Here is a 57671-nt window from a genome sequence, read left to right as displayed (position 1 = left end):
CTTACGGCTTGCGGCGGCTTTGATTCGGAGCGGTATTGCATCCTGGGTGACCGCACTCCCGTGCCTGCGGACGTTAATATGTTTTGAACGGAGGTTTATGGATGAACACGCTATCTAAGGATCAGATCGAAGGAAAGATTACCGAATTGCTTCAAAACCAGCTCGAATCGGACTTGGATTTTCACGGCGATATCGATTTGCTGGAGTACGGGTTTGATTCGATCAAGTCGATGATGTTCAGCATTAGGCTGGAAGAGGCGTTCGGTATCGATTTTGACGCAGAGGACCTGATGTACAGCAATTTTGCCACAGTAAACAAAATCAGCGAAATCGTAATGAAAAAATTAAGGTGACTTCAATTTAATGGGAGATGCGTGATTCGTATGCCAAAACTGGACATTCGGCCAGACCGGCTGGAGAGAATACCGAGCAGGCACTTTGAATATTACAGTTGCCTCGAAGATAGCGTAAAGACGTTGACGCGCTGGCTTGGGCATGACTGCGAATTGATGTTTCAGGGTTCATGGAATTTTAGCTTCGGCAGGCGCGGCTGGTTTCATAAGGACTGGGAACTTTCGTTTCGCCGCTGGAAGTTTGATTGGCTGGACCGGATCTATGGCGTTAAACTTACGTCCCGTTGTACCGATGTCCATAGCGATTTGCAAATGATAGGAGATGAGCTTCGACAGGGCACGCCCGTTATACTTGCGGTTGATTGCTACTGGGTCCCCTGGGATTCCGGGTTTCAAATGAATCATAACGGAGGTCATTGCTCTGTCGTTGCTGGTATGGATGAAGCAAAACGGGAGCTGACTTGCGTAGATGGCTACTTTCTGAGGAAAGATGCCGTGATGCCCTACGATTGTCTGGAAAAAGGCTATAAAGGATTTTGGAAAATCGAGCTGAATGACCGGCCAAGTCCTGCCATTACCCCTCCAAGGGTCCGGCAAATGCTGCTAGAACAAGCTCAACGCTTCAAAAAACATAGAATGTATGAGCAAATGGCTTTTTTCGGCAGTTCGATCTCAACCTCCCGGGAAATCCTCATCCGGGATGAAGCGCAGCATCAAGAGCTCGGACGGACCCGATGGTGGGGAATTATCGGCAGGGTCGCCGACGGCAGAGTTGAGTATTGCCTGTTTTTAAGACATTTGGCGGCTCATTTGGAGAAGGGGGAAGAGGCGCTGCGCGAGATGGCTGCCGAGGTGTGGGCCTGCGGCGAACAGTGGCATCTGATCAAAGCGCTGCTCGAAAAAGCAGCCCTGTCGCATCCGGACAGGCAGCATGACTTGTTTCATGACGCCGCCGACAGAATCAGGAGAGTAGCGTTGAAGGAACAGCAGATATCGCAGCAGCTTTTATTGCAATTTTAATAGCCGGAGAGGTGAGTTATGAACCCTGTTAACGAGACGGCCACCTTTGTTGTTCCGCATTGGAGCGAGAATATGTCTTATACCTGCACGTTTCTAAATGAAGCCATCGAATCGATCATGAACCAAAGCGACCCCGATTGGCAAATGATCATCATTGATGACGCATCTCCATGTTTGGAAGCCAAACCTTACTTGCTGGATTTGCAGAGCAAACATCCGGACCGGATTGCGGTCGTGTTGAACGAATCCAATCTAGGCCCCGGCGGATGCAGGAATGTCGGAATTGCCATGGCTTATGAGCGAAGTTCGCCGTTCATCTTATTCAACGACGCGGACGATCTTTCGCACAGCAACAGACTGCAAACGGTCAGAACCATCTTACAACGTAATCCTGGAGTGGATGTCGTATATACCAGTTTTCAGGTTATCGACGAGCATGGCGGATACGTCGGTAAAGACAAGCTGACAGCCTCCATCATTGAAATATTGGATAGCCATGAAGATCATCCGGTGCAAGGCCCGGAAGCGTGGATTGAGATGGGGACGATGACGGGTTATACCAATCTGACTTCGGCTACGGCGGTCAGAACAAGTCTTGCCTATAAATACCGTTTTCCCGATGTCAGAGTGTCGGAAGATTATTATGCCTGGCTGCTATACTCTGCCGGAGGCGGCGACTACGCATATGCAAGCGGAATTCACTCCAAATATAGAATTCCGCAGCAAACAGGCTCGGCTACGCGGGCCAGACTGAAACAATATTACGCAGAGAAAGCAAGGGTCGACGAAATGGGATTTTTGGAAGCGTTGAGAATTGCCGGCGAGAAGGACGAGTGTTATTCCGAACCCGAAATCGTAAACGCTTTACTGTACAAATTTTATGTCAGGCTCAGTGAAACGCTGGTCAAAGAACGGGAGTTTCATTTGGCGAACGAGCAGATGCTTAAGGCCGAACGCTGCATGATTAACCCCGGTGGGAGTCTATGATGGAGGATCTGCGCGGAGACATCGTAATCGGATATGTTGGAGGCCGGCCTAAACGGGTAAACGAAAAGGCAATCGACGAGCAGTGGATTTCTTATTTGGGACAATATGCCGATGTCGTGAAGATTCCTCCGCTAGCTTTCATCAAATTGTTTGACGGATCGATAGAGCAATGGATCCGGCGTTATCCTTACGGCATGCCGTCACTTTCGGAGAAGCTGTCTGCTTTATGCTCCAGGTACCGGATAAATGTACTGTACATAAATTTGCCGGTTATCGTTCCTTATTTGTTGCTTGCCCGAAATTATATCAAGTCGGATTTGAGTTTCCTGCTCATTGCGCATTCGGTAGCTTCTCCTTTTTGGTTAAAACAGTGGCTGGCGATTGTCCCGAGCTTGGCAACCCGGGACATCCTGCTTGTCAGCAGCAGTTCGTGCAGGCAGGCTCTACTGAATATTTCTGCTCATTATGACCGGGCTGAATTTATCCCCTTGTGCATCTCACTTCAGAATAAAGACCGCATGTCTTTATCCACCCAAGTACCGGCAACCGGGAATAACCTGGCCCGCCAACAGCTGCTGGCTATCGGAAGAATTGAAAATGTAAAAAACACAGACTTTTTACTCCATTGTTTTGCCAAGGTGCATACCGAATTTCCCCAGGCCCGCTTGACGATCGCGGGAGAATATACAGGCGCGACGCCGGAACAAATGGCAATTTACAGACACTATATTACCGGTCTTGTTGAGGAATTGGATTTAGAGGGTGTTGTAGTATTTCCCGGGATCGTAGAGGGCGAAGCAAAAGAAAAGCTCTTTATGGCCGCCGACTTGTTAGTAAATTTCTCGACCGATCCCGGCGAGACGTTTGGATTTAACCTGCTTGAAGCGAAAGCTTGGGGCATTCCCGTTGTTTGTACGAATTGGGACGGCTTCAGGGAACTTGTCGATCATGGCCATGACGGCTTTTTGGTCGACTGTTGCTGGGAGAATGACTATCCGACAATCGATTTGGCACAGGCCGTCTCCTATTGTTTGCAAATTCTGTCTGACGGCTGCCTTAGAGAGTCGATGTCGAGAGCGGCCAAACAAAGTGCGCAAAAATACGATTATCAGGTCATCGTACCTAAGATCGTGGAAGCCATTTACCGGCGGTTTGGAGAACCTTGCGACCCCGTTGTTTCGAAAGATGCCATATTCAATACACCGCTTAGCTTCTGCCCTGACATTTATCATCTGCATCATTTGCAGCAATTTTCTTTCATAAATGATTCATTATTCTCGATTCTTAGAAGTCCCAATGACGAACCCATGGAGGAGTGGATGCCCAAAGCGAAGCCGATCATCAAGCATTTTTGCGAGAGGAGCGTGGAGCGGGTTTAACAGGTTGAGAGGAGGAGAATGAAATGGATTTTAATCTATGCACGATTTCCTTCAGACATGAGCTGGTTTCGTTTGAAGAGTTGATGGAGTTCGCCGTCAAGGCTGGATTTACCGGTATTGAGCTGTGGTCCGTTCATGGTAAAGCCATGTTAAACCGTGAAGGGGAACGGCTGTTGCAAATGGTACGCAGGCTGCGTTCCTATCATTTGCACGTACCGATGGTTAGCGATTATATCGATCTGTCCGCCGGCTCATCCGCCTATGGAGAGCATTTGAAGAGCTTTCAGCAAAGTATCGATCTGGCTTGCATGTTTGATGCGGGATTGATTCGGTTGTTTGCGGGAAACAAGGCCAGTTTGCAGGTGGACAGGTTTGAGCGGGAATTATGGATCGACCGCCTAGGTGAGTTAACGGAACGGGCCGGCAGGCGCGGAATTGGGCTGGCGATCGAGACGCATCCAAAAACGATGGCGGATACGCTGCAATCGACGCTGGACTTGATTCGGGATATTCATCATCCGCAATTAACGGTCAATCTGGATTTTTTGCATTTATGGGAATCGGGAAGTCATCCGATAGAAGCATTTCGAGAACTGCAGCCGTTCGTCAGCATCATGCATTTGAAAAATATTTCCGCCAAGCAGCATCTCGGCGTGTTCGAGCCGGGAAATGTATATTCCCCGAACGGGAGCAGGGAAGGGATCGTGGCTTTGGGGGAAGGGTTGGTTGATTACAAGCAAGTCATTTCATGCTTAATGGAACAAAACCTCCACGTATCGGCCTCACTGGAATGGTTTGGGCGCAACCCCTATGAGGCGTTGTCCAAAGACATCGGCTGGCTGAAGCATGCGGAGGCGGGACAAACCGTATAGAACAAGAACGCTTCATTCAAAATCGCAACTATTCCGAATGGGGGGTGCCGATGCTACAGGTCAATAAAGACAGGTATAGCCGAAGCGACCTTGAAGACCAATACAGGTGGCTGGAGGGACAGCCTTTGCTTCATTCGCCGGAGGGGAAAATGTTCTCGCTATGTCTGAACCATCCGCTTTTTATCTTGAGCATCGCTCAATATTTACGTGAGCGCGGCGGTTCCCTATTGCTGCTGCGAGGGGATACACCGGTTGTCTCGGCGAGGGAGAGCTCGCAAAAGGCGGGATGCCATGTGCTGATATATGGGGATGACCGGCAAATGATTGCTCTGGACGGAGGGGCGGCGCAGGATACGCCTTCGCTCATGCAGTATTCATCGGGGACGACCGGAGAGCCGAAGCTGATCGTGCGGAGCTGGCAAGAGATACAGGAAGAAATCGTGAATTATAACCGGCGGATTGTCACTACGTCGGAAGAAGCGGCGATCATTCTAGTTCCCGCCCATCATTCCTTCGGATTCATAACGGGAATGCTGGCGGCGGTGGAACGGGAAGCCTTGCCGATCGTCATTACGGACAAAAATCCGAAGTTTGCGATTCATATGATTCGTTCATGCAACAAGTCCATTACTTACGGGGTTCCCTTTTTGCTGAATCTGCTGATGTCTTTCAAACGGCAACCGGTTGCCTTCGACCGTGTTATCAGTTCGGGCGCGCCAATGCCGGCTTCTTTGCTCGAATCGCTAAATAGTTCTTCAAATCAGGTATGGAGCCAATACGGCTGCTCCGAATGCGGATGCATTTCGGTAGGGGTACATCCCGAAACCGCCGGCAGTGTCGGGAAACCGCTGGATCATCTGCGTCTATCCTTGGAACCGGGACAGACCGTGCCGCAGGAGATCGCCGTATTTGCTTACGGGAGGCAAACAAGAACCGGGGATCTGGGCTTGCTGGATGAAGCGGGCGAACTCCTGGTGATGGGCAGGATGGATGATTTGATTAATGTATCCGGTTTAAAAGTAATCCCTTCGGAGGTGGAAAGGGTTATCGATCAAATGCCCGGAGTAAAGGAATCCGTTGTATTCAGGGGCAGACATCCCGTGTGGGGTGAAGCGGTAAAAGCGCTGGTAGTTACGGAACCATTTCTGGAAATGAATGAAGTCAGGGAATGGTGCCTGAACAGATTGCCCCCCTTTAAAGTACCTCATTCCATTGAGTTTAGGGATGAAATTCCGAAACTGCCCAGCGGGAAGGTCAGCAGGAAACTATTAATCGAAATGGAGCGATGAAGATGACAAGAGAATCAATTTTGATTACGCTTACAGATTTGATTGCAAGTAATTTGGAGGTTCAGTTGCCTGAGGTTGTGCTGGAGTCGAGCCGGCTGTTTGAAGATTTGCATATCGACTCGCTGATGGTGCTTCAACTGGTCGTTTACATCGAAGAGGAGTTCGACGTGGTTGTGCCGGAAGAAGGGGTGGATCCTGCTGTTTTTTCTACAATGGGCATGTTAGTGACGTTCATTCAGGAGCTACAGGAAGCTATGAAAATTTAAGGGGGAGCGGAAAATGGGGATTTTATTTTCGGCACCGCAGATCGAATTTCAGATCATTCGCGAGCGCTGGTTAGAAGCGGTGGAACAATTAGCGAAGCGTGGGGTATTTGTGGGCGGCCCGTCCGTGGGCAGCTTTGAACAGGCGTTCGCGAGCTTTTCGGGGTCGGAGGGATCGGTCGGCTTAGGTAATGGAACCGACGCCTTGTATTTAGCGCTGAAGGCACTGGGGATCGGACACGGGGATGAAGTCATTACCGCTACAAATACGTTCATTGCCACAGTGGAGGCGATTCATCATACGGGAGCGACTCCGGTGTTGGTCGATTGCTGCGAGGATACCTTTCTGATTGATATTGAACAGGTCAAAGCAGTGGTCACTCCCCGCACCAGAGCCATTATCGCCGTTCATCTGTACGGGCAAATGGCTGATTTGAGCGAACTGATTCCGTGGGCCGGAGAACGAGGCATTGAAATCATTGAAGATTGTGCGCAGGCTGCCGGAGCGCGTCTTGACGGCAAGGGAGCGGGAAGTTTGGGGGCGCTGGGGTGCTTTAGCTTTTATCCGGACAAAAATTTAGGTGCCATCGGTGATGGGGGAGCGGTCATTTCGTCGTCACCGCAGCTCTTGTCCCTCCTAAGAAAACTGCGGAATCACGGCGGAGAGACCCGGTATGAACATGAAATCGCCGGTTTCAACTCCCGGCTTGATCCGATTCAAGCGATCGCCCTGGAGCTTAAACTGGCTTATCTGGATGACTGGTCGTGCCATCGCCGCAGTATGGCGGCATGTTACCGTTCCTATTTGGATGGCGCAGCTTCCATCATTGTGCCGTCAGACCGGGGAGACGAAAGTCATGTCTATCATCTCTTTGTGGTCAGGGTAGACACGCAGATCAGGGAAACTTTGAGAAAACAACTGCAAAAGAAAGGGATTTTGACTGCCGTACACTATCCGCTGCCGGTCCACCAAACGCCCGCCTTTAGACATTTGGGCTATGATTCGGGGACATTCCCCGTAGCAGAACAATTATCGAAAGAAATCATTTCACTTCCGATGCATATCGGAATGACCGAACGGGATGTACAGGAGATTGCCGGGGTCGTCAAAGAGGTACTCGGAAAAATTACGGCCTAGACGTGAATTGGTTTTCGGAAAGGAGCTTTGTTATGGATCATCAGATGTCCGTGTTGCATTCAGATATCGCCGGATATGTATGGACGGCTATTGGCGGTTTGCTCAAAGACCCCCATATCGCGGAACGCACCGACGAACATACCATGCTTTGGGAGCTCGGACTGAGTTCTGTTCTATTGATTACATTAATCATTCAACTGGAAGAACATTATAAAATTTCTTTTGATGACGCCGGCATGTTGGAAGAGAACTTTCAAACGGTCGGCAAAATTAAGCAGATGATCCTGGCCAAGCTTGAACCTGAGGGCGGATGAATATGAAACGTCTTGAAACCCAGTGCCTCCTGGATTGTTTTGCCTTTGCACTCAGTGAGCAGCCGAGCTATGACTATCGTCCGCTTTACTTTGGAGCCTGGAATCCGCAATTTGCGCTTAATCAGGCCGGGACCATCTCCTATTATTCCAAATTCATCACGTCCGATGTTTTTCTGGAAAGGTTTCAGTATTTGTACCGGCAGCCTATTACCGTTTGGCATAATTTGAAAAAAAGCAGGCGAAAAAACTTTCAATATTTGCTGCGGGATATTACGAGCAAGCCCGATCATTGTTATCACATTATTTTAGTGGACGGTTATTATCTTTGCTATCCGAACCAGTGCTATAAAATCAAGCATGCTCCGCATATCGTCATGCTGGAGTCCTATCATCCTACGGAGGGCTGGAGCGTCATCGATCCGTATTTTGGCTGGAGAGGGGTCATCGATCATCAGTCGATGGCTCAAGCGTTCGGCTGCGGGAAACTGATCGCCGGATTCAGGCTGGATAAGCGAGATATTCAAGTTCCGGATTTCACGAGCGTATGCGCTTTATTTGAATCCACGCTTTCCTTGGAGAGCAACGATTTGATCGATTTGATGAAACCGCTGTTTCAGCAGGCGTTGCAAACCGGCAGCGAGTATTCAATGCGGAATCTGTCCGAAGCCTTGGCGGAAATCGGTACCATGGGTAAACGAAAAAATGCCTACCTTACCGCAGTCGGTTTTTTCTCAGATGGTACGGATCCGGACCCCCGGATAACAGAGTCGAGCAGCAAGTTGATCGCCCGGTGGAATTCGCTCTCGATCCAGGGGGTCCGTTTGGGGATTGTACCCAGTTTGGTGAATGCTGAGAAGCTGTACGAATTGTTGCTGGAAATAGAAAGTTTGGAGCAGGACATTAAAACTATGTTGTGGTCGCTATATATGCAGTGGAGAGAGGAGACGTCAGAAATAGAAACGGTGAAATGACGGCAGGCGAGGAAAATGGGGGGGATTCAGACGTGAATTATTCATTTGCTCTCGACAAATCGCTGAATGAACAGCAAATGGAGTTGTTGTACGGCAAGCTGATTTATAGCATTGAAGGAATAGTAAGCTGCATAGTGGATGCCGATAATCATGAAGTCGTACTGGATATTACGGATCCGGAGAGGTTGCCGGTGATTGAAGACACGATAACGGCCTTGCAGGAAGAGGTTAAGCGAGTGCGTACCGTTAAACGCAGAGTGATCAAATCCACTCAACAGGGCGGAATAACGATACAGGATGCCGCGGTGACTCAGAATGCGGATAGCCATGATTTCACTTTACACAAAGAACTCGGCGCCGAAATGCCGGCAGTGCTGTTTAAGGCGCTTGAAAACGTCTTTACGCACCTAACGGAATTATTCGGAGCGGAGAAGAGAAAGTATCCTTCCCTGATTTTGCAAGCCACGTTAAGCAAGTTAAATTACATCGAAACTTACCCGCAAAATATTTATCTTGTCTCCGAAATTCCTCATCAAATGGAGACCCTTGAAAGCGTGCGCCACCATGAACATTTTGAGAGAATTCCCAGGTTAAGCGGCTATGCCCTGACCCCCGCAGCCTGCTTCCATTGTTATGAGGAACTCGAAGGTCAAGTTGTTAACGGACCGCTGGTATTGGCTTCGACAAGCAATTGTTTCCGCCATGAAGCGCCTTGGCGGCTCGGTAAGCACCGGATGAACGAATTCAATGTCAAGGAATTGGCGTTTATCGGAGATGCCGAATTTGTTCGGGCTACCCGGCTTCAGGCGGTGGAAGAAATTTGGGCACTATTTACCGCGCTTGGCCTGGAAGGAAGCATCGAGACGGCGAGCGATCCGTTCTATTTTGAAGAGGATGTGCTGAAGGGGCAGCATCAATTAATGGCCGATATGAAATATGAGCTTATTTGCCGGCTGGATGGGGGCAAGGAATCTTTTGCGATTTCATCCGTCAATGATATGCGCCAGTCTTTATGCAAAGCTTTTGATATCCGCGACCGGAACGGGAATTGGCAACATTCCGGCTGCGTCGGCTTTGGCATTGAACGTTGGATGTATGCGCTGTTTGCAACTTACGGGAATGTACTGGCTTTTTGGCCGGAGCCTATTAGAAAATTGCTGGGGCTGGAATCGGAGGATCACTTGGAGAAAGGAGTTGAAGAGAAAGCATGAAACTGGGAATAGCCGGGTATGGGAGAATTGTTGAATTGCTGCATTATCCGATGATTCGTAAGCTGAAAGAAGTTGAGCTGAGTGCGGTTTTTGACGTTACTTTGGAACGGCGGGAACTGGCTGAGAAAAGAGGATTGCAGGTTTACGGCGATTACGATGAATTTTTGGAGAATGACTTCGAGCTGTTGTTGATTGCCGCACCTCCCACATATCATTATGAACTCGCTATAAAAGCGTTGAAGCACGGCAAACATCTGATCATTGAAAAGCCCGTTACCGTAAACGCAGCCCAAGCGCGAGAAATCGCCGACCTTGCGCTGCGTTTGAACAGGGTGGTCACGGTGTTCCAAAACCGCAGATTCGATGCCGATTTCGAGTTCGTCAAATCTGTATTAAATGCCGGAACTCTAGGCAATTTGAAGTTCATTGAACGGTCCCATCATATGCCCGACTTAGGGATTGGTTTCGGAATCAAGTCGTACCACCCGGAGTGGCGCGGGAAGGAGAAGTACGGCGGAGGCATCTTACTAGACTGGGGAGTCCATTTGGCCGATCAACTGGTGGAATTGAGGCTTGGTCAGGTACAAGAGATCACGTCCAACATGCATAGATTGAGCCATGAAACCGGAGATGTGGAAGATTACTGCCATGCTGTACTGAAACTGGATACGGGAATTGTTGTAATGATCGACTTGAATGCAGCATCCTGTGCCAGCAAACCTTCTTGGATCATCGGGGGAGATCGTGCGACACTGCTGATTCATGAAAACGAGGCAATGCTTGAGCAAAAAGGGGAGGCCCCGAAACGGGTTCCGATTCCGCCGAATTCCAGGTTTGCCGGCGACCGGATTTATACCAGCTTCATCCAGGAAGTAGCGGGAAGAGGCACATGCGCCGTTACGATTTCCGAGGCTGTGGAGAGCATGGAACTGCTTGATGGAATTAAAAAATTTGCCCTTAAAGAAGAGGTGATGTTATATGGTTAATCCGGCCAAAGTAAAAGTAATGACAAAACCGGAGCTTGTCAACATTGGCCCGCTGGAATGCGCGGCATCGTGTATGGCTACCTGGCTAAATATGCACGGCCAGGATTATCGCTTGTTTGTGGCGAATTACTGGAACGTCCATTATGAGCAACACACGCTGATCACAAGCAGAACCCCCAATTATTATAATATGGACAGTTTATACGGGATGGCGATCCGGGCAGATATCGGTCGGATTCCGGATTTAATCACTGAAATTCGTGAAGGCAATGGTGTAATGTTCATATGTAACGCGTCCGGGTTATTCTATTTCCCGCGCAATATCCTGACGTTTGAAAGCGTAAATGCAAAGCATTGCGTGTTGGTGTATGACTATAACGAACAGACCGGAAAGTTTGCGGTAATTGATCCGATTGCGGAATTTTGCGGTGAAGTAGCGGCAGCGGAACTTGAAGCCGCAAGTGTAATGAATAATGAAATGCTGTATTTTTCCGTCGGGAGTCATTTTGATGATCGCAGCCGGCCGCTCGGCGATAAGCTGGCGATGGCTGCGGAAAGAAACTGGATTTCCTTTGATAAACCGTATATACCCGGTGGAAAACAAGCTTTGGAAATACTGGAGCGTGATATTGAAACTTGTTCGGGCTGGAGCGAGGTAGAGCGAAAATCCTGGGTTGACCGGAACAATATTTCAATCATGGTGTTTCATAAATTGCGCCCGATGATCTGGGAGAGCTTCGTAAGTTTCGGACAAATGAAGGAGACATCGGTTATCACTGGCGGAGAAATCATGGAGGACATCAAGCAATTATGGAGGTCCCTTAATCTATGTCTGATCCGATTGGGCCGGAAAAGCGATGATCCCCACAAAAGGGAGACTTGTCTGGAAAAGGTTGCTCAGATTAAAGCGTCGGAAATGAAGTTTCTAAAATTCTTATACAACGAACTTATAGATTAATCATATTGTCGAAATCCGGCAGTGCTCCTTGTAAAGGGGTACTGCTTTTTTGATTGCAAAAGAATGGATTGACGAAAACAATATTTTGGAATATTGTATATTTTGAAACTTAGTATCATATTATATTAAATTTCTTTTTTTAGAGAAAAAGAAAAAACTTAATCAAACTTTACTTTTGGGAGGAATGAGAGGGATGGAAGGTATGGTTATCGGTTTCGGGGAAATGAGTCCGGAGCTTAGGACTGCGGCAGGAGGGAAAGGAGGTATGCTCTCCATGATGTTTTGTGCGGGATATCCCGTGCCGGAAGGGTTTGTAATTCTGCCAGCGGCGTTTGAAGAAGGAAGGTTGACCGAACTGGCGTGGGCCGGGATCCAATCCCGGATAAACCTGCTTAGGAAGAAACACAAAAACGCCAAATTTGCCGTCCGATCTTCAGGGTTGAACGAGGATTCGGCCGAGGCGTCATTTGCCGGAGAATTCGAGACCGTTTTGAATAACAAGTCCGATGAAGACATTTTAAGATCCATTCAAACGGTATATCTCTCCGCGCAGGCCGAAAGGGTTCAAATTTACAGTTCCGTCAAAGGTGTTGATTCCGCTCACCGGATCGCCATAGTAGTGCAGCTCATGATCGATAGTGAAATTTCAGGCGTTCTATTTACCATCGATTCTCTTACGGGCAGCAGAAAAACGATGCAGGGGAATTTCGTGTACGGGTTGGGGGAGCAATTGGTGTCCGGCGAAAGCAATGCTGAAGCCTTCTCGCTCATTCGTCCCGGCGGGAAGTATTCAGGCCCCGTCGGATTCAAAAAACATGCGCTCCGGCTATATAAGCTTGCCTCCAGATTGGAAGCCGAATTGGGAAATCCTCAGGATATCGAATGGGCTGTCGTGAACGGAAAGATCTATATTTTGCAGTCGCGGCCGATTACTACGATAGGTATAGGAAGCCGGGATTCGTACGAAATTAACGATTCTTTGGCGAGCGATGACCTTTGGATCAATACGAACGTCGGCGAATCGATATCCGATGTCATGACTCCGTTAAGCTGGTCCCTCCTCCGTTTGCTGGATGAGGAACACAGTTTGCTTCCGGGCCATTACGTGATGTCGGGAAATATTTGCGGTAGAGTGTACTCCAATATCAGTCGTCCGCTTTCCATGTTTGCGGCTTTTGGAATCTCTCCGAAAACGGTGTTGCGTAAAATGAGCCGGGTATTCGGAAACATTCCCGAGGAGATCGAGGTGCCGTTGTTTCCTTTTTCAAGATGGGAATTAATTAGGGTTACGGGGGGCAAGTTTTTCTATCATCTGAAAAAAACCAAAGAAGCGGTTCGGAATGCCGGGCAGTTTCTGCAAGAAACTCGGACATGGTGCGAGCGGGTAACCGAGGAAATCTCGATGGCCAAAACCCGGGCACATTTAGCTGACTTATGGAACCATACACTTTGGCCATACAACGTGAATGCGATGTGGTATGCCCTCGAAGCTCCTTCGCGGCAAATGCAAAACTTTGAAAAATTGCAAGTCAAGCTCGGCAAACTTGTGGGCGAGGAAGATGCGAATCATCTTTTATCATACGGGAGCGGGTCTTCCGAACTGGAAAGCCTGGGTCCGCTTTTAGGGATTTCCAAGGTACTGAAAGGGGAATTAAGCCAGGAGCAATATATTGAAAAATACGGGCATCGCGGCCCGCATGAATTTGAATTGTCGATCCCTGCACCGGGAGAAGACCCCGCTTGGCTGGAAGGAAAAATTGCCGAGTCCAAGGCGAGTCCGATGGATGGAGATCATCTCTTGAAGAGTCGATATCATCAGAATAAAGAAACTTGGGAGCGGTTTGAGCAAAGCTATCCCCGAGCGGCAACCCGGGTGATCCGGAAAATGACATCGGCCTCGGAAGGCCCGAAATTGCGTGAAGCCGTCCGATCGGAATGGACGAGAACCTTTCGGGTCAACCGGCAGTTCGCCCTGAAGGCTGGCGAATTGGCGGGAATAGGTGAGGATATTTTCTTCTGGTATATCGATGAAATTTTGGCTTGGCTGTCAGGAGGATCTTTACCTGCGGCGAAACATCTGTCTGCCCGGAAAGAAGCCTATGCCAAATACCGGACGCTGCCGACATTTCCGTCCGTGATCCGCGGAAGGTTTGACCCTTTTGCCTGGGCGGAGGAACCGTTTCGCAGAAGTGATTATTTCGATGCATCGTTGCCGTTGACTCATGATCAGTCGGACAGCCTGAAGGGGTTTGCCGGCGCTGCAGGCCGGATTCAAGGCAGCGTTCGCGTTCTTGGACATCCGGATGAAGGGGAGCAATTGCAACCCGGCGAAATATTGGTGGCTTCTACGATGAATATCGGATGGACGCTACTGTTTCCCAAAGCCGCGGCGATTGTTACCGACATCGGTGCACCGCTGTCCCATGCGGCCATTGTGGCGAGGGAACTCGGGATCCCTGCCGTAGTGGGATGCGGGAGCGCCACCTCCAAGCTGAAAACAGGAGATCGGGTCCTCGTTGACGGAGGGCGGGGCATTGTCCAAATACTTGCGGAGTGATAATCTGTAAACTACGGAAGGTCGAGAGATCAGGAATCAAAGTTCATTCGAATTGAGGTGGCCGTCATAACGACAAACAGCAAACCTGGCGGAGGTTTACGCGAACGCAAGAAAGCAAAAGCGATGGCAGAAGTACAAAAACACGCGATGAGGCTGTTCCGTGAGCAGGGGTACAAAGCAACCACGGTGGAGCAGATTGCCGAAGCGGCGGAAATCTCGTACAGCACTTTTTTTCGTTACTTTTCAGGGAAAGAAGATGTGTTGACACGCGATAATTATGACCCGCTGCTGATTCGTGCTTTTGAAGAACAGCCTTCCGGGTTAAGTCCGCTTCAAGCGTTGAAAAACGCCATGGTTTCGGAAATTGCGAGAATGTCAGAAGACGAACTAACGACCATGCGGGAACGAAATCAGCTCGTGATCGCGATTCCGGAGCTTTGGTCGGCAACGGTGAACGGAATGACCCAGATGATGCAGCTGATAGCGGAAATGGTGGCGAATCGAGTCGGCCGCAATTCCGACGATTTGACGATACGCACGCTTGCCGGAGCCGTTGTGGGAGTAAATATATCGGTAATGCTTCATTATGCCGAAAATCCGGACGCGGACTTTGCCGGGCTGCTTGAAGAAGCGCTGGGCAAGCTGGAAAACGGATTGGGGCTGTGAAGGCTAGTAAAACTTGGCGATGAAAAATCCCGTTAAATAATCCACTGACTTTCTGAAAATAATGCTACAATAGAGGCCGGAAGCTTGTTAAGTTTGTTGCAAAGGAGTATGACCCATGTCAACCATACTGAAAACATTAACGATTGCCGGTAGCGATTCCAGCGGAGGCGCGGGGATCCAGGCGGATTTGAAAACTTTTGAAGAATACGGTACATACGGGCTTAGCGCACTAACGACCATTGTCACGATGGACCCGGACCGCGGATGGCATCACAGCGTTTATCCGGTGGATGCCGCTTTGGTTGCCGAGCAACTGAAAACCGTATTTGCCGGCGGGCCCGTCGATGCGATGAAAACGGGGATGCTGGGCAGCGTGGCCATCATTGAAGTTGTGGAAAAATGCATCCGTCAGCATGACCAGAAAAATGTGGTGATCGACCCCGTTATGGTCTGCAAAGGCGAAGATGAAGTGTTGAATCCCGAGAGCGCCGATGCGATTCGCGATTTGTTGGTTCCGCTCGCTACGGTCGTTACGCCGAATTTGTTTGAAGCTGGCGTCTTGTCCGGTTTGGGCCGTCTTACTTCCGTCGATGAAATGAAAGAGGCCGCAAAAATCATTCATGAGCGCGGCGCCGCGAACGTAGTCATTAAAGGTGGAAAAGCTTTGGAAGGCGATAAGGCCATTGACCTGTTCTATGACGGTGAGGAATTTGCGGTCCTGGAGACGGAAAAGATCGAACCGGCATATAACCATGGAGCGGGCTGTACGTTTGCCGCAGCGGTTACCGGAGGATTGGCTGACGGTTTATCCGTGAAAGAAGCCGTGGTCAAAGCGAAAAAATTTGTTACGGCAGCCATTTCTTCGGGTTATGCCTTTAACGAGTATGTGGGACCGGTATTTCATGGTGGGTATCGTTTGAACGGCGAATAAGGCGAAGTTTGAAAAATAGTACACGGACAGGCCGGTTTCCATATTTGGAAGCCGGTCTTTTTTTGTTTTTTCTGTAAGCAAAGTAAGAAATGATTACTGTTGTGATCCATTTCAAGCTGCGCATGTGTCCGGCTGCAATAATGAATGATAATAAATGAAAGCGATGGAAGTAAGCGTTTTATTCTTCTTGAATACCCGAAAAAAACGCGATTTGAGGCAAATTCCGCGATTTACAGAAAATGAGAGCAGGCGTAATATTCACTCTTGGATTTTAAATTCTTGATTCGCTGAATTTCCCGTATCGCGGGAAAGCGGGGGAACCGAATACCGGGCGTACCAGGCAAAACAGCCGAAACGAACGGTAAGGGGTGAATCCGCAGCATGTTCTGCAGAACATGCTGCGGAGGGGTGACTCTCGCCACCCTAATCCGACAGCTAACCTCGTAAGCGTAGTCCGAGAGAGGAATGATACTGTGCCCATGTAATGCAATCATGGACCGCAGGGGATCGTACCTCTGTGGTTTTTTGCTGTGCAAAAAGCCACGGAGTTTGCCGAAGCTCCTGTAAACCATTTTATGAAAACCTGATATCGCAAATTACCGATTCGGGTTAAAGATGGATAAGACGATTTACCAAAATTATTTAATCATAATCAGCCTTTGTATTTGCAAAAAATAAAGTACGGTGGTGTTGCAGCTATGTTTTCGATAATCAAGAGAGTGCTCATCGGTCAGCCGCTGAAGTCAACCGCACTCGGCGAACAAAAACTGAACAAAACGAAAGCCCTGGCCATCCTCTCATCGGATGCCTTGTCCTCCGTAGCCTACGGACCGGAGCAGATCCTGCTCGTCTTGATGACGATCGGCGCGGCTGCCTACTGGTACTCCATCCCGATTGCCGTGGGAATTCTGGTGCTGCTTGTAGCTCTCGTTTTATCCTACAGACAAGTAATTTATGCGTACCCGCATGGCGGAGGAGCCTACGTTGTCTCCAAGGAAAACTTAGGGGTTAACTCCGGGCTTTTAGCGGGCGGTGCTCTGCTGGTGGATTACATTTTAACCGTCGCGGTCAGCATTTCCGCGGGTACGGATGCCATCACCTCGGCTTTTCCGTCGCTGCATTCCTATAATGTGCTCATTGCATGTATTTTAGTAGCGGTTATCACGGTTCTTAATTTGCGTGGAATCACCGAATCGGCTTCTATTCTGGCTTATCCGGTTTACTTATTCGTGCTTGTCATATTTATCACTATCGGAGCGGGGCTTTATCAAATTGCAGTGGGTGAAGTCCCGGCCGACCTGCACTCCCCGATCGGTACGCCCGTGGCCGGACTTACACTGTTCCTGCTCTTGCGGGCATTCGCCTCAGGGAGTTCGGCCTTGACCGGGGTTGAGGCGATTTCAAACGCTATTCCCAATTTCAAGGACCCGGCTCCCAAGAACGCCTCCAGAACATTGGCTGCAATGGGCGTGCTGCTGGCCCTTTTGTTTACGGGAATCGTATGGCTGGCTTATTATTACGGAATTTCGCCTAAAGCGGAGGAAACCGTCGTTTCCCAGATCGCTTCGGCTACATTCGGGCGGGGCTTCATGTATTACACGATTCAAGGGATCACCGCGATGATTCTGGTGCTGGCCGCCAATACGGGATATTCGGCGTTTCCGCTGCTGGCCGTGAATCTGGCGAAAGACAAATATATCGCCCGAATGTTCACCGTTCGGGGCGACCGCCTCGGTTATTCCAATGGGATCGTTTTTTTGGCGGTAGCCTCAATCCTGCTTATCATTGTTTTTAAAGGACAGACGGAACATTTAATTCCGCTCTATGCGGTTGGCGTATTTATACCGTTTACGCTGGCGCAGACCGGTATGCTCGTGAAATGGTGTCGGGAAAAACCGTCAGGCTGGGGATTGAAATTAACGATTAATGCGGTCGGCGCTGTAATCAGCTTTACCGTCATGATGATCTTCTTCATCACGAAATTCACGCAAGTCTGGCCTGCGCTAATCTTTTTGCCGGCGATCGTATACGTTTTCCACAAAATCAACCGTCATTATGAAGCTGTAGGAGATCAATTGCGGATCACTACATGCGAACCGCCTTTAGCGATCAAGGGGAACGTAATGGTGATCCCAGTAGCGGGGATTACGCATGTAGTGGAAAATACGCTAAATTACGCGAAATCGTTGTCTCCGGATCAGATCATCGCGGTGTATGTGGCATTTGATAAAGAGGCGGAGAAGCAATTCGAGGAGAAATGGAACCAGTGGCACCCCGAAATCCGGCTGGTCACGCTGTTTTCCCAATACCGGAGTATTATCCAGCCGCTGACGAAGTTTATCGATACGGTGGAGCATAAGGCGAAGGAAATGAATTTTCGGGTGACCGTACTGATTCCCCAATTCATTCCGAAAAAACGGTGGCATAACGCCCTGCATAACCAGTCCAGTTTGCTGATCCGCGCCTTTTTGCTGTACCGGAGAGATTTGATCGTAACCACGGTTCCATATCATTTCAAAAAGTAAAAACGCGACATTTTATAATATCAGGCATGCAATCAAGTCAGGATATGCCGCACCAGTTCGTTCATGCCCTTCCAGGAATCTTTTAAAATAAAGTCCGGCTGGACTGGTCTGTTCCAGGGACGGGGAATCATAATCGTCTGCTTGCCCGCTTCTTTGGCAGCGATCAGATTATGAGGTCCGTCGTCGATCAACAGATCGAATTCAAGCAGGTATTTGCGCTTGGCGACGAAAAAGTTTTCGAAGGGGATGAACGGCAGATGCATTTGCAGCCATCTCCACTTTTCCGGAACTGAAGACGGACGCGCCGCGGTCACGATAATGACATCGTAGTCGGCAGTCATTCTTTGCACCTCATCGACCGTATATTCATCAAAGAGCTCCAGCTCTTCATATAAACCCGGTCTTCCGAAAAAAATATCGTCCGAGCAGCTTGGATGCCAAATGCCGCTCAAGTCAAAGCTGACAATCTGTTCCATGGTCAAGGGGAGATCGGGATACATCATATTGTGATATTGGATCGCTTTCGGAATCAAATGGCAGATCGTATCATCCATGTCTATGGCTACTATTTTTTTGCTCATGTTTACGTCCTTCTTCCTACGGTTGCATTGGCTTGTAATTCAACGTAATTGTAAAGGACACTCTGAAAAATGGCAAACCCGTCCAACCCGCAGGCTGGTTTACAAGGGGAGGGGTTTGGCTTATCATGGGCTATAAATACAGACAGGAAGGAACGTGGAGATGGAGACTACCCAGGCTAAGCTTAAAAAACCGGAAGCGATGATATTCGATATGGACGGAACTCTTTTCAAGACGGAGACACTGCTCATTCCAGCTTATCACGAGTTGTTTGACCGGCTCAGAGAAGAGAAATTGTATGTCGGGGATACGCCTCCCGAGGAATTGATGCTAAGCTGTCTCGGAATGCTGCTCGAAGACATCTGGAGAAAGGTGATCCCGGACTGTAGCGAAGCTGTGCACCGCCGGGCGGATGAACTGCTCCTGGAACTGGAACTGGCAGGGCTTAAACAATACGCCACGGAGTTGTATCCTGGCGTCAAGGAAACGCTGGAGCAGTTGAGAGATCGGGGAGTCAGGCTGTTCGTCGCAAGCAACGGGTTGGAGCATTACGTAAAGGGCGTCGCCGAAACCCACTTGATCTCTCCGCTGTTTGAAGCAGTCTACAGTGCAGGCGAGTATCTGACTGCTTCCAAAGTCGATCTTGTCCGTCTCCTGATGGACAACCACGGCATTTCCAGTGCCTGGATGGTTGGGGATCGCTCCTCGGACGTGGAAGCGGGCAAGAAGAACGGACAAACCGTGATCGGCTGCGCCTATGCCGGTTTTGGACAAGGCCAAGAGCTGGCCGGTTCGGATATACTGATCACTACTTTCAACGAGCTTCCCGGACTCTATGACCGGTCGGAAAGTCTCGAATAAGCCTCATGCATACATGAAGCCGCTCCTCCTCGCTAAGAGGAAGGGGCGGCTTCGCGTTTATCATCGCGCTTATCTTCATGTTTTTCTTCTCGCTTGTTTTCGCGTTTGGCATCGCGTTTATACATCCACATGGCATATTCCAAAGGCTTGATGATTGCACGACGGTACGATTCCGTGTCTCCCGATTTAATAAACACCTCTCTGGCGGGCTTGGGATTGACTTCCAGAACGTATACCCGGCCGTTTTTTTCGATCGCCAGGTCCAGTGCCAGCTCGCATAAGGCGCCGAAGGTGGATTCGAGATGCGCGGCGATTTCCAGGCTCAGTTTTTCGGCGGAACGGCGGATTTCGGAGCGCTTCTCCTCGCTCGATGTAACCTGAGCAAGCAGCGCATTCATCGTAACGGCCTTGCCCCCGCCGTGAAGATTGGAGGTGACGCTTCGAACAGGTCCGATCCGGCCCGCACAGCCGGTCACTTCCCACTGCCCGTGTCCGTTCTTCTGCACAAGCATCCGGTAATCGGCCACCCGACCGCTTGGCAGTTTGATTTGAATTCCTTGCTGCGCAAGGAAGCGGCCGCTTCCTTTCCAGCTTAACAGGAACGCGCCGAGCCGGGATTTATGCAGCTTTTGGGCGGGGATGATCTGACGGCTTTGTTTTCGTCCCTGAATGAGGAACATGTCGCCGCCCAGTCTTTCCACCCGGAGAATTCCCCGCCCCCCCGTGCCGTTAATCGGTTTGACGTAGACGGAAGGGTAGTTTTTCAACAGATGGAATACGTCGCCGCTATTTTGAAATAATACCGTTGCGGGTTGATGTTTACGGAACGCCGTTTTTCGGTTCAGGGTTTGATAAATCGTCCACTTGTTGCGCAACGGCCGGTTTAAATAAGTAAGATTGCCGTACCGGGAACGGAATCGCAGCAACTGCTCGAACCGCTTGCTGCGCTGAATTCGGCAACGGTCGAAAATTAGATGGGGAAACTTGCGCCATTTGCGCGACCATTTCTTGTGCTTCGGATCATAGATAAGGGCATGTATTAAGCCTCTATTGTCGTCCACATCCATCGGAGTGAACACAAAAACATCGAGACCGAGAGTCTGGCCCTCTTTAATCATTCTCTGATATATATGCCGTTCTTCCAGTTGCTTTTTATCGTTTAAATATAAAGTCAGAATGCCCAAAACTGGCTGTGCCAACAGGGTTCACCTTCTTTGCAAGGAATGGATGGCAAAATTATGGTCCGGCGGAGATGCTGCTTCCTGCGCTCCGCTTTGGTTTTTCTCCAGCACAAGCACGGCCCGGCCGCCATGCGGCTTTAGCAGCCGGCTTGCGCGGAAGCCCGCGCGGAAGCACATCTGCAAACTGGATAAGTTGCTCAGAGACACCAGGCATGTCAGTTTTCCAAGAGACGAAAACTGCCGGTTTAACAACTCGGAGCCAAGGCCTTGCCCCCGGTACAACGGATGAACGACAACGAGACTGATGCCGCGGCCATAGTCACTCACGCAGGAAATCCCGGCGATCCGGGGGCCGTCCTCGGCCTGGAGGGTGGCTAGCAGGAGGGAGGAGCCGGGCATAAGCAATTCCCTACAGGAAAGCTTCATCAGCGCCCGGTATGTCCCGGCGGGAATCTTCTTCCGGCCGTACCTCTTCACAAAGTTCAAGATTTCTGCATGCTGCATTGCCCAGGCTGCCGAGTCGCAGGGTTGCCATGCCGCTATCTTCATGCAGGACTCACCTCCCTCCATAGGCTATTCCTTGCCCTGCCGGTATAAATATTGACTGAACTGAAAAATGCGTTCCAGCGATTTTTTACGGATATGCGGTTCATCGAATTTCATTGGTTTGGCGTTTGCTTCAAAGAACCAGATCTTCCCGTCCGTATCCACTCCGAGATCCATCGACATTTCGCCGAGGGTATAACCCGATCCTTTTTCAATCTGCTTTGCGATCAACAGGCCGCTGGATTTCAGCCGGCTCATCAAAAATGCAGTCATTTCCTGACCGAATGCCGGGGTCATCAGCTTTTCGGGATCTTCAACGCTGCCGCCTTGCGGAACGTGAGTGGTGATCCTCCGCCATCCGGCCAGCCGCGCGCCGACCCCGGTTACCGTCCAAATCCCTTTGCCTGTTTTCTGCACAAGCATCCTGATGTCAAAGTGACGGCCCTTGTAGGAAGCAAGTTTAATGCCTTCCTGCATAATGTAAGGGACGCTGCCGGTCTCGGCCCTGATCCTTTTCCAGAGCAAAGGGGGATTGCCGGTTCGATAGACGACGTTCCTATTCCGCGTTCCCTGGATCGTGAGACGGTAAGGTCTTTTCTCGTCTTCTTCATACTGGAGCAGCATGATGCCTTTCCCTGCCTTGCCGCTTTCCGGTTTCAGATACAGGCTTCCATACTCCTGGAGCATGGGGAGAAGACTTTTCGCAGAGCGCAGCCTTTTCGTGTCGGGAACGAGTGCTTTGGTGGTACGGTTTTTTTTCAGCCAGTCAAACAGGGTCCATTTATTGAAAAAGTAAGGGTTGAACAACTGGATGCTGCTATGCTTGATGCACTCGTCGATTTTACGCCGAACGGAAGGCCTTCTTTCATCCTCACGTTGGGGGATCCGGTTGTAAATGACTTGAGGCAGCGGGCACCACTGCCTTTTCCACTGCTTTTCATCGGGGTTGTATAAATAACCCTGTACTTTTTTGGCGGACAGCTTCAAATCTTTGGCGGTGACGACATAGACCGGGAAGTCCAGTTCTCTGCCCATTCTCACGATATCCCGGAAGTTCCCCCGATTTCCCCGGAACTGCGTCCATTCGTCATCGACGGTCAGAACGGCGACGATGGGTTTCTGATCGCCTGAAATCTGGCTCATCAGGACTCCCTCCTCCGGAATTTACTCAAATACAAACAGTGCTCCAGAATGTGCTCGACGGAGGCTCTCCCTTCCGCACGCAGCGAGGGATGCTTGAAAATGGACCGGCCGGGCTTGGCGTTGGCTTCAAACATCCAGATTTTTTCATCCATATCGATCCCGATGTCAAAGCCGATTTCGCCGATCAAATGCTGATGATGCGATTCGATGGCTTCGGCGAGTGTAATGGCGACGTTTTTGGCGTTTTTCAGCACTTCTTCCGCCCGTGAGCCGAATGCCCGGGCCAGGGCTTGATCCGGCGTCAGCAGCGACCCCCCGTTTTTAAGATGGGTAGTGACGCTGCCTTTCCCCGCCTTTTTGGCTCCGATACCTACAACGACCCATTGGTTTCTTCCGTTCTTGTGCATATGGAAACGGAAGTCGATGGGGCAGCCGTCGATTTCAATCAGCCGGATGCCTTGCTGCGCGACGTATCCCCGCAATGAACGGCCGTGTCTGGCTTGCAGCGTCCGCATCAGGCCGGCGAAGGAGCCGAAACGAAGCAGCGCGTTTTTGCCGCTTTTGCGGTACCTGGCGTAGTACCCGCTCTTGGGAATGCGGGACAGGCGGTAGATGCCGTGGCCAAGACTGCCGCTGTTCGGTTTGTAGTAGATGAGCGAATGCCGGTCCAGCAAATCCTTAATTTGATCGGGAGTCGGGCTCATGATCGATTCGGGCACGTAACGGCCCACCAAAGTGTCTTTTTCAAGCATGCGGTAAATATCGGACTTATTGAAAAAACTCCAGTTGAAAAACGGAATTCTCCGCCTAATGAACCGCTCCCTGAGCTGGGTGATGGACGTTGTCGTTTCCGCCCGCCGGCTGGGGAGGCGATTGTAAACTACATCCGGCAACGGGACCTTTTTTCTTATAAAGTTTCCGGCTTCATTAAGAAAGTAACCGTTGACCGTTTCGTTTTCCCAATGGATATCCCGGGGGGTGAAGGCGAAAATGTAGGACTGTTTGCTGCCGTATCTCAGCAATTGTTTGATAAAGCCGGTCCGGGAGCCGAAAGGGCTGGAGGCCGAAGCGGTCGGTCCATCCGACAGCACGCCGATGAGCGGGCCTATTTGTACTTCACCTTCTTGGAGACTGCGCAAAAAGACGCCGCCCGCTTTCGGAATTTTAATTTCTTTCCGGATGCCGGAGCCGAGATAGAGATGCTTTCCCGCTTTGTTGATGGGTTTGACTGCGGCGGGGATGCGTTCGCCGCCGAATCTGAGGTGAACCGACTTTTTCCCCGACAGCTTCAAATTTTTCATTAAAGAGCCGGACACGTAGACGACCCTTTGGGGCTGCTGCGTGAAATGAACGTTGCAAAAAGTCAAACTCATGAATTTTTCCTCCTAAAAAAGTCTTCCATGCCTCATTCAAGGTTTGCTCAGCAGCAAATAGCGCGCATAGAGGATCGGATTTTCCATTGATTTTCTGGCGCTTCTGTAGTCGCCGATCCGGAAAAAGGAAGAGCGTCCGGGTTTGGAGTTAACCTCCAGCACCCACACCTTTCCCCGTCGGTCGATCCCGTAGTCAATTCCGAGCTCGGCAAGGCGGCCAAAGTGGGATTCCAGCGAGCCCGGGATTTCCATCGACAATTTGGTAATCATGGACAGAGCTTCTCTGGCCGCGGCTGTCCCGAGTTCCCGGCTCAGAAACGGCACCGCCTTGTGTGCGGATCCGCCGCCATGCAGATTCGAAGTGAGCGCATGTTTCGGACCGACCCTCACCGCCATTCCGGTTAATTGCCATGACCCTGTTTCGTTCTTCTGCATCAAGACGCGGACGTCGAAGGGCTCGCCCTCAGAGGTGCTGAGTTCCAGGTAAGGTTGCATCAGAAAAGGACGATTTGCCGTAAACTTGTCGATCCATTCCAGGCCTTCGTTGCGGGTGGTAAAGCGATGCCGCAGTATGCCGTTACGGCTGTCACGGCCGGCGATTCTTAGTCCGTCCCCAGCTCTTGGCGCTCTAACATGCAAGGTCCGCTTGCCATGCGTTCCGTTTTGCGGCTTAAGGAAGACCTCGCCTTGGTGCGACTCCAGCCAATCTGCCAATTGGGTGGGGCTTTCATAAGGAACGGATTCCGGCAAATGAAGCGCGATCTTCGGGAATTTCCGTAGTACCTGGTAAACGCGCCATTTTCCTGTCAATCCCCGGGTCAAGTATAGGAAAGGGTGAGTTTCCGATAAATGGGCTAGCGCTTGCTTTTTTCGCTGCTGCCTGCTGCGGTCATGAGTGAAGCAGCGGTCGTAGATAATATCCGGAGGAGGAAACAGCCTTTGATGCCAACCGCCGTTCTCATAACAGTAGCCGGGGACGGTATCTTTTCCCCGCCGGAGATAAGACGGGCAGAACACATAAACGGTCATCCCCTGTTTGCTGCCGATCAGGCATAATTTGCGGCAAAATCCCGGCTCCGCAAACGGAACGGGTTCATTGCTTTCGCCGACCATAATGCCGAGTACACCTCTTGATACCTTGTTAATCATGACTTCCCTCCTCAAAAGCCGGACAAATAGCGGGCGTATTCAATCACCTGTTTGACGGAAGGACGGATTTTTCCGCCACCGATCGGGGTGTTGTCATTTTTGGACGGTTTGGAATTGACCTCCAGCAGCCAGATCCGCCCGGATGTATCAAGGGCAAGATCGATGCCAAGTTCTCCGAAGTGGGAAGGAATTTGACTGTCTACGCCCACAGCGATATCGAGTGCGGCTTTTCTGAGACGCAGCGGGATTTTTCCTTTAATCCCCGCGGGAAGCGAGCTTCGTCCGATGGCGTCCTTCACGGTGCTGAGCGACCCTCCCCTGGCGAGATTGGACACGAAATGCTGACTACCGGCGGTTCGTGCAACGATCGAGGTAACGTTCCAATTTCCCGCCCGGTTCTTTTGAACAAGCGCGCGAAAATCGACCGGCCTGCGATCCGCTTGAATCAAGGTCAATCCTTGCTGAATCTGGTACCGGGTCGTTTTCATTTTGCCGGAGAGGGAGGAGAAGAGCTTGGCAAGACTCGGATAAATTTGCCGACGCGTTCCGCCAACCTGGGCGGTTAAGGTCTGGTAGGTGCCGCCTTCCGATCTGGATACCCGGATGATTCCTTTACCGAGACTCCCTTTAATCGGTTTTAAAAATACTATGGGGTGTTTGGCGCACATCGTTTTTAGTGTAAGAAAGTTACGGAAGAGGTGGGATTCCGGCAAATATCTTGATACGGCGGCATCGCGTTCAAGAGCATCGAACACTTCGGTTTTATCGAGAAATTTTTCATTAAAAAAGTGGCTGCCGTACCGGGATTTTACTTCCTTTAAGAAATGCTGTACGCTAGGTTTGTTCTCCAATTTGCGCGAAGTCAGCCGGTTGTAGAACACGTCTGCGGCCGGCACCTGGATCTGCCTCCATCCTTCGCCATAGACCCAGGCCGATAATTTGCTTGAACTTGAACCGATATGATCCGGTGTGAAAAAATAAACGTACGCCCCTTGCCGCTGACAGGCGTTTACGAGCTCCTTGCAGAACAGGGTAATCGGCCCAAAGGGCCGTTCCGGGGATCCCGGGAGATCCCGGCTGATCAACACGCCGACCAGAGGCCCGAGCTGAAGGGTGGTTGAATGGGGACGGAAGGTTAGCCGCAGCATGGAGCGTGGCAGTACGCCCATTTTATCTGCAAGCTCCTGACTGATCCGAATTCCGTCGAATCTGGCCAACGGTACGACCCGCACGGTCTGCCGGAATGATCCGAAGACGAGCTGCAGCGGATAGTGCACGGGAATTCTCCACAGTTTCACCAGCTGTTCTCCGATAACGATAATATCTTTTTCCAGCAAATTCGGGCTCATGATCTGAATTTTTAATTTTTTGGAGGGCATGAAGCGGATCTCCTTCCAAGCTTAAGCTTGATGTCTTGGATGCCAAAAGGTCATCTGCATAAGCGCATGTAATGCATCATATGAGGACATAGAATCCTTGGTGATTAACCCATTTACGATTTGATTGTACGAAAGCGGACTTAATGGCGGATGTTTTCATCGTTGGGAGAAGGCTCTTTTAAGTTGGATATTAAGGTTTTAGCCGTGGTTTAAGGGAGGGTATACGAGGTGGCCGATTGGCTTTATATTTTGGTCAGCGTGTCTGTAGCCGCCTTTGTTGGCGGAGTAACGAATCATTTTGCGATTAAGATGCTGTTTCACCCCAGAAATCCGGTATATATCGGGAAGTTTCATGTTCCGTTTACGCCGGGGCTGATTCCAAAACGTCGCGAAGATATCGCGGAGTCGCTTGGGACAGTCGTGGCGGATTATTTGGTCACGACGGAAGGAATCCAGGAATTGGTGACTCGTCCGGCTTTTAAAAAGCAGGCGGAACAGTACTTGGAGAACCTGCTTGTCCGGTTGGGCGAAAGCGAGATGACGTTAAAAGAAGCGGCGTTAATGGTATGGGAACCGCAGCGTTGGGAAGAGGTCAAGCTGCGGCTTGCCGATACCGGCAGATCAGTGGCGGACCGTGGGCTCAGCCTGCTGTGGAATGATCTCGGCTATGGGGACCGGTCATTGAAGGATCTGGTTCCCGGCTGGAATGAGGAGAATCGGATGCGCTGGAGCGGCGTGGCCGCGGAAGCGGTGCTGCGTGCGGTGGAAGAGGAACTCTTGTCGGCTGAAGGACAGCGTATGCTGACCAAGATGGTAGGGGATATGGCGGATAAAGCCGGCGGATTCCTCGGCACGATGGCTGCGATCTTCATGGACGAGGATAAACTGGTCCGCAAGCTGACGCCGACGTTGGTGCGGGCGCTGCAAAGCGAGGAAGCCAAGCGCAAGATTACGAACGCGATTCAGGGCAGGATGGAAGTGTTCGGGGAAAAGCCGGTTACCGAATTGATCGGGCTGGTAACCGGAGTTCCGGCACCGGAGTGGCTGTCCGATAAAATGAACAAACTTCCGCTGGAGCAATGGATCGGGGCAGCTGAACGACTTCGGGTCTCCTCGCTGGTCGACCCTTGGAAGGCACGGGCGACTGGGGCGCTTCCGGCTATTTCCGAACGGATAATTTCCATTGTAAGCAAAGGAATTCCGATGGTAATGAAGGCGATTCAATTGCCGAAACTGGTGCAGGAGCAGGTGCAGAAGTTTCCGGTGGAACGGCTGGAAGAAGTCATCCTGAGCGTATCCGGCAAGGAGTTCCGGGCCATTACCTGGCTGGGGGTGCTTCTCGGCGGAATTATCGGTCTATTCCAGTCGCTGCTGATGTTGTGGATGGGATAAGCGCGTTTTACAAACTATATTTTTCGGAGGTTGAATATATTGAATATTTACGATAAAGCAAATGAATTGGCAAAAGCGCTTAAGGAAAGCACGGAGGTAACTGAAATTACCGCCGCGATGAAACTGGTTGACGCCGATCCCGAGAGCAAGGTGATGCTTGAGAATTTCCGTATCCGTCAAAATGAGCTGCAGCAGCAGATGATGACCGGAGAAATGCCTTCACCGGAAGAAATGGAGAAAATGGAAAAGCTGTTCGAGGTACTCAGCATGAACCTGAATATCCGCCGCTTGTTTGATGCCGAAAGACGGCTCAGCGTTATCATTCAGGACGTAAACAAAATCATTACGGACAGCTTGCAGCATTTATACGGCTCGCAGATGTAATCTCACGATATAGTCTCATATTTTTCGGACAGCCCTCATAGAATAGAAATATAGATTCGAAGACGAAGGAGCTGCGGAATATATGAAGACCGTGAAAAAAAAGAGTAAATTGAAGCATGTCGTGTATTTGATTCTGGCGCTGGGGATGCTGGTGTACGCGCTGCCCATGATTTCTTTTGAACCCGGGGCCGGATGGGTCTCCGTGTTCGGGATGATTTGGGCCGCCTTTGCCTTTCTGGTGATCGGGGCTCACTTGCATTTCATCCTGGGCGTGAATGAAGAAAAACAGCGGTCGCTGGACGCGGTCCGCCGGGCGAAGCTACGGGAATGGCAAAATAAGTGGTCCGAGGAAGGCAAGCAGGGCCAGAGCATGTAGCTGAGAGAGTAAAGATAGCGGGAAACAGCAAAAAGGCTGTCTCGAATGCCGGACAATGGCTATTGAGACAGCCTTTTTAACGTTTATACGGGTTATTTTCAATTCATAATCATCTTGTCATTGCTTTCTCCCGGCGGGACCATCGGATAGACGTTCTGTTCTTCTTTCACGTTGAATTCCATCAAGACGGGTCCCGGAATGTCCAGGCTCTGCCGGATAATGAATTCGGCTTCGGAGAGCGTCGACGCCCGTAAACCGGCTACACCGTAAGACGCAGCGAAAGCTACATAGTCGGGTGATGAAATCTGAACGGAGGAGTAGCGGCGTTTATAAAACAATTGCTGCCACTGACGTACCATCCCGAGATAGCCGTTATTCAAAATGACTATTTTTACCGGGAGCTGATAGTCTACCGCGGTCATTAATTCTTGCAGATTCATCTGAAAGCTGCCGTCCCCCGTTACGCAGATGACCGGATCGCCATTCCCCGCGATGGCAGCCCCTATAGCCGCCGGAAGTCCGAAGCCCATCGTTCCGAGTCCGCCTGAGGTCAGGAAAGAACGGGTATGCTTGAATTTGTAATGGTGGGCCGTCCAGATTTGATGCTGGCCTACATCGGTCGCCACGACCGCGTTACCGTCCGTGAATTTGTTCAACAGCTGGATGACCTCCTGCGGGGACAGGGTGCCCGGTTCCGCCGTAAAATGAGGCACTTTTCTTTGCCACCGGCTTGTTTCCTGGGCCCACGGTTGAGCCGTGAGCTTACCTGCGAACGGGATTAATTTTTGCAATAAATTTTGTATGTTTCCGTGGACAGCAAGGTCGACGGGAATATTTTTGCCAAGCTCCGCATCATCAATATCGACATGGACCTTCCAGGAGTCAGGCGAGAATGACTTGATTTTACCGGAGAGACGGTCGTTGAATCTAGCTCCGAGCGACAGCAGCACATCCGCATGATGAACGGCCCGGTTGGCCGCATAAGTGCCGTGCATGCCTAGCATGCCGAGATAGAGGGGATGATCGGACGGAAATGCCCCGATGCCCATCAGCGTGCTGACGACCGGAATTCCCGCGCTTTTGGCCAACGTCCGGAGCCATTCGGCCGAACCGGAGGAGACGACACCCCCGCCGGCCAGAATGACGGGACGTTCTGCTGCGGAAAGGCGGCTGGCAATCAGAGCGATCGTCTCATCATCAATCTCCGTGGCCGGTTGATAGCCGCGGATTGAAATTTCCTGGAGAGGTCCGTGCGTCGTTTTGGCGTTCATGATATTTTTCGGCAAATCGATGAGCACCGGTCCGGGTCTTCCCGACGAAGCGATATGGAAAGCCTCTTTCATGATCCGGGGTAATTCTTCCACATCCATAACGACGTAATTATGCTTGGTCACATCCATCGTCATACCAAAAATATTCACTTCCTGAAAGCTGTCTCGACCGATCAGATCGGTAGAAACCTGTCCGGTCAACACGACGAGCGGAACCGAATCCATGAATGCGTTGGCGATTCCCGTTACCGCATTAGTGGCTCCCGGTCCGGATGTCACCAGAGCTACCCCCGGACGCCCGGTTACCCGGGCATAGCCGTCGGCGGCATGAACGGCGGCCTGCTCGTGGCGGGTTAAAATATGACGGATATCGGAGCAATCATAGAGCGCGTCGTATATCGGAATGACCGCCCCTCCGGGATAACCGAAAATGGTGTCGACCTGTTCTTCAAGCAAACATTCGATGAGTAGTTCCGCGCCGTTTAGTGTGTTTTTTATTTGACAATGATCGTTAGCCATATGGTTCCCCCTGCATTTTTTCTGACAATTCTATCTCAAATGTGACGAATTCGGAGTGACCCCAGTCATAAGCGGGCAATAAAAAAGGAGATAAGATAACGTGAAAGTACTTGTTGAGGGGGACGCCCGGCGTGATCAAGTCAGTTGCAGTCATCGGTGGAGGTATTTCCGGCTTAAGCGCGGCATACTATACCCGGAAATTAAGCCGGGAGCGTGGAATTGACGTTTCGATAACAATCATCGAACAGAACCCCCGGCTAGGGGGAAAGATTCAGTCCTTGGTCCGGGACGGTTTTACAATAGAACAGGGGCCGGATTCGTTCCTTGCCCGCAAGGTGTCCGCCCTGGACCTGGCAGGCGATCTCGGGCTAGAGGATTTGCTTGCGGGAACAAACCCGGCGGCCAAGAAAAATTACATTCTTCACCGGCGGAAGCTTCACACGATGCCGCCCGGATTGATGCTGGGTATTCCCACTCAAATGTGGCCGATGATGAAGACCGGACTGCTTTCTCCGCTCGGCAAAGCACGGGCGGCCATGGATTTGCTGCTTCCCGCCAAACGGAGCACGGAGGACGAGTCCCTCGGGGGATTCATTCAGCGCCGATTGGGCAAGGAAGTGCTTGAGCACATGACCGAGCCGCTGCTTGCAGGAATTTATGCCGGCGATACCGCGCAGCTTAGTTTGAGGGCAACATTTCCTCAATTTCTAGATATGGAACAAAAGTACCGTAGCCTGATTTTAGGACTTCTCGCAAGCAAGAGGCCTGCCGTTAAACCTGCTGCGCCAGCCGGTTTGCCGCGTCCGGCGCTGACAAGCATGTTTCTTACGTTTAAAGGAGGCTTAAGCGTATTGATCGATGCTTTAGCCAAATCGCTGCAAAGCGAGAGATTGATCACGGGAACCGCGGTGCGCTCATTGGCCTCAAGCCATGAAGGCTATGAACTGCTGCTCGGAGACGGTGAGCGGCTGAAGGCCGACGGAGTGATTATGGCTGCACCTGCGTTCGCGGCTGCGGATTTGCTGTGCGATGTTCCCGAGGCGGCTTATTTGAAGCAAATTCATTACGTGTCCGTGGCCAATGCGGCATTTGCTTTCCGTAAGGAAGATGTGCCCCATGACTTAAAAGGTTCAGGCTTCCTGATCCCCCGCAGCGAAGGAAGGGGAATAACGGCTTGTACCTGGACATCGTCGAAATGGCTGCATACGGCTCCCGAAGGGAAAGTTCTCCTTCGGACCTATATCGGACGTCTGGGGGATCAACGGTGGACCGCCATGTCCGATGAAGAGCTAAAGGCGAGGGTTGCCGGGGAGCTTCGCGACTTGATGGGGATCACGGCAAAGCCGCTGTTTTGCGAGTTGACCCGGCTTCCGCAATCGATGCCGCAATATCCGGTAGGCCATGTGGAGGCTATTCAAAAGCTGCGCGGTAAGCTGGACAAAGCCAAACCGGGAGTACAGCTTTGCGGTGCCGGTTACGACGGCGTTGGAATTCCGGATTGTATTCGTCAGGGACAACAGGCCGCCCTAAACATAATAAATACGATTGCCGGGAGTGGATTGGGATGAAACCAGATTTCAGTCAGGAACGCGATTATCATAAAAATCCGTTTATCGTCATTTGGGAAGTTACCCGAGCGTGCGCATTGCAATGCCTTCACTGCAGGGCCGAGGCGCAATATCATCCCGATCCGCGCCAACTGACGCTGGAGGAAGGCAAAAAGCTGATTGATGACATCGCCGACATGGACCGGCCCTTGTTCGTGTTTACCGGCGGCGATCCGTTAATGCGCCCGGATTTATTTGAGCTGGCCAAGTATGCGATTCACGAAAAGGGGCTCCCGGTATCCATGACGCCGAGCGCCACCCCTAGAGTGACGTTCTCTGCCGTGCAAAAGGCGAAGGAAGTCGGCTTGTCCCGGTGGGCCTTCAGCCTGGATGGTTCGACGGCGGAGATTCACGACCATTTCCGCGGCACGCCGGGTTCCTATCAAATGACGATGCGCGGCATCGACTATTTGCATGAACTGGAGATTCCGATCCAGATCAATACGACGGTGTCCCGCTACAATCTGGATGACCTGCCCCGAATCGCGGACAAAGTGAAGGATATGGGCGCCGTCCTGTGGAGCGTATTCTTTCTGGTGCCCACGGGCAGAGGCATGGTCGGCGATATGATTTCTCCGGAAGAGCATGAGCAGGTCATGGAATGGCTGGCGCGTTTGCAAGGGGAAATGCCTTACGGCGTCAAGGCAACGGAGGCGCCGCATTACCGCCGAGTTTTTATGCAACAGAAAAAGCGGGATGTCGCCAGCGCCGTGCATGGGCAGGTTAGCAAGCCGGTGAAAAGGGCCGATGTGCTCGGGCGTTCGCCTAAAGGTGTAAACGACGGGGACGGCTTCGTGTTTATCAGCCATGTCGGCGACGTGTATCCGAGCGGTTTTTTGCCGGTTAGCTGCGGAAATGTCAGGGAATCATCCCTGTCTCACATATACAGGAACTCTCCGGTGCTTCAGGAACTGCGGGATAAGTCGCTTTTGAAAGGAAAATGCGGGGTCTGCGAATTCAAACAGCTTTGCGGCGGTTCAAGAGCAAGAGCGTATGCGATGACTGGCGATTACCTGGAGAGCGATCCTTATTGCGCCTATTTGCCGAAGGTGTTAGCGAAGCAGTCTGCCGAGTAAAAAATATACGACCGCTCTCCGGGGTATCCGGGGAGCGGTCGTTGTATTATTGCCTATTCTCTTCTTAGTTGCTTTTTGGAACAAACGTCACGATCCAGTGGTCTCCGCTCACTTGCTCGCAGGTACTTTCGTAGCCCCTGGCTTCGAGTTTGGGGATCAGCGGGACCGGCTTTATGGTCGCATGTAAAACAAAGGTTTCGTCCGGCTTCAAGGCATTAAACGTATCCATGATCATGGTGAACGGCTCCTCGCCCGACCGAAGTTGCGGGCGCACATCCAACTCTACGATGCCGGCTCCGGCATGATTGTCAGTGGTCATCCCTGGTTCACCTCCATTCCGGTATGCTCCGCCGTCAGAACGCTCGACAGGCGGGCCATGCCGCTTAGCCCTTTCATTCCTCCATAAAGCGTATAAAAGAACGAGTCGGGAGCATCCAATGAAAATGACAGGTACTGTTTCGGATCGATCCCCAGCATTTTCTCGAACAGCATCGCCGTGTCGTACGCATAGAAGCAAAAGTAGGTATACTGAAATTCCGGCATTTTTTCCGCGATCATCAGAATTTCAGAAGCATACTGTTCCAGATTGCTCTCGGCCTCTGCGATCATGCTTAGAGCATCTTCAAGATCCACGGATATTTTAATGGTTTTTTCATCAATTATCGCAATGGCTGCCATGAACAACGCCCCCTTGGTTTGATTTATTCGTTTTTGCCGATTTTAACCTGGAAGGTTTCAGGTCCTTGCTCAAGATACTCCCAAGTGAATTGTCCGGGATGCATAGCATCAAATTGAAAACGCAACGGCACAGGATCGTGATCGTTTACCAGCAGCATTGCTTCTCCCGGTTGCAGATCGTTGAATGCTGCAAAAATCGTTTTATGTTTTAATTGCGGCGGATACTCCGTGGCGTTAACGGTGGTTTTAATATTTTGACTCATGACAAGTCCTCCTGTTATTTAAAATTTTACTATTCGCGATCATTATATCAATGCACCTGACATTGATTGTGATACTAGTCACAAATTAAGAGGCCAGAAAGAAATGTCTAGGCCAGCTTCGAAATTCCGTCAAGGATGGAGTGACGGACCTCACAAGAAATGGTTCAAGTCGCACAAGAATCTCTATCAATTATCAATTCAATAGAACCCAATCATGTTACACAGTCGCACAAGTTACTCAAGTTACTCAAGTTGCTCAAGTTGCACATCCTGACCAAGTCGCCCGATTCCCGGCAAAGTGGTGTACGCCACTTCCTTTCGAGAAATTAACTGAATTTTCTCCAGTTAATTTCTTGGAATTTGAGCATGTAGTTAAATTAGCTGGAAATCCTCCGGTTAATTTCGCTATTCTGCACTCAAAAGGCTAAAATCGAAAAAATAACTGTAGTAATTCCAGTAAGTCTGCTTCAAACGGTCAATCGCCCAAAAATAACGGGAGATTTTCCAGTTAAATAATTCGGTTCCATTTCGACTGTTGATGAAAATATGCACTGGCCATCAAACGATTAACCTAAGTCCCCGCCCGCTTGCGGCCAAAGGCATTCCTACGAATTCCGGAGTGAATTTGCTCACGGAATGTCCGTTTTTTTTTGCATCTGGAACGTGTATAATAGATACAGAATAGTACAGATCGGGACGGGAGGTATAACAGTTGCAGGGACATGAAGAGAGCGTGACCAAACATGAACAGTTGCTTCAGCACATCGAGAGTCTCAAGATCGGAACGAAAATATCGGTGCGCAAATTGGCCAAAAGCTTGGGTGTGAGCGAAGGAACCGCGTATCGTGCGGTAAAGGAAGCCGAGAACCTGGGGATCGTCATTACCAAAGAACGGATCGGAACGGTTCGCGTGGAAAAGAAGCCGCGCAATATTTCCGATCAATTAACGTTTGGGGATGTCGTAGAAATCGTGGAAGGTCACGTTCTGGGCGGGGCGGACGGTCTGAACAAGACGCTGCACAAATATGTCATCGGCGCCATGAAGATCGACGCCATGGCCAGATATATTGACGCAGGAAGCCTGCTCCTTATCGGTAACCGCGAAAATGCGCATTCCCTAGCTTTGGAACAGGGAGCAGGCGTGCTGATCACCGGCGGTTTCGGGACAAGCCGTGACGTCAAAACGCAGGCGGACCGCTTGTCTTTACCGATTATTTCCTCCCGGCACGATACGTTCACGGTAGCCTCGATGATCAACCGGGCGATTTTCGACCGCCTGATCAAGAAAAAGATTATGCTGGTAGAGGATATTGTAGTGAGCAAACCAAAAGTGAACATGCTTAAGGTGAGTAGCAATATATCTGATTTTGACCAGTTATCGATTGAAACCGGGTATCAGCATTTTCCGGTCGTTGACGAGTGGAACCGGGTAATCGGCATTGTCACCCGCAAGGACATAGAGGATCTTAACGGAGATCAGAGCATCGAAAAGTGCTTGACCCGCCATCCGATTACCGTCGGCCTGCAGACTTCGTTGGCCTCGGCGGCGCAGATCATGGTGTGGGAAGGCATCGATTTCCTGCCGGTGGTGGACCGCAACCGGAAGCTGATATCGTCGATCACCCGCCGGGAAGTGCTTCAGGCGATGCGCGACGTCCGGAATCAGCCGCAGCTTGGAGAAACGTTTGAACATCTCATGTGGAACGGGTTTGCCGAAGAGCGGGATGAGAGCGGGAAATTGTTCTTTCATGGGGTAATCACGCCGCAAATGGCAACCGATCTCGGGACGATTTCCCATGGCGTGTTGACGTCGCTGATGACCCAGGCGGGACTTAGCGCGGCTAAGGATGCCAGCGGCGGAGGGGATTATGTCGTGGACAACTTGACGACGTATTTCGTGCGGCCGGTGCAAATCGAGAATCCGGTCGTTATAACGCCGGTGCTGCTGGAAATGAGCCGGCGAGCCTGCAAGCTGGAGATCGTCATGACGTATCAGGATCATTTGATCTCCAAAGCCGTCATGACGCTGCAATCGATCGATCATTCCTAGCTTCCGCGTCTTCTCATTCAGGATTTCGGCGGGAGAAGATGCCGAGATTGCGGATGCCGGCAAAAATATTAAAAGCGCCAAGCACCATGAACAATGCGCCCACAACGACGCGCACTGTGGAGCCGCTGAACATAAACATCTGAATGATCGCAAGGACGATGAGCATGAAGCCCATGCTGATGTTCATTTTGGCCTGCGATATGCCGCGGACCCGGGCATCCAGGGAGCGGCGGGATTTTACGCTGAAAAAGATGGCACAGAGGCTGGATACGATCAGGGCGGCGTATAACACATACAAAAAACCTTCGATCATGGAAAGGTCACTGCTCCTTTAGATGAGGTAGTCACAACTCAACAGTTCAACAAACCAGCCTGCCGGAAAGGGAAGGTCCGGTTGCAACAAAAAAACGAAACATGTGATCTTTTTCATTGTAGCATGAAATATCAGCTCCGCACATAGGGGCGGATATCGACCCACACCTGCAGCACGCCCTCGCTGACAAGCATCGTTTTTACCTGAATCGCATATTCCTTATCCCGAACGGCATAGATTTTCCGGTTCAGCAGAGTGCGGGCCATCTTGGCGTCGGAATCGATTTCGAAAATGCTTCGTCCGCGCAGTACTTCCAGTTCCTCGTGCAACTGCTGCACGACTTCCTTGACCGCAAGACTATCGAGCGGAGGATCTCGATCTTCCACCCGCACTTGAATCTCTTTGATGACGGTGGAGCGCTTGTGGTATTTTTTCAGCGTCTTGTTGTCTTCTTCCGCCTGATAAAGCTGGATTTGCAAGTCCTTATTCTCGACCCAGAGCTTGTTATAGCTCGTCTGGTAGACAATATTGAACGTGATGCTGCCTGCGACCATGCCGAGCAAGAACACGGCGACCAGCTGCATAAACCGTTTGAATCCTTTCAAAGTAGGCATCCCCGGCAGGTTCCTCTCATTCATCCTCTGCTTCCTCCGCACATCCATCTAACCAGTTCGGACCCCATATGCGCACCCATAAAGGCGAACAGCAGATACAAAATTTGCTTAATGGCCGGAGACAGGTTTCCGTCAAAAAAATTGCTTTCAATGACCCGCATCGGATCGATCGTTCCGCCTACTGCGGCGGCCAGCGCCCATATTTTGATCCGTCCCGCGATATCCAGCATCGTATGGGTCGGCGGCTGCAGCGAGAAGATCGCGCCGAGGCCGCCCACCATCGCTCCACCCACAACAATGCCGAAGGCCACGAAAAAGTCCATGACCGCCTTGGTCAGAAATGTACTCATCTTCGGGTAACTCCCCTTTCAGGTTTTGCGCTTGTCCTTCTCCATACCATTCTATGGGCGTAATTGAGCAATGTATGATAAAATATTTTTAAACGCGAACAAATGTTTTGATGGAAAGGAAGGAAACGCATGGACAGCTTCGTTCATCTCCACGTACATAGTGAATACAGTCTCCTCGACGGCGCGGCCCGCCTGGAGGATCTGGTCGCCACGGCGGCCGGTTTTGGCATGAAATCGCTGGCGCTGACCGATCACGGCGTGATGTACGGCGCGGTTCCTTTTTATAAATTGTGCAAGGCTCACGGCATTAAGCCCATTATCGGGTGCGAGATGTATTTTACGGCGGCGTCGCGGAAGGAACGGGGAAGCCGGAAGGACCAGCCGATCCACCATTTGATTTTGCTTGCCAAAAATGAGACCGGGTACCGCAATCTGATGAGACTGTGCTCGATCGGGCATCTTGAGGGCTTTCATTATAAGCCGAGGATCGATTGGGAAGTGCTGGAGCGCCATAAGGAAGGCCTGATCTGTCTCAGCGCATGCCTCGGCGGGGAAGTGCCGCAGCATTTGCTTCACGGCCGGCTTGAGGAGGCGAAGCGCGCCGCGCTTCGTTACCGCGAGGCGTTTGGTGAAGATTTTTATCTGGAACTGCAGGATCACGGCATTCCGGAACAAAAGAAGGTCAATCCTCTGTTGGTTGATCTGGCCCGTGAAACGGGCATCCCCCTTGTAGCTACGAACGACGTGCATTATCTCGGCCACGACGACGCCGAAGTACAGGATGTGCTGATCTGCATCGGGACGGGCAAAACGGTGGATGACGAGGATCGCTTTAAAATAAATACCTCCCAGCTTTATTTGAAAAGCGGGGAGCAAATGGCCGAGCTGTTCCCGCATCTTCCCGAAGCGATTGCCAATACCGACTTAATCGCGGAGAAATGCCAGCTCGAGCTGGAATTCGGCCGCCATATTCTGCCGGCTTACCGGCCGATTCCGGAAGGAATGACGCCGGGGGCTTACCTGGCTTACCTGTGCGAGCGAGGTCTAAACGAGCGGTATGGACATCTGGAAGAGTGGCAGGGAGAGGCACAGAAGGCCAAACTGAAGGAGCGCCTGGGTTACGAACTCACGGTTATCGGAAACATGGGCTTTTCCGATTACTTTTTGATCGTTTGGGATTTCATCGCCTACGCGCATCGTAACGGTATCGCCACCGGTCCGGGGCGGGGATCTTCCGCGGGCAGTCTGGTCGCCTACGTACTTCGCATTACGGATGTCGATCCGATGAAGTACAAACTGTTATTTGAACGGTTCCTGAATCCGGAACGGATTACGATGCCCGATATCGATATCGACTTCAGCGACGAACGGCGGGACGAAGTCATCGCTTACGTTGCTGAGAAATACGGCCCCGAGCATGTTGCGCAGATTATTACGTTCGGAACGATGGCCGCCCGCGCGGCCGTCCGCGATGTGGGCCGGGCGCTGAATGTGCCTTTCGGCGAAGTCGACAAAGTCGCCAAGCTGATTCCCGGTTTCATCGGCATGACGATAGAACGGGCATTGAAGGAAAGCCCGGATCTCAAACAGATGTATGATTCGCATGCCCGGATCAAGGGCTTGCTGGACATGGCCAAAAAGGTGGAGGGCATGCCCCGCCACGCTTCCACGCATGCAGCAGGCGTAGTCATTTCCCGCGATCCGCTTACGGACGCGGTACCTTTGCAGGCAGGCAGCGAGGGAACGGCATTGACCCAGTACTCCATGGAAAATCTGGAGTCGGTTGGCCTGTTGAAGATGGACTTTCTCGGACTGCGAACCCTGTCCATCATTGAGCGGTGCATGCGCTGGATCGGTGAGCAAACCGGCAAGGCGCCCGATTTCCGGATGATCGCCGATGATGACCCTATGACCTATGACATGCTGGGACACGGGGAAACGACGGGCGTGTTCCAATTGGAGTCCGCGGGGTGCCGGCGGGTGCTGCGCGACCTTAAGCCGTCGGTGTTTGAGGATGTGATCTCGGTCGTGGCGCTGTACCGCCCCGGTCCGATGGAATTTATTCCGAAATTCATTTCGAGCAAGCATGGCGAGACGAAGGTAGAGTATCCGCATCCGGACTTGGAACCGATCCTGAAAGATACGTACGGGATCATTGTGTATCAGGAACAGATCATGCAAATCGCCTCGGTTATGGCCGGATTCTCGCTTGGCGAAGCGGATTTGCTGCGGCGGGCGGTATCCAAGAAAAAGCGCGAAGTGCTCGATGAGGAAAGAGAGCACTTCGTGACCGGCAGCATCGCACTGGGATACCGGGAAGAGGAAGCGAATGCGGTTTACGATATGATCGTGCGGTTCGCGAACTACGGGTTCCCGCGCGCCCATGCCGCGGCGTATGGGGTGCTGGCTTTTCAGACGGCCTATTTAAAAGCGCATTATCCGGTGCATTTCATGGCGTCGATGCTTACGGCCGTGATGGGCAGCCATCGCAAGGTGGCGGAATACATCGTGGAATGCCGCCGTATGGGCATTACGGTACTTCCGCCCGACGTGAACGAGAGCGGCGTGTTGTTTACGCCGCAAGCGAAAGCGGGCCTCGGCTTGTCCGTCCCGTCGGGAGAAGGAGTCATGCAGGACGATGGCTACGGTCATCATTCGGGAAATATCGATACAAGCGATAACTCTGCTACTTCAGGTGATCCCGCCCTCTCCGATCATTTAGATGCATCCCCGGGCGTGATCCGCTTCGGTCTGGCGGCGATCAAGAACGTCGGAACCCAGGCGATGGAAAGTATCTTACAGGAGCGCAAAGAGTCTCCGTTCGACAGTTTGCTCGATTTTTGCCGTCGTGTCGATTTGCGCGTCTGTAATAAGCGGGTTATTGAATCGCTTATTCAGGGCGGGGCCTTTGACGGGCTTCCGGGACACCGGGCACAATTGCTGGCTATGCTGGATGAGACCGTAGAAGCGGCGATGAAATGGCGCAAGGAACGGGAAGATCTGCAAATTCAGCTGTTCGACTTTGTGGAAACGCCGAATTGGAATATCGAGTATCCCGAAATTCAGAAATTTACGGTGACCCAACAACTGGAATTGGAACGGGAACTGCTCGGGCTGTATTTATCCGGCCATCCGCTGGACGATTTTGACGAGCAGCTTGAGCAGTCAGGCATCGACCGGCTGATGGACCTGGCGGAGGCGCCGGATGAAAGTAAGGCAATCGTCGCAGGAATGGTAGTATCGGTGAAGGCCATCACGACCAAGCAGGGGAAGGCGATGGCCTTCATGGAGCTCGAGGATCAAATCGAGCGCTGCGAGGTCGTGCTGTTCCCCGAGGTGTGGCGGCGGTGCTCGCCGCACATCGCCAAGGGGGCTCTGCTGGCGCTTCGCGCCACCGTCCAGCAGCAGGACGAAGGCTTCAAGCTGCTGGCCGATGAGGTGGCGCCGCTCAGCGCGCAAAGCCTTGCGCAGTTGAAGCGCGGCCTGGCTTCGCGCTCGGGCCGCGCCGCGGCCGGGTCGCCGCCGGGGGCCGCCAAAGGCGCCCGCAGCGGCAGTGCCAGTGCTGCGCCGCCTGCAACGGCGGCGGCGCAGACGCGGCCCGCAGCCGTTGCGGGAGCGCCGGCCGGCCGCGAACGGAAGACGCCCGCGGAGCAGCGCGTCTTCATCAAAATCACGGCGGCGGCGGAGAGCGCCGGCCTGCTGGAGAAGCTCAAGGCGGTGCTTGAGCTTCACCCCGGTCCGGTTCCGACCGTGCTGTTTTATGAAAGCACCGGCAAACTGCTTGCGCTAAACGAACGCTATCGCATCAAGCCGTCACCGGACCTGTTCCGTGAATTGGAACAGTTGCTCGGACCGGATACGGTCAAAGTGAAGTAAGGGGCGGATTTTAGCTTCTTTCCTTTGTCGCAAATTGCGGCTATAGGTCGTTCGAACCTCCTAGTAACCTTGACTGTCTCTCAGGCCATGATATGCGGAATTTAATAGATTGACGAGAAGGTGTATTCTCTAGGCGGACAAATCGCGAAAATGTCCATCTAAAAGTGGACACGAGGGTTAAATCCCTCTTTTGCTAAATATATCTATATTTAGATTGTTTACTTAGTTGAATTTACTGTATATAGATAGTTTCGGATAAGTCGCAATATACTGTCCTCATAGAAAAGTGTCCACCTTTTGAAAGACATTTTGATGTTATTTTCCACCACACATGGACAAATTCTGTGCGCGGCGGGATTCAGAACTACCAGCGAAATTTGTAGATTTATAATAGTAGAAATGCGCTTTGGTTTATCAAAGCCGCTTCATTTATTCGGACGTGAAGAGGAATGTTTTTAATGAACATTTTCCCTCCTCTCCGCATACACTTAGGAACACGATGGACAGAACACCCAAGTCGGGCCGACGTATTCGAACAGACGCTAAACGAGCAAATGCTGGCAATAAACGAGCAAACGCAGAAAGCAGAAGTTTAACGAGCAGAAATCCCGTCTGGCTCCCGAATGGGTGTTTATCGTAATCCGGGAGGGATGAGCATGTCATATGAAGTAGCTGAGGCACAGCTGCTAAGGCGGGGAGTAAGGCTTGAAGAGATTGCCGAAATTGTTTATTCGCTGCAACTTCCATACCATAAGGATTTGGAATTGGAACAATGCATGGACAGCGTTAAGGCGGTATTGCAGAAACGCGAGGTTCAGTATACGTTGTTCACTGGGATCGCATTGGATGAATTGGCCGAGCAAAAGATGCTTCCGGAGCCGCTTCAATCCATTCTTGAGGCGGATGAACCTTTGTACGGCGTGGATGAAACGATGGCACTCGGAATTACGAGCGTGTTCGGCATGATCGGATTGACCAGCTTCGGCTATTTGGACAAGGTTAAGCCGGAAATAATTGGAAAACTTAATAATAAGGGTGCCGATATCCATGTTTTTCTTGATGACCTGGTAGCCGGTCTCGCCGCAGCGGCTTCGGCCAGAATCGCCCACAGGAGCGGCAATGCCGCTACCTATCCCTCCGGCTGATGTTGACCCGGATACAACCAGGCCTCCAAATTTATCATGTTCGAGTCCGCACTATCCGATAACGGCAAGGCTTCCATGACACTTTCTCCTTTGTTGCGGTATTTTTGAAAATTATGTTATCATTACTCTATTATATGGGCTCAAAGATAAGGTTAGGGGGCTTGGAAAAGGACATGTGGACTGTAATGTACATTGCGCCTACCGCAAAGATTGCGGATATGATCAAGACGAAACTCACCGAAGAAGGCTTTCTTGTCCAAACACGTCCTGTTAATTTATCCAAACAGCAGTTTGAAATTTTAGTTCCGTCGGGTGAACTGGAAGAAGTTCAAGAAGTTCTGAATTCGATATTGCATCCTTAGAGGCAAGGAAATAGGCTGGGTAACTGACTATATTTCCTTGTCTTACTGTGATGCGGCCAATACATTAACGGCTGAAGAGGTGTAGTTGTGTTTAAAGACTTGTTTCAGAAAAAAAGAAAATACGCGACCATTCCTTCAGAACGTTTGGGGAGCGATCAAAGTCCGGAACCGGGAGATCGGCCGAAACGTGAAATACCGGAAGGTCTGATGAATAAGTGCAGCCGCTGCGGCACGATACAATACAGCAAGGAATTGGAAAAGAACCTGAAGGTATGTCCTTCTTGCGGGCACCATATGCGACTGAATGCTCTGGAACGCATCCGGATGACTGTGGATGAGGGGAGTTTTCAGGAATACGACGAGGATCTGGTTTCCGTCGATCCTTTGAACTTTCCGGGGTATGCAAACAAGTTGGAGCAGCAAAAACTCAAATCCGGACTTCGCGAAGCCGTGGTCACCGGAGAGGGAACGATCGGCGGCTTTCCAGCAGTCGTGGCCGTGATGAGCTTTGATTTTTTCACGGGCAGCATGGGTTCCGTCGTCGGTGAGAAAATTACTCGTGCCATTGAAGCGGCCACGGAGAAGCGGCTTCCGCTGATTATATTTTCAACCTCGGGCGGGGCGCGGATGCAAGAGAGCATTTTAAGTCTGATGCAGATGGCCAAAACGAGCGCGGCCTTGGCTCGTTTGGACGAGCAGGGCGGCCTTTATATCTCGGTCATTACGGACCCGACTACAGGGGGCGTTTCGGCCAGTTTTGCCATGCTCGGAGACGTGATTATCGCAGAACCGGGCGCGGTGTTCGGCTTTGCCGGACGGATCGTCATTGAACAAACGATTCGTCAGAAGCTGCCGGATGATTTCCAGACGGCGGAATTCAATCTGCAGCACGGACAACTGGATATGGTTGTTCACCGCAAAGAGCTTAGAGCTACGTTGTCTCAAATGCTAGACCTGCATGGAGTGAAAGGAGGGGTCAACAATGGCGGGTGAATTGCCTTTTGAATCGCCTCTCGTGAAGCTCCGCGAGAAGATACAGGAACTTGAACAGTTCGGCATGGAGAAAGGAATCGATTTCAACGAGGAAATCGCCCGGCTCGAGGAGCGTTATAAGCAGTTGGAGGAAGAGATTTACAGCAATATCTCTCCTTCGCAAAAAATGCATTTGGCCCGGCATCACCAGCGTCCGACTTCGCTGGATTTGATTACCCTTATTTTTGAAAATTTCGTTGAGCTGCACGGAGATCGGGTCTTTGGCGACGATCTTGCCGTGGTCGGCGGGTTAGCCAAGTTAAACGGTACTCCTGTCACGGTACTCGGCCAGCAGCGCGGGAAAGATACGAAAGACAATATCGCCCGCTTTTTCGGCAGCGCACATCCGGAAGGCTTCCGTAAAGCGCTGCGCTTGATGCATCAGGCCGACAAATTCGGCCGTCCGATCATCACTTTTATCGATACTAAGGGTGCCTACCCGGGCATTACGGCGGAGGAAAGAGGGCAATCCGAGGCGATCGCCCGGAACTTGCTGGAGATGGCCAAGCTGCATGTGCCTGTCATTTGCGTCGTTATCGGGGAAGGCGGCAGCGGTGGAGCCCTTGCGCTTGGCGTGGGCAACCGGGTGCTGATGCTGGAGAATGCAATTTACTCCGTCATCTCGCCGAACGGGGCGGCCTCGATTCTTTGGAAGGATGCTTCGAAAGCGGATCAAGCGGCCGAAGCGATGAAGATCACCGCGCAAGATCTCCTGGATATGGAGGTGATCGAAGAGATCATACCGGAGCCTAAAGGCGGCGCCCATCGGGATTACGAGATCACCGCATCAGCGATTAAGGACGGGCTGATCCGCCATCTGGAGGAATTGTCTCTGATGAATCCGGACGAGTTGGTGGAAGATCGCTACCGGAAGTTCCGCAAAATCGGAGAATTTGAGGGTGGGGCGCCCAAAGAAAGTCCCGAAAAAGCGGAAGAACTCATTATAGATTCCACTCTAGTCGGTAATGACTAGATAGACTGTTACAATATGATAAACTTCCTATACAAAAGAAGAGATTTGTAGTAAATTTAATTGTTGGAAAAGAAGTATAGAGAGAACTAAATAAACGGAGGAAACCCAAAATGCGCAAAACAAAAATCGTATGTACTATCGGTCCTTCCAGTGAATCGTTAGAAAACATCAAGAAACTGATTATGGCTGGAATGAACGTCGCTCGCCTGAACTTCTCCCACGGAGATTTCGAGGAGCATGGCAACCGGATCAAAACGATCCGCAAAGCGAGCGAAGAGCTGGGGAAATCAATCGCCATACTGCTGGACACTAAAGGTCCTGAAATCCGCACCGGCAAATTGAAGGTAGAACCGATCGAGCTTGAGCAAGACGAGTTCATCACGTTGACCACGGAAGAAATTCTTGGCGACAAAGACCGCATCTCCATTACTTACAAAGAGCTGCCTGGAGACGTGGAAGCCGGTTCGACGATTCTGATCGATGACGGTTTGATCGGTTTGACGGTAGTGGATGTTCAAGGAACAGAAATCAAGTGCCGCATCATTAACGGTGGTACGATCAAGAGCAAGAAAGGCGTTAACGTACCGGGCGTGAACATTTCCCTGCCAGGCATCACAGAGAAAGATGCTAACGACATCAAGTTCGGGATCGAACAAGGCATCGATTTTATTGCGGCTTCCTTCGTTCGTAAAGCTAGCGACGTGCTCGAGATCCGTGAATTGCTCGAGGGCAGCAATGCTACTCATATCCAAATTATCTCCAAAATCGAGAACCAACAAGGTGTAGACAACCTGGACGAAATTTTGGAAGTTTCCGACGGTCTGATGGTAGCCCGTGGTGATCTTGGTGTGGAAATTCCTGCGGAAGATGTACCTTTGGTTCAAAAACGCATGATCGAAAAATGTAACCGCGTCGGCAAACCGGTTATCACGGCAACACAAATGCTGGATTCCATGCAACGCAACCCAAGACCTACACGCGCTGAAGCGAGTGACGTGGCGAACGCGATCTTTGACGGCACTGACGCTATCATGCTGTCCGGGGAAACCGCTGCGGGGAAATATCCGGTGGAATCCGTTCTGACGATGTCCCGCATCGCTGAAAAAGCGGAGTCCGCTCTGGAATACCGCGAAATTTTCATCAAACAAAGCAATGCGCAACAAACGACGGTTACTGAAGCGATCAGCCAAGCGGTTGCCAACTCCGCTCTGGAATTGAACGCCAAAGCGATCATCACATCGACCGAAACCGGCTATACTGCTCGCATGGTATCCAAATACCGTCCGAAAGCTCCGATTATCGCCGTAACGACTGTGGAACAAACTTGCCGCCGTCTTGCCCTGAACTGGGGCGTGACACCTGTTAAAGGTGAAGTGGCTACTTCCACGGATGAAATGTTCGATAACGCTATGAAGGGCGGCTTGAACTCCGGTCTCGTTAAAGAAGGAGACCTGGTTGTTATCACTGCGGGTATTCCGCTGGGCCGTTCCGGTTCGACGAACCTGATTAAAATCGGTCAAGTTCGTAAATAATAGCTGCTAGAAGTTTCGATATACATTCAAGAGCAATGGGACGCCCGAATTCGGACTTCCCATTGCTTTTTTGATATACTGGATTTTGCGGGTTTCGGAGTAGCTAATACAGGCAAAAGAGGGTGTACTTATGTCATATGTCAGTGAGCTGGAAATTAAGCCTAAATATTTTGAGTTCGATATGATGGGAATCATTTATCACGCTCATTATTTGGGATGGTTTGAGGCGGGCCGGACCAAGTTGATCGAAGATTTAGGCTTTAATTACATCCATATGGAACAAGAGGGATATATTTCGCCCGTACAGGAAATGCGGATTGAATACAAGAAAGGAGTCCGTTACGGGGACGATGTATTACTGAAAACTTGGATCAGAAAAAACGGTGGAGTAAAAACGGAATATGGTTACGAAGTATTGAACGGAGATGGTGAGTTGTGCGTAGAAGGTTCTTCGACGCACTATGTAGTCCGGCGCGAGGATTTTAAGCCGGTTCAATTTAAAAAGGTGTTTCCGGATTGGTATGAGGCTTTTGAGCAAGCCAGCAAATTTTGATTATGGGGAATCAAAACGGTACAATACTCTTTAGAATGAATTGCCATCATCCTTTAAGAAGGCATGCTGCTAGAAAAAGGAGTTATTATTATGCGTAAATGGATTGCCGTTTTGATTGTCGTAGTCCCGATCGTAGAATTCTGGGGTTATGTGGAAGTTGCCGAAAGGCTGGGGGTAGGGAAGACGATTTTTCTTACATTGGCTACCTCGATTATCGGCGGCTTAATGATGCAGTTTGAAGGACGCAAAGTGCTCGCCGATGCCAAAGCGCAGATGAATGGCCGTCAGGTGCCGGGCAAGATCATGATTGAAGGAATGTGCGTTTTCGGCGGCGGAATTTTATTGCTGATTCCAGGGTTTGTGACCGACTTGATCGGATTCACTATGGTATTCCCTTTGACGCGTCCGCTATACCGTATGCTGTTGATGAAGTGGATCGGCAAAAAGATCAAGGACGGCTCGATCACTTTTTTTCGGCGCTGACTCGCTATCGTTGACGTTTCGATGATTTTGCTATATATTCAATTCTAATATTTTGTTAATATCCGTGAACGGGATAGTATTTTGCGGAATTCCATAACAGCGAGCCGGAGGGGTGGGAGCCGGTATGGAAGCCGCAAATGAATCGGGCCCGGGAGATGGTTTGCCGATCAGCAGCTGACATTGAGTTGTTTTATAGGCTAATCCGGTGGTTGGCCGTTATCCAGCAGAGTGGCTGGGTCATGGATCAGCACTTAGAGTGGTACCGCGGGAACTTAAGTCTCTCGTCTCTTATTGAGACGGGGGACTTTTTTTATTTATCAGTAGAAGGGAGAATTGTTGCAATGGAAACGTATAAAAGGAAGATTGCCGCAAATATATCGTCCCTGTTGGACGGAATATCAGAGGAGGAAGTGCGGGCGATGCTGGAGTATCCGCCGGACGACTCCATGGGCGATATTTCGCTGCCCTGCTTCAAGCTCAGCAAACGGCTCCGCAAATCTCCGGCGGCCATCGCGGATGAACTGGAAGCGGGATTCCGCGGGAAGGAGAGCGAAGGACCCAGGAATATCGCCCGGACATCGTCGGTATCCGGTTATTTGAATTTTTATTTAAACCCGGCGGTTATCGGCGGTCACGTTATCAACGAAATTTTGAACTCCGGGGAAAGTTACGGCTCGCAAACGATCGGCCAGGGAAAAACGATTGTGATCGATTTTTCATCTCCCAATATCGCAAAGCCTTTCCATGTGGGTCATTTGCGCTCCACGGTGATCGGTAATTCTCTCTATCAAATTCGATATGGCTCCGGCTTTAATGCTGAAACAGGACGGTAGCTCGCTTTATCATACCCGTGACGTCGCGGCAGCCTTGTACCGGAAGAACACTTATCAATTTCATAAAGCCGTCTACGTGACGGATTATTCGCAAAGCCTGCATTTTCGCCAGTGGTTTAAAGTTGTAGAGCTGATGGGTTATGACTGGGCGGAGGATTTGGTGCATGTACCGTTTGGGCGCGTAAGTCTCGAAGGGGCGAGCTTGTCCACTAGAAAAGGCAACGTCGTCAAGCTGGAGGACCTGCTTGAACAAGCCGTTTCGAAGATCAAGAGCATTATCGAATCAAAAAATCCGGGGCTGGAAAATAAAGAAGAAGTAGCGAGGCAGGTCGGCGTCGGCGCGGTGATTTTCAACGATTTGAGCGGGAACCGGATCAAGGACATCGTATTCTCCTGGGAGGATGCGCTCAGCTTTGAAGGGGAAACCGGGCCGTACGTACAGTACACATATGCTCGGGCTTGCAGTGTGCTGCGGAAAGGAACTGGGGAACAGGATGGGCAGACAACGGTAGTGAAATCTTGCAGTACCTTTAATTCTGCGCTGTTAAACGGGGAGGCCGAATTTGCCCTCGTCAAGCAATTGTCCTTGTTTACCGAGCGAGTCGAGCAGGCGGCAGTCAAGATGGAGCCGTCGATTGTTACCCGTTATCTGGTGGATACGGCGCAGGCTTTTAACCGGTTTTATCATGATTGTCCGATTCTGACCCAAGATCCTGGATTGCGCAAGGCCAGGCTGGCTTTGGTAAAAGGGGTGCAAATTACGTTAAGCAACGGGCTTAAGCTGATTGGGCTACAGGCACCGGAAAGGATGTAAGGTGAACGGGGGTTGCGACACGGAACTATTTACTCCATTCGTGATTATCGCAGCCTTCCGTTTAGGATGTAGTTTCGCAAATCCCTTAGGACGCCCGCGCGCGCAATCGCCCCGAATACGACGAAAGATACCGGACCGATGATCAGTCCGAACACCCCGAACAGCTTCAGGCCGACGAACATGGAGATCAGCGTCGGCAACGGATCGAGTCCGACACTGCTTGCCAGCACCTTCGGCTCGATTAATTGTCTGGCTACAAGGATGACTCCGTACAAAATAGACAGACCGATACCAAGGCCCGTGTCTCCAGACATATAGGTATATAGCAGCCAAGGAACCATTACGGTTCCCACGCCCAAATAAGGAAGCAAATCGACGAACCCGATCAGGATCGCGTAAGTGAAAGCTGAGTCCACCCTTAATATAAGCAGCCCTATCAATACAATGACCGCGGTAATAGAAATCATGATAAATTGGGCGCGTAGATAGCCGAACAAAGCCTTTTGCAGATCCTTCCAAACTTCAATTCCGGTTTTGCGGAACGGGGATGGCATTAGACCGGCGAGGAAGCGCATGTTTCTTTCCCAGTTTTTACTGATAAAAAATACAGACAGCAGGATGACAATCAGAATGACGCCGAAATTCGGAAGCGAAGTCAGCAAATTGACAATGCCGCTTAGGAAGCTGCTGAGCAGCCGGGAAAGGGCTGAACTGATCGTCGATGTCGTGTTGTCGATATTTTGGTTTATCGTATTCTCATAGCCGGGGTTGTTTGCGATAAACCGGTTGATTTCGTTAATGATATTTTGGATTCCTTCGCTCTGGCTCCATTCGACGAACCAGTTTCTCCATTCTTCGATATGAAAATCCAGGGATTCGGCCAGGCCGATCAGCTCTTTAACGAGCCGCGTGACGGCTGCAGAGAGAACAATCCCGGCACCGCCGACGAAGAGGATCAGCGCGGCGGTAACAGCCAGCCATCGCGGTAATTTTACTTTGGATTGCAGCCATTGCACAAGCGGATTCAGGGCAAATGAAATCAGCCAGGCGATCAGAAACGGATAGACTAACGGAAGCAGCCAGTAAAAGGCGCCGGCTAGCGCGATCAGCACGATGCAAACCCAGCCTCCGCGAAGCAGGCGCTTTGTCAGCACATTATCCAAACGGCATTCTCCTTTACGGACAGGTCCTCTTCTACCTTATTACTTAGTCTCTTTTTGTATGCCGGAAACAAGTGAAGAAGCGAAGCATATCAAAATCGACTTTTTAAACACAATTAGAAGTGAAATCTGTGACATTTGTCGTTGCCAACGAAAGCGATTACAAAAAATATTTTATCTCAGTGATAAAATCATTTGATGTAAAGGGGCGGGCTGAACATGTTCCTTTGCTTCCGAAAATCCAGTATGATTATTTTACAGGCCACAAGAGATCGATGTTACATGATTACAGGCCACTTCTTGCAATGCTCTGAAAATTTTAAACTTTTAAATTGAAAATGTTTTCATTGGCTTGTTTGGCTTATATTTCGTTTCCAAAGGAGAGATGTACTATGACAGCTACCAAAGGTCTGGAAGGTATCGTGGCAGCTACTTCATCGATCAGTTCCATCCATGACGGGGTTCTTGCTTATCGCGGTATCAACATTGACGATCTGGCGGAACGCGCAAGCTATGAAGAGACTGCTTATTTGCTATGGTACGGCAAGCTGCCCACCAAGACCCAGTTAGCTACCCTTCAGAAACAGCTAAGCGAATCGGCTTCCGTTCCTGAAGCGGTACTGGAGCAAATGAAGCTGTATCCCGGCAATGCCAATACGATGGCTGTCCTCCGTACCGCCGTATCGGCTCTTGCTTTGTACGATGAACATGCGAATGAGAACACCCGGGAAAGCAATCAGCATAAGGCCATTAAGCTGCAAGCCCAACTGCCCACGTTAATTGCCGCCTTCGCCCGGATCCGCGACGGCAAGGAGCCTGTCGCCCCATTGAAGAACGTGTCACTCGCGCATAATTTCCTCTACATGCTGTCGGGGGAAGAACCGGATCCGGTGGCGGTGCGCGCTTTGGATCAAGCGCTGGTATTGCATGCGGATCACGAATTGAACGCTTCCACCTTCTCGGCCCGCGTCACGATAGCCACACTGTCGGATATCTACTCCGGCGTGACTTCCGCGATCGGTACGCTGAAAGGACCGTTGCACGGCGGGGCTAATGAAGCCGTTAGCCAGATGCTTGGCGAAATCGGCACCCTGGACAACGCCGAATCTTATATCCAGAAGAAGCTGGCCAATAAGGATAAAATCATGGGATTCGGACATCGTGTTTACAAGAACGGGGATCCGCGGGCGAAACACCTGCAGAAGATGTCGCGTCAGCTTGGCCTAATGAAAGGCGATTCCACACTTTACGACATTTCGGTCAAAGTGGAGGAGCTTGTTACCGGTCAAAAAGGGCTGAAGCCGAACGTGGACTTCTATTCCGCTTCCGTCTATACGATGCTTGGCATTCCAAGGGATTTGTTCACTCCGATTTTTGCGATCAGCCGTCTTTCGGGTTGGACCGCCCATATTTTGGAACAATTGGACGACAATCGTATTATTCGGCCTCGCGCGGAGTATACGGGCGTGACTAATCAGCGATATATTCCGATCGATTTGCGATAGTACATTTGGTCAACCCGGGAAACCGGGTTGCCATTTATGTTAAAATGAATTTCGTAACCGCGAATTCCCGTCAATACCAAATTGTTATGAGGAGGAAAACATACACATGTTGCAATTGGAAAAGTTTAGCCTTCCTACCGAAGGTGAAAAAATCGTTATCGAAGGCGGTAAGCTTCAAGTGCCGAATAATCCGATCATTCCTTTTATCGAGGGTGACGGAACGGGCCGCGACATTTGGAAAGCGTCCAAACGCGTATTGGATGCCGCGGTGAAAAAAGCTTATGGCGGCGAAAAGAGCATCGCCTGGTACGAGGTATTCGCAGGAGAGAAGGCCTACAATACATACGGAGAGTGGCTTCCGGCCGATACGCTGACCGCTATCCGCGAGTATATTGTGGCGATCAAGGGACCCCTGACTACGCCGATCGGCGGCGGAATCCGCTCCTTAAACGTGGCGCTGCGCCAAGAGCTCGACTTGTACGTATGTCTTCGACCTGTCCGTTATTTCGATGGGGTACCATCCCCTGTTAAGCGTCCGGAACTCGTGGATATGGTTATTTTTCGGGAAAATACCGAGGATATTTACGCGGGGATCGAATATAAAGAAGGCTCCGAAGAAGTGAAGAAGGTGCTTCAATTCCTTCAAAACGAAATGGGCGTCAAGAAGATCCGCTTCCCGGAAACGTCCGGAATCGGTATCAAGCCGGTATCGGAAGAAGGTTCCAAACGCCTTGTCCGTGCTGCGGTTGAATATGCGGTTAAACATGACCGGAAGAGCGTGACCCTTGTTCATAAGGGCAATATCATGAAATTTACGGAAGGCGCGTTCAAAAACTGGGGCTACGAAGTGGCTGAGGCCGAATTTGGCGATAAAGTGTTCACTTGGGCCCAATATGACCGGATCAAGGAAGAGTCCGGTACCGACGCTGCCAATCAGGCGCAAAAGGAAGCGCAGGACGCCGGCAAAATCATTATTAAGGATGCGATTGCCGATATCGCACTGCAACAGGTGTTGACGCGTCCAACCGATTTTGACGTCATCGCGACATTGAACTTGAACGGCGACTATTTGTCCGATGCTTTGGCGGCCCAAGTCGGCGGCATCGGCATTGCCCCTGGAGCGAATATCAACTATGTGACAGGTCATGCGATCTTTGAAGCCACGCACGGCACGGCGCCGAAATACGCGGATCTCGACGTAGTGAATCCGGGCTCGGTGATCTTGTCCGGCGTGATGCTGCTTGAGCATCTGGGTTGGCAGGAAGCGGCCGATCTCATTTATAAAGGCCTGGCGACCTCTATCAACAACAAGACCGTAACCTACGACTTTGCCCGCCTGATGGAAGGCGCAACCGAAGTGAAATGTTCCGAATTTGCGGATCAAGTCATTAAAAACATGTAGGAGGTCTTGACCAACGTGGCTATTCAACGCAAAAAAATTACGGTTGTCGGCGCCGGCTTTACCGGGGCGACGACCGCGCTAATGCTTGCGCAAAAAGAACTTGGGGATGTCGTTCTGTTAGATATTCCGCCGTTGGAGAATCCGACGAAGGGCAAGGCGCTCGACATGCTTGAAGCGAGTCCCGTTCAAGGCTTTGACAGCCATATCGTCGGCACGTCTTCTTATGAAGACGCAGCGGGCTCCGACATTGTCATCATTACGGCCGGGATCGCCCGCAAGCCGGGGATGAGCCGCGATGATCTCGTTAACACAAATGCGGGAATCGTTCGCTCGGTATGCGAAAACGTGAAGAAATATTGCCCGGATTCCACCGTCATTATCTTGAGCAACCCGGTCGACGCAATGACGTATGCTGCTTATCAAGCGCTCGAATTTCCGAAAAACCGCGTCATCGGCCAGTCAGGCGTGCTCGATACTGCGCGGTACTGCACGTTTATAGCCCAAGAGCTGAACGTTTCGGTTGAAGACGTACGCGGCTTTGTGCTTGGCGGACACGGCGACGACATGGTTCCGCTCGTGCGGTATTCCAGCGTCGGCGGCATTCCGATCGACACGCTTCTGTCCGCGGAACGCATCGAGGCGATCGTGCAGCGCACGCGCGTGGGTGGCGGCGAAATCGTTAACCTGCTAGGCAATGGCAGCGCCTATTATGCGCCGGCTGCTTCGCTGGTGCAAATGACGGAAGCGATTCTGAAGGACAAAAAACGGATTCTGCCGGTCATCGCTCTGTTGGAAGGCGAATACGGCTACGACGGTCTGTTTATGGGCGTTCCCGCTATTTTGGGCGGCGAAGGAATCGAGAAGGTTTTCGAGTTGGAGCTTACCGCAGGCGAAAAAGCGGCGTTGGATAAATCGGCAGCTTCGGTCCGCAATGTGATTTCTGTCGTTCAAGGTTAATCGTGTCTGAAGTGTGAACATGTGAAAAATCAGGAACCCTCCCATTCAGGGGGTTCCTTTCTTTTGAGGTAAACTATGGGTATAATAGATTGTAATAAATATAATTGACGATGAAAGGCGGTTGTGATAGAAGATGTTTGGTGTTATGCTCTTTCTCCACATCGTGGGAGCTTTATCATTGGGGTTTTATCTGATCCTGCCTCTGGTGTTCGTTAAAGTGAGCAAGCTCGCACCTGCGGCGCAGGAAGGAACGGTTGCGACCGTCAAGACGTTGAATACCTATGCGCAAGTCGGCTTGGTCATCCAACTGCTGACCGGCGGTTACTTGATGAGCAAGGGGGATTATTCCGTTCCCTGGATGATCGTCGTCGTGGTTTTGTTCCTGGCGATCGGTGCGTTCAGCGGCATTATGGGCAAACCTCTCCGGCAAACGCTTGAAGGGATCCGTTCCAATAAAGGAACTCAGGAAGCGGCTGGCAAGCTCCGTACTTTCAGCGCTTTGCTGAGTGTTTGCGTGCTGTTGATCTCTTTCTTTATGGTATACAGCGATATTATCTAAAAGATGGATGATAGAAGTACATAATGAAAGCCTGCCGGTTCACCGGCAGGCTTTTGTTGTTGAATTTATTTTGTCTCCATATCGTCCAAATGGGCGAACATCAGCTTCATCACATCAAGCGCAAGCTGCTTTTCCTTGGGAGAACGGTCTAGCATAATTTGACGGATCTGGTTCATAAACTGATCGTCGCTAATTTCAATCGAATCATGCAGCAAATAATCGACAGTCACACCCAGCTGATTGGCCAATTTGACGAGCGTTTCCAACGACAGGCTGCGTTCGCCGCGCTCGATTTGCCCTATGTATGCATCGGAAACCTCGACCTTTTCAGCGAGTTTTTCCTGGGTCCAATTCATTTTGTGTCGCTCTTGCCGCAATCTTTTGCCTAAAGCATCGTAGTCCATATAACCCCTCCTATATTTACCATAGATAGAATGAGAGGTAAAGATAATAAACTATCAGTTTTGTTTGTGTTTACTGAAAGCATGAATTGGGTTATTATGGAACCTAAGACTAGTCTGTTGTTAGCGTCATCATGGTACTGCGTAAAGATATTATTTCCGAACTTAAGGAGAATTATCATGCCTTGCCAAGCCCCTGTATCCATCATTATTCCCGTCAAAAACAGCGGTGTGGATCTCTTCATGACCATGGAGTCACTGAAGGTTTCCCATACCTGTCTACCCTATGAAGTGATTATCGTAAACGAAGACTCGATTGACGGATGCTGCGATTTTCTGATGAATTATAGGTTTCATCAGCCGGTAAAGCTGCTTAAGGGACACAAAGGCCTGCCTTCCCGTAATTTGGCTGCTGCTCATGCCTCCGGGGAATATTTAATTTTTTGCAGTCCCCGTTTGTATTTCGAAGACGATTGGATGGAGTTGCTGCTCATGCCGCTCATGGTGGGAGAGGCGGATTGCGTATCACCGCAATTGACGATCCATGAATCGTCCAGAAGGAAGCCGCCTTGCAGTTATGAAGGCCTATTTCTTCATTCCGTGCAAAGCTTCCCTTGGATCGGACAAGGGGATGAATTGTCATGGCTTTCCTGGGAATGTTTTGCCGTCAGCCGGGCGAAGTTTCAGGAAATCGGAGGGATGGAAGAGGGATTCCTTAGCAAAGAACTCGAAGCAGCCGAATTTTCGCTTAGAATATGGCTGCTGGGAGGAAGCTGTCGTCTCGTTTCCGGAGTTTTGCTGAAAGTAGTATTTAGGCAAAACTTTCCTAATGACGACAGTAGCAACCAATGGGGAGAAGATTTGCTGAGTATTTCTCATCTTCACTTTAGTGACATACGTATCGCAAGTTGCCGGGAGCTCGTGTCTCAGGTTTTCGGGCTGGATATTTTGCATAATGAGAACGCAATCTTGGATAGGGTCGCTTTATCCAAAGAAAAATATGCAGTTCGGCGAATACGTGATGATTCCTGGTTTTTTCAGCATTTTGGCATACCGGTCTAATCGTTTGGTGTGTTTGGGTTATTCCTTCCGGTGGTAAGTTAGTTCTTGAAGCGTGATAACTTCGTGCAGGCTGCAGGATTACTCATTCCTTCTGCTGGATTTTTCATGCAGGATGATCCTGCGTTGTTTATGATTCGGCATAGACTTCACTGCATAGGCTTATCCTAGACGTGTAATAACAGGAAACTACGAGCCAATGGAAGGAGAATGCAACATGTCAGGAAACGGACAGTCAAAACAAACGATGCCTCCCCAGCACCAGAACCAGCAGCCTGGGATCGAATCGGAAATGCATCCCCGCCCCGAATACGAGGGCGCCTATCTAGCCGCGGGTAAACTGCGGAATAAAGTAGCCTTGATCACCGGGGCCGACAGCGGAATCGGCCGTGCGGTTGCTGTGGCCTACGCCAAGGAAGGTGCGGACGTCGCGATCGTCTATTTAAATGAACATGATGACGCGAATATAACCAAAGCGGAGGTTGAGGAGGAGGGGCGCAAATGCTTGCTTATCCCCGGTGACGTAGGGGACGAGAATTTTGCCCGGCAAGCGGTCAAGCAGACGGTCGATACGCTCGGCGGCTTGGACATCCTGATTAACAACGCGGCTGAACAGCACCCTCAGCAAGGCATTGAGGATATTACAACAGAACAGTTGGAGCGAACGTTCCGCACGAATATATTCGCGATGTTTCACTTTGTGAAGGCGGCATTGCCTCACTTGAAAAGAGGCAGCGCCATTATTAACACGGCTTCAGTTACCGCTTATAAGGGGAACCCGAGTCTAATCGACTATTCGTCTACCAAAGGCGCGATCGTAAGCTTCACGCGCGCGCTTTCGATGAATATTGTCGGCAAGACCGGCATCCGTGTGAATGCGGTGGCCCCTGGCCCGATTTGGACGCCGTTGATCCCATCCACGTTCGATGCCGAGCAGGTGTCCAAATTCGGCGGCGATACGCCGATGCAGCGCCCCGGCCAGCCGGAGGAACTGGCTCCCGCCTATGTTTTCCTGGGTTCGGACGATTCCTCTTACATGAGCGGCCAGGTGCTCCATATCAATGGCGGCGAAATAGTAAACGGCTAGGCGGAATGGAGCAAGAAGAGGAAGCTGAGGAAGAAGAGTGCGTAGAAGAATGCGGAGGAAAAGGGCTTAAGAAAATTCCGTAAAAAAGTGCGGAAGAACGCCCGACTGTAATTAAGAATAAAAGCTCCTGCTTCCGGCATCAACGCGGAGGCAGGGGCTTTTATTCGGACAATATCAAGCAATCGAGCAGTTGAGAAATGAGCAGTTGAGCAAATTGAGGATAAACAGCAAATAATACTGTAGAAAACACAGCTTGAAATCAAGATGTCTACGGCAACTGCTCATGCAGCCGATGAATAACTGGAAAAGCTACAGTTAACGGCCGGGCCCCCGAATATTGGACACTTTAGGATCAAACCTTAGTTAGACGGAGTTATACGGCAATTTTAAACGCATTTACTTCGTTTCTCTCCA

At 50.8% G+C, this 57671-nt stretch carries 57 protein-coding genes, 1 riboswitch and 1 other annotated feature (1 of these 59 running past the window's edge); of the genes, 41 read left to right on the top strand and 16 right to left on the bottom strand.

What is annotated here, in order from left to right:
- The 18 genes from pabB to DFP94_RS18530 form a co-directional block, all read left to right on the top strand.
- Positions 1-87 carry the 3' portion of an aminodeoxychorismate synthase component I gene (gene pabB / locus DFP94_RS18615; RefSeq protein ID WP_114497980.1) on the top strand. The gene continues 2133 nt to the left of window position 1, outside the view, so 87 of the gene's 2220 nt are visible here — the last part of the coding sequence; its start codon lies beyond the left edge, outside the window; the stop codon is at positions 85-87.
- 14 nt (positions 88-101) lie between these two features.
- Positions 102-353: an acyl carrier protein gene (locus DFP94_RS18610; RefSeq protein ID WP_114497979.1), complete on the top strand. Its 252-nt coding sequence runs from the start codon at positions 102-104 to the stop codon at positions 351-353.
- 30 nt (positions 354-383) lie between these two features.
- On the top strand, positions 384-1373 hold the full coding sequence (locus tag DFP94_RS18605) for a BtrH N-terminal domain-containing protein (RefSeq protein ID WP_114497978.1): 990 nt from the start codon (positions 384-386) through the stop codon (positions 1371-1373).
- Between the two features lie 18 nt (positions 1374-1391).
- Positions 1392-2360, top strand: a complete 969-nt coding sequence (locus DFP94_RS18600; RefSeq protein WP_114497977.1) for a glycosyltransferase family A protein — start codon at positions 1392-1394, stop codon at positions 2358-2360.
- A complete protein-coding gene (locus DFP94_RS18595) occupies positions 2357-3739 on the top strand; it encodes a glycosyltransferase family 4 protein (protein WP_114497976.1) in 1383 nt (460 codons plus the stop codon). The genes DFP94_RS18600 and DFP94_RS18595 overlap by 4 nt, the downstream gene beginning before the upstream one ends.
- 23 nt (positions 3740-3762) lie before the next feature.
- Positions 3763-4611 (top strand): sugar phosphate isomerase/epimerase family protein, encoded by an 849-nt coding sequence (locus DFP94_RS18590; protein ID WP_114497975.1) that lies wholly within the window; start codon positions 3763-3765, stop codon positions 4609-4611.
- A 50-nt stretch (positions 4612-4661) separates the two neighbouring features.
- Positions 4662-5900 carry an AMP-binding protein gene (locus tag DFP94_RS18585; protein ID WP_114497974.1) on the top strand — a complete coding sequence of 413 codons (1239 nt, stop codon included), beginning with the start codon at positions 4662-4664 and terminating at the stop codon, positions 5898-5900.
- A 2-nt stretch (positions 5901-5902) separates the two neighbouring features.
- Positions 5903-6166, top strand: coding sequence for a phosphopantetheine-binding protein (locus DFP94_RS18580; protein ID WP_181873214.1), 264 nt, complete (start codon positions 5903-5905; stop codon positions 6164-6166).
- Between the two features lie 13 nt (positions 6167-6179).
- Positions 6180-7301 carry a DegT/DnrJ/EryC1/StrS family aminotransferase gene (locus tag DFP94_RS18575; protein ID WP_114497972.1) on the top strand — a complete coding sequence of 374 codons (1122 nt, stop codon included), beginning with the start codon at positions 6180-6182 and terminating at the stop codon, positions 7299-7301.
- A 32-nt stretch (positions 7302-7333) separates the two neighbouring features.
- Positions 7334-7615, top strand: a complete 282-nt coding sequence (locus DFP94_RS18570; RefSeq protein WP_114497971.1) for an acyl carrier protein — start codon at positions 7334-7336, stop codon at positions 7613-7615.
- 2 nt (positions 7616-7617) lie between these two features.
- On the top strand, positions 7618-8586 hold the full coding sequence (locus tag DFP94_RS18565) for a DUF6005 family protein (protein WP_114497970.1): 969 nt from the start codon (positions 7618-7620) through the stop codon (positions 8584-8586).
- A gap of 32 nt (positions 8587-8618) precedes the next feature.
- Positions 8619-9797, top strand: a complete 1179-nt coding sequence (locus DFP94_RS18560) for an aminoacyl--tRNA ligase-related protein (RefSeq protein WP_181873213.1) — start codon at positions 8619-8621, stop codon at positions 9795-9797.
- Positions 9794-10783: a Gfo/Idh/MocA family protein gene (locus DFP94_RS18555; RefSeq protein ID WP_114497968.1), complete on the top strand. Its 990-nt coding sequence runs from the start codon at positions 9794-9796 to the stop codon at positions 10781-10783. Before DFP94_RS18560 ends, DFP94_RS18555 begins: the two co-directional genes overlap by 4 nt.
- Positions 10776-11741, top strand: a complete 966-nt coding sequence (locus tag DFP94_RS18550; RefSeq protein WP_114497967.1) for a hypothetical protein — start codon at positions 10776-10778, stop codon at positions 11739-11741. The genes DFP94_RS18555 and DFP94_RS18550 overlap by 8 nt, the downstream gene beginning before the upstream one ends.
- Before the next feature lie 193 nt (positions 11742-11934).
- Complete coding sequence (locus tag DFP94_RS18545) at positions 11935-14298, top strand: PEP/pyruvate-binding domain-containing protein (RefSeq protein WP_114497966.1); 2364 nt, start codon at positions 11935-11937, stop codon at positions 14296-14298.
- 123 nt (positions 14299-14421) lie between these two features.
- Complete coding sequence (locus DFP94_RS18540) at positions 14422-14964, top strand: acyl-CoA-like ligand-binding transcription factor (RefSeq protein ID WP_114497965.1); 543 nt, start codon at positions 14422-14424, stop codon at positions 14962-14964.
- Between the two features lie 115 nt (positions 14965-15079).
- Complete coding sequence (pdxK, locus tag DFP94_RS18535) at positions 15080-15895, top strand: pyridoxine/pyridoxal/pyridoxamine kinase (protein ID WP_114497964.1); 816 nt, start codon at positions 15080-15082, stop codon at positions 15893-15895.
- Between the two features lie 275 nt (positions 15896-16170).
- A riboswitch (cyclic di-AMP (ydaO/yuaA leader) is annotated at positions 16171-16361 on the top strand.
- A gap of 232 nt (positions 16362-16593) precedes the next feature.
- Positions 16594-18420 (top strand): APC family permease, encoded by a 1827-nt coding sequence (locus tag DFP94_RS18530; protein WP_114497963.1) that lies wholly within the window; start codon positions 16594-16596, stop codon positions 18418-18420.
- A gap of 32 nt (positions 18421-18452) precedes the next feature.
- Here DFP94_RS18530 and DFP94_RS18525 read toward each other — a convergent pair whose 3' ends face one another.
- Complete coding sequence (locus DFP94_RS18525) at positions 18453-19001, bottom strand: 5' nucleotidase, NT5C type (protein WP_114497962.1); 549 nt, start codon at positions 18999-19001, stop codon at positions 18453-18455.
- Positions 19002-19161: 160 nt separating this feature from the next.
- Between DFP94_RS18525 and DFP94_RS18520 the strand changes: the two genes are divergently transcribed.
- Positions 19162-19860, top strand: coding sequence for an HAD family hydrolase (locus DFP94_RS18520; protein ID WP_114497961.1), 699 nt, complete (start codon positions 19162-19164; stop codon positions 19858-19860).
- A 32-nt stretch (positions 19861-19892) separates the two neighbouring features.
- Here the strand turns inward: DFP94_RS18520 and DFP94_RS18515 are convergent, their stop codons facing one another.
- From DFP94_RS18515 to DFP94_RS18490, 6 genes are read right to left on the bottom strand one after another with little or no spacing between them, the layout of a single operon-like run.
- Positions 19893-21059, bottom strand: coding sequence for a YheC/YheD family endospore coat-associated protein (locus DFP94_RS18515; RefSeq protein WP_114497960.1), 1167 nt, complete (start codon positions 21057-21059; stop codon positions 19893-19895).
- A gap of 6 nt (positions 21060-21065) precedes the next feature.
- Positions 21066-21590, bottom strand: a complete 525-nt coding sequence (locus tag DFP94_RS18510; protein ID WP_181873212.1) for a GNAT family N-acetyltransferase — start codon at positions 21588-21590, stop codon at positions 21066-21068.
- A gap of 24 nt (positions 21591-21614) precedes the next feature.
- Entirely contained in the window at positions 21615-22730 is a 1116-nt protein-coding gene (locus DFP94_RS18505) for a YheC/YheD family endospore coat-associated protein (protein ID WP_114497958.1), read from the bottom strand.
- Positions 22730-24103, bottom strand: a complete 1374-nt coding sequence (locus DFP94_RS18500; protein WP_114497957.1) for a YheC/YheD family endospore coat-associated protein — start codon at positions 24101-24103, stop codon at positions 22730-22732. The genes DFP94_RS18505 and DFP94_RS18500 overlap by 1 nt, the downstream gene beginning before the upstream one ends.
- A gap of 36 nt (positions 24104-24139) precedes the next feature.
- Positions 24140-25252 (bottom strand): YheC/YheD family endospore coat-associated protein, encoded by a 1113-nt coding sequence (locus tag DFP94_RS18495; RefSeq protein WP_245954965.1) that lies wholly within the window; start codon positions 25250-25252, stop codon positions 24140-24142.
- An 11-nt stretch (positions 25253-25263) separates the two neighbouring features.
- Positions 25264-26631 (bottom strand): YheC/YheD family endospore coat-associated protein, encoded by a 1368-nt coding sequence (locus tag DFP94_RS18490; protein WP_114497956.1) that lies wholly within the window; start codon positions 26629-26631, stop codon positions 25264-25266.
- 228 nt (positions 26632-26859) lie between these two features.
- On the opposite strand from DFP94_RS18490, the gene DFP94_RS18485 reads away from it, so the two are divergent.
- From DFP94_RS18485 to DFP94_RS18475, 3 genes are all read left to right on the top strand, one after another.
- Positions 26860-28023 (top strand): DUF445 family protein, encoded by a 1164-nt coding sequence (locus DFP94_RS18485; protein WP_114497955.1) that lies wholly within the window; start codon positions 26860-26862, stop codon positions 28021-28023.
- Positions 28024-28062: 39 nt separating this feature from the next.
- Positions 28063-28407, top strand: coding sequence for a YlbF/YmcA family competence regulator (locus DFP94_RS18480; RefSeq protein WP_114497954.1), 345 nt, complete (start codon positions 28063-28065; stop codon positions 28405-28407).
- An 82-nt stretch (positions 28408-28489) separates the two neighbouring features.
- A complete protein-coding gene (locus DFP94_RS18475; protein WP_114497953.1) occupies positions 28490-28783 on the top strand; it encodes a hypothetical protein in 294 nt (97 codons plus the stop codon).
- A 98-nt stretch (positions 28784-28881) separates the two neighbouring features.
- Here DFP94_RS18475 and ilvB read toward each other — a convergent pair whose 3' ends face one another.
- Complete coding sequence (gene ilvB, locus DFP94_RS18470; protein WP_114497952.1) at positions 28882-30573, bottom strand: biosynthetic-type acetolactate synthase large subunit; 1692 nt, start codon at positions 30571-30573, stop codon at positions 28882-28884.
- A 131-nt stretch (positions 30574-30704) separates the two neighbouring features.
- Between ilvB and hemG the strand changes: the two genes are divergently transcribed.
- Together hemG and DFP94_RS18460 are read left to right on the top strand one after the other, a co-directional pair.
- Positions 30705-32141 carry a protoporphyrinogen oxidase gene (gene hemG, locus DFP94_RS18465; RefSeq protein WP_114497951.1) on the top strand — a complete coding sequence of 479 codons (1437 nt, stop codon included), beginning with the start codon at positions 30705-30707 and terminating at the stop codon, positions 32139-32141.
- Positions 32138-33256 carry a TIGR04053 family radical SAM/SPASM domain-containing protein gene (locus tag DFP94_RS18460; protein WP_114497950.1) on the top strand — a complete coding sequence of 373 codons (1119 nt, stop codon included), beginning with the start codon at positions 32138-32140 and terminating at the stop codon, positions 33254-33256. Before hemG ends, DFP94_RS18460 begins: the two co-directional genes overlap by 4 nt.
- A 64-nt stretch (positions 33257-33320) precedes the next feature.
- Here DFP94_RS18460 and DFP94_RS18455 read toward each other — a convergent pair whose 3' ends face one another.
- The 3 genes from DFP94_RS18455 to DFP94_RS18445 are packed head-to-tail and all read right to left on the bottom strand — an operon-like array spanning position 33321 to position 34197.
- Positions 33321-33575 carry a DUF2249 domain-containing protein gene (locus DFP94_RS18455; RefSeq protein WP_114497949.1) on the bottom strand — a complete coding sequence of 85 codons (255 nt, stop codon included), beginning with the start codon at positions 33573-33575 and terminating at the stop codon, positions 33321-33323.
- Positions 33572-33934 (bottom strand): hypothetical protein, encoded by a 363-nt coding sequence (locus tag DFP94_RS18450; protein WP_114497948.1) that lies wholly within the window; start codon positions 33932-33934, stop codon positions 33572-33574. Before DFP94_RS18450 ends, DFP94_RS18455 begins: the two co-directional genes overlap by 4 nt.
- A 23-nt stretch (positions 33935-33957) precedes the next feature.
- The gene (locus DFP94_RS18445; RefSeq protein ID WP_114497947.1) at positions 33958-34197 is read right to left on the bottom strand and encodes a DUF2249 domain-containing protein; all 240 of its coding nucleotides are present in this window, start codon (positions 34195-34197) and stop codon (positions 33958-33960) included.
- A 712-nt stretch (positions 34198-34909) separates the two neighbouring features.
- On the opposite strand from DFP94_RS18445, the gene DFP94_RS18440 reads away from it, so the two are divergent.
- The gene (locus DFP94_RS18440; protein WP_114497946.1) at positions 34910-36247 is read left to right on the top strand and encodes a DRTGG domain-containing protein; all 1338 of its coding nucleotides are present in this window, start codon (positions 34910-34912) and stop codon (positions 36245-36247) included.
- Between the two features lie 13 nt (positions 36248-36260).
- Here the strand turns inward: DFP94_RS18440 and DFP94_RS18435 are convergent, their stop codons facing one another.
- From DFP94_RS18435 to DFP94_RS18425, 3 genes are all read right to left on the bottom strand, one after another.
- Complete coding sequence (locus DFP94_RS18435) at positions 36261-36560, bottom strand: YtpI family protein (protein ID WP_114497945.1); 300 nt, start codon at positions 36558-36560, stop codon at positions 36261-36263.
- A gap of 131 nt (positions 36561-36691) precedes the next feature.
- Entirely contained in the window at positions 36692-37198 is a 507-nt protein-coding gene (locus DFP94_RS18430; protein ID WP_245954963.1) for a sporulation membrane protein YtrI, read from the bottom strand.
- Positions 37195-37524 (bottom strand): YtrH family sporulation protein, encoded by a 330-nt coding sequence (locus DFP94_RS18425; RefSeq protein ID WP_114497944.1) that lies wholly within the window; start codon positions 37522-37524, stop codon positions 37195-37197. The genes DFP94_RS18430 and DFP94_RS18425 overlap by 4 nt, the downstream gene beginning before the upstream one ends.
- A 129-nt stretch (positions 37525-37653) precedes the next feature.
- On the opposite strand from DFP94_RS18425, the gene DFP94_RS18420 reads away from it, so the two are divergent.
- From DFP94_RS18420 to argS (DFP94_RS26130), 10 genes are all read left to right on the top strand, one after another.
- Positions 37654-41400, top strand: a complete 3747-nt coding sequence (locus tag DFP94_RS18420; protein WP_114497943.1) for a DNA polymerase III subunit alpha — start codon at positions 37654-37656, stop codon at positions 41398-41400.
- Positions 41401-42056: 656 nt separating this feature from the next.
- Entirely contained in the window at positions 42057-42545 is a 489-nt protein-coding gene (locus tag DFP94_RS18415) for a phosphatidylglycerophosphatase A family protein (protein ID WP_114497942.1), read from the top strand.
- A gap of 173 nt (positions 42546-42718) precedes the next feature.
- Positions 42719-42907, top strand: coding sequence for a glutamate decarboxylase (locus DFP94_RS18410; protein WP_114497941.1), 189 nt, complete (start codon positions 42719-42721; stop codon positions 42905-42907).
- Between the two features lie 87 nt (positions 42908-42994).
- Entirely contained in the window at positions 42995-43900 is a 906-nt protein-coding gene (gene accD / locus DFP94_RS18405; protein WP_114497940.1) for an acetyl-CoA carboxylase, carboxyltransferase subunit beta, read from the top strand.
- Complete coding sequence (locus DFP94_RS18400) at positions 43890-44912, top strand: acetyl-CoA carboxylase carboxyltransferase subunit alpha (protein ID WP_114497939.1); 1023 nt, start codon at positions 43890-43892, stop codon at positions 44910-44912. The genes accD and DFP94_RS18400 overlap by 11 nt, the downstream gene beginning before the upstream one ends.
- Before the next feature lie 110 nt (positions 44913-45022).
- Entirely contained in the window at positions 45023-46444 is a 1422-nt protein-coding gene (pyk, locus tag DFP94_RS18395) for a pyruvate kinase (protein WP_114497938.1), read from the top strand.
- A gap of 130 nt (positions 46445-46574) precedes the next feature.
- Entirely contained in the window at positions 46575-46997 is a 423-nt protein-coding gene (locus DFP94_RS18390; RefSeq protein WP_114497937.1) for an acyl-CoA thioesterase, read from the top strand.
- Positions 46998-47087: 90 nt separating this feature from the next.
- Positions 47088-47480 (top strand): FxsA family protein, encoded by a 393-nt coding sequence (locus DFP94_RS18385; RefSeq protein WP_114497936.1) that lies wholly within the window; start codon positions 47088-47090, stop codon positions 47478-47480.
- Between the two features lie 55 nt (positions 47481-47535).
- Positions 47536-47772, top strand: a binding site (T-box leader).
- A gap of 49 nt (positions 47773-47821) precedes the next feature.
- A complete protein-coding gene (argS, locus tag DFP94_RS26135) occupies positions 47822-48313 on the top strand; it encodes an arginine--tRNA ligase domain-containing protein (protein WP_245954961.1) in 492 nt (163 codons plus the stop codon).
- Positions 48294-49127, top strand: a complete 834-nt coding sequence (argS, locus tag DFP94_RS26130) for an arginine--tRNA ligase (protein WP_245954960.1) — start codon at positions 48294-48296, stop codon at positions 49125-49127. The genes argS (DFP94_RS26135) and argS (DFP94_RS26130) overlap by 20 nt, the downstream gene beginning before the upstream one ends.
- A 44-nt stretch (positions 49128-49171) precedes the next feature.
- Here argS (DFP94_RS26130) and ytvI read toward each other — a convergent pair whose 3' ends face one another.
- On the bottom strand, positions 49172-50290 hold the full coding sequence (gene ytvI / locus DFP94_RS18375) for a sporulation integral membrane protein YtvI (protein ID WP_114497935.1): 1119 nt from the start codon (positions 50288-50290) through the stop codon (positions 49172-49174).
- Positions 50291-50679: 389 nt separating this feature from the next.
- Here ytvI and DFP94_RS18370 point away from each other — a divergent pair, with 389 nt between their 5' ends.
- The 4 genes from DFP94_RS18370 (at position 50680) to DFP94_RS18355 (ending at position 54710) form a co-directional block, all read left to right on the top strand.
- A complete protein-coding gene (locus DFP94_RS18370) occupies positions 50680-51792 on the top strand; it encodes a citrate/2-methylcitrate synthase (RefSeq protein WP_114497934.1) in 1113 nt (370 codons plus the stop codon).
- Positions 51793-51898: 106 nt separating this feature from the next.
- Entirely contained in the window at positions 51899-53194 is a 1296-nt protein-coding gene (gene icd, locus DFP94_RS18365) for an NADP-dependent isocitrate dehydrogenase (RefSeq protein ID WP_114497933.1), read from the top strand.
- Between the two features lie 15 nt (positions 53195-53209).
- On the top strand, positions 53210-54151 hold the full coding sequence (gene mdh / locus DFP94_RS18360; protein WP_114497932.1) for a malate dehydrogenase: 942 nt from the start codon (positions 53210-53212) through the stop codon (positions 54149-54151).
- 133 nt (positions 54152-54284) lie between these two features.
- A complete protein-coding gene (locus tag DFP94_RS18355) occupies positions 54285-54710 on the top strand; it encodes a hypothetical protein (RefSeq protein ID WP_114497931.1) in 426 nt (141 codons plus the stop codon).
- 65 nt (positions 54711-54775) lie between these two features.
- On the opposite strand, the gene DFP94_RS18350 is transcribed toward DFP94_RS18355, so the two are convergent.
- The gene (locus tag DFP94_RS18350; RefSeq protein ID WP_114497930.1) at positions 54776-55114 is read right to left on the bottom strand and encodes a helix-turn-helix domain-containing protein; all 339 of its coding nucleotides are present in this window, start codon (positions 55112-55114) and stop codon (positions 54776-54778) included.
- Between the two features lie 177 nt (positions 55115-55291).
- Between DFP94_RS18350 and DFP94_RS18340 the strand changes: the two genes are divergently transcribed.
- The gene (locus DFP94_RS18340; RefSeq protein ID WP_114497928.1) at positions 55292-56173 is read left to right on the top strand and encodes a glycosyltransferase family 2 protein; all 882 of its coding nucleotides are present in this window, start codon (positions 55292-55294) and stop codon (positions 56171-56173) included.
- Between the two features lie 214 nt (positions 56174-56387).
- Positions 56388-57257, top strand: coding sequence for an SDR family oxidoreductase (locus DFP94_RS18335; protein ID WP_114497927.1), 870 nt, complete (start codon positions 56388-56390; stop codon positions 57255-57257).
- Positions 57258-57671: the final 414 nt, after the last annotated feature.

Source organism: Fontibacillus phaseoli, assembly GCF_003337355.1.
Classification (GTDB): Bacteria; Bacillota; Bacilli; order Paenibacillales; family Paenibacillaceae; genus Fontibacillus; species Fontibacillus phaseoli.
Note: the sequence above shows the minus strand (reverse complement) of the source record. Positions and strands in the feature narration are given on the sequence as shown.

Bases quoted from the DNA above. Each gene is read 5' to 3' on its own strand.
- DFP94_RS18610 (WP_114497979.1), top strand. From the start codon at position 102: ATGAACACGCTATCTAAGGATCAGATCGAAGGAAAGATTACCGAATTG.
- DFP94_RS18605 (WP_114497978.1), top strand. From the start codon at position 384: ATGCCAAAACTGGACATTCGGCCAGACCGGCTGGAGAGAATACCGAGC.
- DFP94_RS18600 (WP_114497977.1), top strand. From the start codon at position 1,392: ATGAACCCTGTTAACGAGACGGCCACCTTTGTTGTTCCGCATTGGAGC.
- DFP94_RS18595 (WP_114497976.1), top strand. From the start codon at position 2,357: ATGATGGAGGATCTGCGCGGAGACATCGTAATCGGATATGTTGGAGGC.
- DFP94_RS18590 (WP_114497975.1), top strand. From the start codon at position 3,763: ATGGATTTTAATCTATGCACGATTTCCTTCAGACATGAGCTGGTTTCG.
- DFP94_RS18585 (WP_114497974.1), top strand. From the start codon at position 4,662: ATGCTACAGGTCAATAAAGACAGGTATAGCCGAAGCGACCTTGAAGAC.
- DFP94_RS18580 (WP_181873214.1), top strand. From the start codon at position 5,903: ATGACAAGAGAATCAATTTTGATTACGCTTACAGATTTGATTGCAAGT.
- DFP94_RS18575 (WP_114497972.1), top strand. From the start codon at position 6,180: ATGGGGATTTTATTTTCGGCACCGCAGATCGAATTTCAGATCATTCGC.
- DFP94_RS18570 (WP_114497971.1), top strand. From the start codon at position 7,334: ATGGATCATCAGATGTCCGTGTTGCATTCAGATATCGCCGGATATGTA.
- DFP94_RS18565 (WP_114497970.1), top strand. From the start codon at position 7,618: ATGAAACGTCTTGAAACCCAGTGCCTCCTGGATTGTTTTGCCTTTGCA.
- DFP94_RS18555 (WP_114497968.1), top strand. From the start codon at position 9,794: ATGAAACTGGGAATAGCCGGGTATGGGAGAATTGTTGAATTGCTGCAT.
- DFP94_RS18550 (WP_114497967.1), top strand. From the start codon at position 10,776: ATGGTTAATCCGGCCAAAGTAAAAGTAATGACAAAACCGGAGCTTGTC.
- DFP94_RS18545 (WP_114497966.1), top strand. From the start codon at position 11,935: ATGGAAGGTATGGTTATCGGTTTCGGGGAAATGAGTCCGGAGCTTAGG.
- DFP94_RS18540 (WP_114497965.1), top strand. From the start codon at position 14,422: ATGGCAGAAGTACAAAAACACGCGATGAGGCTGTTCCGTGAGCAGGGG.
- pdxK (WP_114497964.1), top strand. From the start codon at position 15,080: ATGTCAACCATACTGAAAACATTAACGATTGCCGGTAGCGATTCCAGC.
- DFP94_RS18530 (WP_114497963.1), top strand. From the start codon at position 16,594: ATGTTTTCGATAATCAAGAGAGTGCTCATCGGTCAGCCGCTGAAGTCA.
- DFP94_RS18525 (WP_114497962.1), bottom strand. From the start codon at position 19,001: ATGAGCAAAAAAATAGTAGCCATAGACATGGATGATACGATCTGCCAT.
- DFP94_RS18520 (WP_114497961.1), top strand. From the start codon at position 19,162: ATGGAGACTACCCAGGCTAAGCTTAAAAAACCGGAAGCGATGATATTC.
- DFP94_RS18510 (WP_181873212.1), bottom strand. From the start codon at position 21,590: ATGAAGATAGCGGCATGGCAACCCTGCGACTCGGCAGCCTGGGCAATG.
- DFP94_RS18505 (WP_114497958.1), bottom strand. From the start codon at position 22,730: ATGAGCCAGATTTCAGGCGATCAGAAACCCATCGTCGCCGTTCTGACC.
- DFP94_RS18500 (WP_114497957.1), bottom strand. From the start codon at position 24,103: ATGAGTTTGACTTTTTGCAACGTTCATTTCACGCAGCAGCCCCAAAGG.
- DFP94_RS18495 (WP_245954965.1), bottom strand. From the start codon at position 25,252: ATGATTAACAAGGTATCAAGAGGTGTACTCGGCATTATGGTCGGCGAA.
- DFP94_RS18490 (WP_114497956.1), bottom strand. From the start codon at position 26,631: ATGCCCTCCAAAAAATTAAAAATTCAGATCATGAGCCCGAATTTGCTG.
- DFP94_RS18475 (WP_114497953.1), top strand. From the start codon at position 28,490: ATGAAGACCGTGAAAAAAAAGAGTAAATTGAAGCATGTCGTGTATTTG.
- ilvB (WP_114497952.1), bottom strand. From the start codon at position 30,573: ATGGCTAACGATCATTGTCAAATAAAAAACACACTAAACGGCGCGGAA.
- DFP94_RS18460 (WP_114497950.1), top strand. From the start codon at position 32,138: ATGAAACCAGATTTCAGTCAGGAACGCGATTATCATAAAAATCCGTTT.
- DFP94_RS18455 (WP_114497949.1), bottom strand. From the start codon at position 33,575: ATGACCACTGACAATCATGCCGGAGCCGGCATCGTAGAGTTGGATGTG.
- DFP94_RS18450 (WP_114497948.1), bottom strand. From the start codon at position 33,934: ATGGCAGCCATTGCGATAATTGATGAAAAAACCATTAAAATATCCGTG.
- DFP94_RS18445 (WP_114497947.1), bottom strand. From the start codon at position 34,197: ATGAGTCAAAATATTAAAACCACCGTTAACGCCACGGAGTATCCGCCG.
- DFP94_RS18435 (WP_114497945.1), bottom strand. From the start codon at position 36,560: ATGATCGAAGGTTTTTTGTATGTGTTATACGCCGCCCTGATCGTATCC.
- DFP94_RS18430 (WP_245954963.1), bottom strand. From the start codon at position 37,198: ATGAATGAGAGGAACCTGCCGGGGATGCCTACTTTGAAAGGATTCAAA.
- DFP94_RS18425 (WP_114497944.1), bottom strand. From the start codon at position 37,524: ATGAGTACATTTCTGACCAAGGCGGTCATGGACTTTTTCGTGGCCTTC.
- DFP94_RS18420 (WP_114497943.1), top strand. From the start codon at position 37,654: ATGGACAGCTTCGTTCATCTCCACGTACATAGTGAATACAGTCTCCTC.
- DFP94_RS18415 (WP_114497942.1), top strand. From the start codon at position 42,057: ATGTCATATGAAGTAGCTGAGGCACAGCTGCTAAGGCGGGGAGTAAGG.
- DFP94_RS18410 (WP_114497941.1), top strand. From the start codon at position 42,719: ATGTGGACTGTAATGTACATTGCGCCTACCGCAAAGATTGCGGATATG.
- DFP94_RS18400 (WP_114497939.1), top strand. From the start codon at position 43,890: ATGGCGGGTGAATTGCCTTTTGAATCGCCTCTCGTGAAGCTCCGCGAG.
- pyk (WP_114497938.1), top strand. From the start codon at position 45,023: ATGCGCAAAACAAAAATCGTATGTACTATCGGTCCTTCCAGTGAATCG.
- DFP94_RS18390 (WP_114497937.1), top strand. From the start codon at position 46,575: ATGTCATATGTCAGTGAGCTGGAAATTAAGCCTAAATATTTTGAGTTC.
- DFP94_RS18385 (WP_114497936.1), top strand. From the start codon at position 47,088: ATGCGTAAATGGATTGCCGTTTTGATTGTCGTAGTCCCGATCGTAGAA.
- argS (WP_245954961.1), top strand. From the start codon at position 47,822: ATGGAAACGTATAAAAGGAAGATTGCCGCAAATATATCGTCCCTGTTG.
- argS (WP_245954960.1), top strand. From the start codon at position 48,294: ATGCTGAAACAGGACGGTAGCTCGCTTTATCATACCCGTGACGTCGCG.
- DFP94_RS18370 (WP_114497934.1), top strand. From the start codon at position 50,680: ATGACAGCTACCAAAGGTCTGGAAGGTATCGTGGCAGCTACTTCATCG.
- icd (WP_114497933.1), top strand. From the start codon at position 51,899: ATGTTGCAATTGGAAAAGTTTAGCCTTCCTACCGAAGGTGAAAAAATC.
- DFP94_RS18355 (WP_114497931.1), top strand. From the start codon at position 54,285: ATGTTTGGTGTTATGCTCTTTCTCCACATCGTGGGAGCTTTATCATTG.
- DFP94_RS18350 (WP_114497930.1), bottom strand. From the start codon at position 55,114: ATGGACTACGATGCTTTAGGCAAAAGATTGCGGCAAGAGCGACACAAA.
- DFP94_RS18340 (WP_114497928.1), top strand. From the start codon at position 55,292: ATGCCTTGCCAAGCCCCTGTATCCATCATTATTCCCGTCAAAAACAGC.
- DFP94_RS18335 (WP_114497927.1), top strand. From the start codon at position 56,388: ATGTCAGGAAACGGACAGTCAAAACAAACGATGCCTCCCCAGCACCAG.